The following is a 57,671-nucleotide window of genomic DNA, read 5'->3' on the forward strand; positions in this document are numbered from 1 at the left end:
ATATGATCCAGTTTCTCAAGGTCATTTCCGATTGTCTCGATCAGAGTCAAATACTCCTTCGATTTCATCGAGTCATCATTTTCGAGGACAATCTGTATCGGCATGATTTCTCCTGGTCCAAAGCTGTCAGCTACGATATTGAATCCTTTAACAGACTCGTATTCGTCGCCTATTTCATCTAACGAGTTAAAAGAAAGATCGCCGTCATAACTGACTAGAAGCGGAACAGTAAATATCGCGACGATCCCAAGAGCAATCAGCGGACGTGTAATCGCCAGATTGCCCATCCATCCCCAAATCCTGCTTTCTTTGTGGGAAATGTCTTTTTTTACCGGCCAAAACAGAGCTTTTTTCAATGTCAGCATAAAAAACGGAACAAGTGTAAACAATGCGATAATCAAAACGAATACACCGACAGCAACACCGACCGCCGACTGATATAGCTTGAATGTCGCAAAACCAATCGAAGCGAAACCGATCATTACGGCAAGCGCACTGTAGATGACCGTTTTTCCTGCAGTCTTATACGTCGTTACGATTGCGGTCGGAATATCCTGGCCTGCCGACAATTCTTCTTTATAGCGGCTCAGGAGCAAAATGCAGTAATCCGTTCCGACACCGAACAATACCGCTACCATGAACGTCTGAGTAAAATTGGAGACCGGAAAATTGAAACTATCCACCAAGAAGGCCACAACTGTCGAACTTACCAGATACGTCATCCCAACTGTCAGCAGTGGCACGAACGGAGCGACCGCCGACCTGAAAACAAGAAGCAGGACGACCATGATAAAAATGATTGTGATCACTTCCGTTTTTTTCAGGCCTTTTTCGCTGCTGATAATGACATCTTCATTAATCAGTGAATTTCCTGTCATGTAGGTGTCCACGTTCTCCGTTTTTATTTCCTTTTCCAAGGGGCCGCGGACATCTTTGACTTCCCTGCCGTCCATTTTGACATCAACTAATGCGATCACGGTACTCCCATCTTTCGAGACAAGCTGGTTCTCCAATTCTTTGTCATCAAAGTGAGAGGTAATTTCACTGATACCTAGTTCAGATTTACTTTTCTCCAAATTGGTAACTGTCGCGTGAATTTTTTTAAGCTGTGAGTCAGTCAATTTTTTATCATCATGAAAAACAACGATGAACGCTTCGGTCCCTTTTTCCTTGGATGAATGTTTTTCAATAATGTCTGTTGCAACTGTAGATGGGTATCCATCGGCAATTGTCAGCTGCCCCTTATCCCTTACGAGCTGGTTCATATCGGGAGACTTAATGATTAATGCAACTGCAGCAACAATCCATAAGACTAAAACCAACCATCTGAAACGTAAAATGCTTCTCATGATTTCTCTCCTTCGTATTTCTCGATATAGGTGGCAATTTTCTCAAATACATTTAAAAAATTCTCCATCTCATCTTTTGGAATATCATGTATAATCGCTTCAACAAATTCGTTGATTTTACTTTCCAGCGTTTGGTAAAAATCTATTCCTTTTTCTGTGACCCTCAAATACACATTTCTGCGGTCATCTTCATCCCTTTCGCGTTCCAGCAATCCTTTTTTTACAAGTTTATCGACCCTGACAGTAATAGCACTTCTATGTACAAAAAGCAGGTCAGCCAATTCGGAAGCGCGGATTGGTCCGTGACTGTAGACCATTCGTATGAGAGTAAACTGCTCAAGTGACAGTTCATATAGAAGCTGTTCTGAGACAAGGGTCGACATCCCTTTTCTCCCGTGCAGCATGATACTCATGAAACGATCGAAGATCAATTGATTATTCTCCAAATTAATTCTCCCCCTCAATAGTTGACCCCCTCAACTATATAAAAAGCGAGAGACAGTGTCAATGAAAAATGGGCAAAATATCAATACTGTAGACTAATAGAATTTATGTAGAAACTTCCTGGTAGTAACCCATCTATCCCAAGTAAAAAAACCTCCATTGGAGGTTCAGGAACTGCGGGAAGACAACTTTTTCTTCAAATCCGCAAATAAAGCTAAATTGAGTAAGACAAGAGAGGTCGCCATAACAAGAGGGATTATCCAAGGTCGATCACCGGATATAAATCCCAATATCATGATAAGGATCGAAATTACCGGAGCATATAGAGAGTAAGGTTTTGCCTGGTAAAGCCACCCATATGGATATAGATGGGCCGCAGTAATAATCGCAAAAACCGCTGCCATGTCTGATGGAAAACGGACAAACACCAAAAGCAGGATAGGAAAGTACATCAACTGTGCCAAATTCAGCACTAATCCCAGATCGCTCAGAGGAAGTCCCCTGCTTTTCCAATCGACTTGAAAGAGTTTGGAAAAGACGATTGCCAATGGAAACGTAATCCCCGAAAAACAAAGCATAAATATATTTTTCAGTTTAATGTCCAGCGGAAGCAAAAAAATAATCGTGAAAATGATCCAAATAACGACCGCCGAAGACAAAAAAGAAATGCCATTTTTACTTTCTAAAGCCAAATCAGTCTTTAAGTTTGATAAATTCATATATTCCTCCTACGAGTTTCTTATATGCAAGTTTATCACGCATTCTGCTGACAGAACATACCATTTTTACGGTTTGAAAAACTTTATTTTATATACGCTGAATATTTCTCAACTCCGGACCTGCTAACTGAAACCATGTTAGATTCCCGGAGCATGCTCCATAACTTTAGATCCAATATGCTTCCTAGATCAAATTCCCACATTTCATGGAATCCCTTTCCATTTTCCCACAAAAATACCCGCCCATAATCGGACAGGTACATATACCATCTTTATTAAAAAGCGGTCAATTTTTCTACGGGATTTGTCCTTTCTCGCTTTCTCCGTCCGACGATATCTTTATCAAAGTAGCCAAGGTGCAAAACTCCGATTATTTTTTCTCCCGGCTTCACTCCGATAGCTGAACGGAATTTCGGATCATGAATGTGAGCCGGTGTTTTCCAGCAGACACCCAGTTCTTTTTCCCAGGCAAGGAGCTGGAAGTTCTGCAATAGACAGCTTGTTGCAGCAAAATCCTCTTCCCATACCTTTTGGCGCGGATCAGCATCCATCACCGCGATTAAAAATGCAGGTACTTCTTCAAATTTCCGTCTAGCAGCAGCATGTTTGGCAGGCTCTTGGCATTCCAAAACCGCTTCAATAAAATCACCCTTCCGTTCTCCAGAAACGAAGATGAACCTCCAAGGCTCCCGGTTTTTATGGTTCGGAGCCCAAACCGCATCCTCCAATAGTGATAAAACAAGCTCCTGGTTCACTTCTTTATCAATAAAACCGGTTTTTACCGTAGTCCTGTTACGAATAACATCCGCAATCGAGTTCGTTGCAAGCACTTTTATATTACCCCCATGTCGTAATTGAGAATCTCTATCATTTATCATATCATGGAAGAGTTTTTTTAGAAAGGGATTTCACCCTTTTATCAAAGGAACCGCGGGAGGTTGGTCATTTGAAAACCGATAGGCCTGTATGATTTTCCTTGCAGAAACCGCGACATCTTCTGTATTGCTATGAATAGTGGCGATTGGCTCATCTATTTTTACTTCGTCCCCAATCTTCTTATGTAAAACAATCCCGACACTCAGGTCGATCACTGAGTCCTTTGTGGCACGCCCCGCTCCAAGCAGCATAGCAGCCGTCCCGATTTCATCAGCAGCAATTCCTTCCACAAAACCATCCGACTCAGATAAAACCGGCACTTTAAACGTGGAATCAGGAAGCTTCTCCGGATGGTCGACAACCGATGCATCTCCGCCCTGTGCCGCTAAAAAAGTTTTGAAAACTTCCAACGCCTTTCCATTTGCAATAGCTTCTTCCAGCATCGTGCGCGCCTCTATCTCATTTCGTGCTTTCCCTGCCAGTACAACCATATTGCTGCCGAGGACGAGGCACAGTTCATGTAAATCTGCTGGGCCGCACCCTTTCAATGTATCGATGGCTTCTTTCACTTCTAATGCATTTCCAACTGCATATCCAAGGGGCTGATTCATATCAGAAATTACGGCGGCAGTTTTCCTTCCAACCTGTTCCCCGATTGCTATCATCGTTGAGGCAAGAGCCTGAGCGCCCTCCATCTCTTTCATAAAGGCCCCAGATCCTACTTTTACATCCAGAACAATGGCATCCGCACCTGCCGCAATTTTTTTACTCATGATGGAGCTTGCGATTAGAGGGATTGAATTGACAGTTGCCGTTACGTCACGCAGGCTGTATAACTTTTTATCCGCCGGAGCAAGATTTCCAGATTGCCCGACGACTGCCAATTTATTTTTATTCACCAAATCGATGAATTGCTGCTCGCTCACTTCCACATGAAATCCCGGAACCGCTTCAAGCTTATCAATCGTTCCTCCCGTATGACCGAGCCCCCTCCCGGACATTTTAGCTACTGGAACACCAACCGCTGCCACAAGCGGAGCTAAAATCAATGTGGTTGTATCTCCCACGCCTCCTGTCGAATGTTTGTCAACCTTAACTCCATCAATTTTGGATAGATCGATTTGGTCTCCAGACTCTGCCATGGCTGTGGTCAAGACAGACGTCTCTTCAGGAGTCATTCCCTGGAAATAAACAGACATCAATAAAGCAGACATCTGATAATCAGGGATTTCATCATTTATATAACTTTTAATCACAAAGCGTATTTCCTCCGGCGTCAGGCTTAAACCATCTCTCTTTTTCTCAATAATATCCACCATACGCATAATCCTGTCACTCCTTTGGCAAAATATCCGTTAATGTGATTATCAATTGAATTTTATACCTTGTCAAAAAGATACTTTACAAACAAAGAAATACTAACTATAATAAATTTACAAGCTTACTAAAAGTAACTTAATTAGGAGGAATTATTAAAAATGGCCAATTCCACATGGACACTAGACAAAGCACACAGCGAAATTGAATTTTCAATTCGCCACATGATGATTTCGAGAGTTAAAGGAGCATTCAGGGATTTTGATGCTGAAATCGAAGCAGACCCTGCAGATCTAACAACTGCAAATATTCAATTTACCATTGACATTGCAAGCATCGATACAGGAAACGAAGACCGTGATAACCATCTTCGTTCAGCCGATTTCTTTGAAGTGGAAAAGTATCCTAAACTCACTTTCACTTCAACTTCCATTGAAAAACAGGGAGACGACTATGCTGTTACGGGTAATGTTTCTATGCACGGCGCTACAAATACCGAAACATTTATTGTTACATCAGGCGGAGTAGTGAAGGATCCTATGAGCGGTGCGCAAAAAGCAGGTTTCAGCGTTGAAGGAAAAATCAAACGGAGTGATTACGGTTTGACATGGAACGCCCCATTGGAAACCGGCGGAGTACTTGTTAGTGACGAAGTGAAAATCAATATGGAAATCCAGGCTTCAAAAGCTGAATAATTTTTAAACATAAAATAACCATGCGGATAACATTTATCCGCATGGTTGTTTTAATTAGTGATTTTTTTCTCAGTAGACTCCTGATTTTCAGACAACTATTCAATACCCGAGTCCTCTTTCGTCTTTTGATCTTTCTCGATTTTCAATTTGGCACGGAGCTTTATAAATGTGAAGATGGACTTTGAAATGACGAGGAAGACAACAAAACCTTGCCGCATCCGCTCAAAGACTTCTCTATTTTGACGGACAATTTTTCAAGATGCAGCCTCCGAGAATCATTCCGACAAGCGGCATGATCGAGTTCCCACCGTTTGGGAAACATTTTTCGAAAAGTTCCGCCGATGACCACTAAGACGGCCAAACCCAATACGTTTCCTTGAATGGGAAACTTCTCAACTACATTCAATTCAACTTTTCAAAAAAGACTTACTATACTTTTCACAAAATCAACCAAAAATACTAGATAAGAAAAATATTCCAGCTATTTGTTGCAAGAAATCCTGCTTTCAGAGAAAATAATGTTACAAAGAGAGACTTGAGAGGAATTACTATGGAAAATAAACGGAGTGCAAAAAGTATAACCGGCTGGATCCCTCCCATCCTGCTTGCCTTGGGACTGGTGATCGTCATCAGGACTTTCCTGTTTTCACCGATGATTGTTGATGGCGCCTCAATGGAGCCTACACTACATGATCATGAAAGAATCATTGTCAGTAAAACGATTTCGTGGACAGGAGATGTAAACAGAGGAAACATTGTCATTATCAAAGGTGATGAACCAAAAACCAATTATGTAAAAAGAGTCATCGGGCTTCCGGGCGACATCATTGAAATGAAAGATGATCAGTTATTTATAAACGAGCAGGTAATAGAAGAGCCTTATCTTAAGGAAAATATGAAAGCTGCAAAAGAAAAAGGCACCAACTTGACTGAGGATTTCGGCCCGATCATTGTTCCGGACAACCATTTCTTTGTCATGGGGGATAACCGCTTTAACAGCATCGACAGCCGGAACCGGCTCGGATTTTCCCTCGGTTTCATTGAGAGGGACCGGATTATCGGAAAAAGTAAATTCGTCTTGTTCCCTTTCAAAAATATCAGAGTAACGAAGTAAATGTAAAAGCATGGTCTGATAATCCTTTATTCTTCCACCTGACTGACTTATATCCAAAACAAAAAGTGAGGAGCTAACGCCCTCACTTTTTTAACTACTCATTTTATAAATGTTAAATTGATTTTTCCCGTTTTCTTTTGACTCATAAAGCGCACGGTCTGCTTTATCATAAAGGCTGTCAACATCATCTTCGCTATTTGCCATGGCAATGCCCACACTGATGGAAACATCTATATGTTTTTTTTCCCGGATGTCCCTGAAAAGCCACTGCATTCTATCAATAAGCGTAGAAGCAGCCTTTTTCAATTCTACTTCTTCGATGTCCGGATAAATCACGACAAATTCATCTCCGCCCAGCCTTGCAGCATGGTTTTCTCTTCCTGCGTTTGCTAGGATTTCGTGGGCTGCTGCTTTAAGTATATTATCTCCTTCGGCATGGCCCAAGCTGTCATTCACCAACTTGAAATTATCAAGGTCTATCATCATCAAAGCCAGATTACCTTTCTTTTTACTTTGATATTCTTTGAGGAGTTCTTCAAAAGCCGCTCTATTATTCAGACCTGTCAAAGGGTCATGGAAAGCAAGATACATCGGCCTTGCAACCTGCCGGGCAATGATCAGCGAAATGATGATGGCCGCAACGAAAATAACAAAAAGCTGGATAAAAAACTCCCTTAGACTTTGATTTAGAGCATGGTTCAAGTCTTCTTTATTATAGGCGATTTCAATAACCCGGCTGGTGGAATAGCCTCTTTGCTCCTCGGCTTTATACGGTAAATAATGATAAGTGATTTTTCTCCCGTCTATCTCCCGTTCTGTCTCCTTAGTTTTCCCGGATTTCAATGCCTTTCGAAAAGTCTCCCACTTATCTGTGGAATTCCTTAGATCATCCTCATCTTTTTTGGAACTCCCCAGAATAAATCCACCACTATTATAAACCTTGATGGACTCGACCATGGAGAATCTATTTTCCAATTCTTGTTCAACAGTCAAAAAATTAAAATGCTTAAATATCTCCCCTTGTTCCAATGAAACGCCCAGTTCAATCATATATTTCCTGTCTGGTGTCGGCATATAGCTGAACTTCTTTAATTCCCGGCTGCTTTGTACAATGTCCATGCCATCGTGTGTAAATTTCCCATCGTGCCGCCGTTGGTTAAGCAGATTAGAAAAATTGACGCAGCAAGCACGAAAATCAAGGCCGATATCATCTTTCTCACTGCTGTATATAACAACATTTCTGTTATCGAGGATATGTACATCCATATTATATTTTTCTTTTAAAAACTTAAAATTCCATTTCTCAAAATCTGGCTCTTTTTCATATAAAGAAATCAATTCCTTCGAATTCGCTTCCATTGTTTCCGCCATGTCTTTGTCAAATAACATATATGCCTTGTCAATTGAGCTCAAAGAGCTCAATATATTGTCCTCAATCAAATTAAGCTTCAATCTATGTTCATCAAACAATTTGTTCCTGATCTTTTCCTGATTGATTAAAGCGACTACCAATGATATGAAAATGGAGAACGCTATCATAATCAATGTAAGTTGCAGTCTAAAGTTTTTATTCAAGGGAGGCTGCACTCCTTTTAATGAACAGAGGTAATTAGGACTATTATACTATTAATTAGAAGAATAGGAAATAACTAATCGTTCTTAAGGCTTATAATTCTAGTGTATTTCCATTAACTATTCACAAAGTGCTATTCATTGATTATTCCCTTTTAAAGCCCGGAGAAATGGCCTTCATGATCCGCTTGCATTGAATCACTGGAGCCCGGAAGATCATATCGTGCTCTTTTTATACAACATGAAATAAACCTCAAAATCTCCCCCTTCGAAAGTTGGAAGCTTTCTACTGTTGATAGTCCAAACTTTTTATAAGTAAAAATGAAATTGTCCACTATTTTTTGCAGTATCCTATTAGATTAAATATTGTTACAATTTGAAATAAAGCATTTAATATTTTAAGGAGAGGTTCATATGGATGCAAGAGAATTTCGTCATTGTGTAGGTAGATTTGCTACGGGGGTCACGGTCATAACAAGTGAAACGGAAACAGGGACCCATGGTTTGACTGCCAATTCATTTACTTCTGTTTCACTTGATCCAATGCTGATTTTGGTTTCTGTTGATAAAAAAGCAAAAGCGTTAAGTGTCCTTGAGAATAATAAATTTATAGTCAATATCTTAAAAAGGGACCAGCAAGAGACTGCTATGCACTTTGCAGGACGCCCTAAAGAAATCCAGCCTTTTAAGTGGGAAGACGGCTTATTGGGAAAGCGGATTAAAAACTCCCTGGCATATATTGAGTGCGAGCCATGGGCATCTTACGATGGAGGAGACCATGTGCTTTTTCTTGGTGAGGTAAAACATTTCAAATATAATATAGGCGATCCTCTTCTCTATTATTGCGGACAATTTTCAGAAGTTGCAACCGCCAAGTGATGCTTTCTCATTCTCTCTAAATTGGACAGGGGGTAAGGTAGATGAAGGCTGGCCAATTATTGTTTGATGACCTGTTTGAAACAAATCCCCGAACAGGTATGATTACCTTCAACCATAAAAGAATGGTTTTAGTTTCGGTTGAAGCTCTTGGTTTGTTAAGGCGGGATTTGATCAATACCCTCGGCATGGAAAGGGCAAAGGGATTCCTTATGAGGTATGGCTGGGAATGGGGAAAAAAAGATGGTGAATCCGTTGCTTCGATGTACAATTGGAAAAACATCAAGGAATTGATGCTGGCCGGCCCGATGTTGCACACATTAGAGGGTGTCGTAACGGTTGAACCGGATCAAATCAAACTTACAGAAGACTCAATTCATTTTACAGGATTTTGGAGGAATTCTTTTGAAGCACAGGAACACATTGAATATTACGGGCTGGGTAACGATGAGGTCTGCTGGATCCTGGTTGGTTATGCAAGCGGGTACTTGACAAGCACTTTTGGTAAAGATGTCATTGCATACGAAGAAATGTGTGTCGGAAAAGGCGATCCCACCTGCCGCTTTGCTGCGAAAACAGTGGCAGAACTTGAAGAAGAGAAAAAAGCTGGTCTAAGTTATTATAAAGCTGAATCCCTGTTGTCTGAATTGGACCTGGCTTACAAGGAACTAAATGAAATCAATCAAAATATAATTGAATCGGATAAAATCCAACAGAACCTGACTTATTTCCTTCTTGAAGACAGACCACTCTCTGAAACAATTCAATTTCTTGGGGATACCATTCAGAGAAGTCTTGTTATTGATTATTACAACAAAGAAATTGAAAGCGCTTTTTTAAACGAAGAAGACAAATTTATATATCATAATTGGGCAGACAAATCCATCTATAATGAAGAAAGAAAAAACGACATATCCACCTTCCCCATCAGGGCAAACAACATCAACCTGGGCCGTCTCGTTGTGATTGGAAAGGAAAGAATGTCACATAGAGATCAACTGGTCATTAATAGGGCGCTTTCAGTCTTTACCATTCAAATGTATCATGATTGGAAAATCGCCCGTTCACTTTGGAGAAAGAAAGAGAATTTTTTTGAAGAAATACTAAATAACTTTGACAGCAAGGACTTTGAGAAGTTTTCACACCTCTTCCATTTCCACCCATGCGATATAAACAGAGTGATTTCAATTAAAGTGGAGCCATCAGAAAACAGAAAGGAGGTCATGCAACTATTAAAGCTTGCCCCGGCATTCTCCAATAAGGATATCTTTGCCAATGATGAGTATATCCATATGGTATTGACTAAAGAGGAAGCCGAAAACTCTCTTGAGGTTGCTTCAGATATTCTTGTACATTTAGGGAGTGAATTTAATACTCTTAGATTCTATATTGGAATTGGAAGAGAATCCAATAATTTTCCCACTTTAAAGAAAAGTTATGAGGATGCCAAGTATATCAGTGAATTTATCCATCTTACCAATCCGTCAGAAAGCATTATCTCCTTGTATGAAGATGTTGCAACAGTAATGATGTTTTTAAAAGGGACAGATCAAAATGATTTGATCGCCTTTTATAAAAGGACAATCGGTGGGCTCATTGAATATGATCAATCTAATCAATCCAACTTTTTGATCACCTTAAAGACCTACCTGGATAATAACGGAAATCTTCAGCAAACAGCAGATGAGCTCCATCTTTCCATAGCAGGCCTTCGTTACCGTCTGGAAAGGATCGAGTGCTTATGTAATGTAAATCTTAAAACTGGTGAAGGTCGCTTCAATTGCCAATTGGCCCTGCAAATCTATTTTGCCATCACAATTAATCAAAACCAATATATTGAAAGAAGTGACATTCATTTAATGTAGAATTAACATAGCCTGTCGGACGTCAATCCGACAGGCTTTTTTATTTTATGGTGCATAACCGTAAAAAACACTAGTTTTATCTAAAATATCAGTATTGTTTTGCACTTAAAATAATTCAAAAACCAGTAGATAATAAAAGTATATTATAAAGCGCTTTCAATAGCGGCCAATTCTTAAGGAGGTTAAATATGATTACCCAAGAGCAAAAAACAAAGCTGCCATTAACCGGAAAAGAATATCTAGAAAGTCTGAAAGATAATCGCGAAGTGTGGATCAATGGAGAAAAAGTCAAAGACGTTACCACCCACCCGGCATTCAGAAATGCAGCAAGATCAATCGCACGACAGTATGACGCTTTACATGATGAAAAAACAAAGTCGATACTTACAACTGAAACTGATACCGGCAATAAAGGCTTCACACAGAAATTCTTCCAATTCGATAGAACTGCAGATGATCTTATAGGCTCAAGAGATGCCATAGCCGAGTGGGCCAAAATCACTTACGGGCAAATGGGAAGATCCCCGGATTATAAGGCTGCATTCTTAGCCACTCTAGGAGCGGATCCCGACTATTATGCCCCCTATGACGAGAATGCAAGATTTTGGTATAAAGAGGCCCAAGAAAGAAACTGGTACTTTAACCATGCCATTATCAATCCTCCTGTTGACCGCAATAAACCTATGGAAGCAGTAAACGATGTTTTTGTACGGGCAGAGGAAGAAACAGACGAAGGTATTATTGTAAGCGGTGCAAAAATGGTCGCCACTGGGTCTGCTCTAACAAACTACAACTTCGTTGCACATTATGGAGCAGTACCTGTCGGTTCGGAAGATATGGCATTGGTTTTCATTGCACCGATGGATACACCTGGCGTCAAACTGATCTGCCGCCAATCATACGAAATGCAGGCAGCCGTCATGGGAAGTCCCTTTGACTATCCGCTAAGCAGCCGATTTGACGAAAACGATGCAGTGCTCATTTTCGACAGGGCTTTAATCCCTTGGGAGAACATCCTTATATATAAAGATGTAGAAAAGGCAAATCGCTTTTTTCCGGAAAGTGGATTCCTTCATCGTTTTACCTTTCATGGGGTGACAAGACTATCAGTAAAGCTCGACTTTATTGCAGGACTATTGTTGAAAGCAGTGAAAACAAACGGTACAGACCAATTCCGTGGTGTACAAGCAAATGTCGGTGAAGTGTTGGCTTGGAAAAATCTTTTTTGGTCATTGAGCGATTCCATGGCAATGAATCCGGATCCCGGACGGAATGGGACTGTTCTTCCTAATCTTAAATACGGTCTCGCCTACCGGGTCTTCATGTCTGAAGGATGGCCGCAGATCAAAGGCATCATTGAGAATGTTGTTGCGGGAAACCTTATCGTTCAGCCGTCAAGTGCTGCCGACTTTAAGAACCCCGAGCTGAGACCTCTGATAGATAGACTTTACCGGGGTTCCAATGGAATCACTTCTCTTGAAAAGATTAAGTTAATCAAATTACTTTGGGAAGTTGTCGGAACGGAATATGGCGGACGCCATGAATTGTACGAAAGAAATTATTCAGGAAACCACGAAAACATTCGCCTGGAGAACCTGTCAGCTGCAAATGATTCAGGAGAAGCTGAAAAATATATTGCTTTTGCTGAACAATGTATGGCTGATTATGACCTTGATGGATGGGTCAATGAAACTTGGATTAACCCTGATGATGTCAATTACTTTAAAAACTGACAATACTATTTTTCAAGAGGAGGAACATCATGAGAGTTTTTAAGGATCGCGAGCTTTTCCTTCCCTCGTCTGTAGTTTCCATAGGAGCGTTTGACGGCTTGCATAAGGGACATCAGAAACTCATTAGACAAGCAGTAAAAAGAGCTCGTGAACTGGACGTGCCATCTGTTGTATATACCTTTGATCCTCCTCCCCGAGCCTATTTTCAAAAACAGATAGTGTTGACAAGTCTGGATGAAAAATTAGCTCTGATGGAGAAGCTTACCGTTGATTATATAATCGTTGCAAGCTTCAATGAGCACTACGCTGCTAGGCCTTCAGCAGATTTCCTCGATGAACTTATACAAATCGGAGCCTGTGAAGTCTGGGTGGGCAGCGACTTTCGCTTTGGCAAAGGAAAAGAAGGAGACATCAAGTTCCTATCAAATTATTTTCAAGTGAACACCTACCCTTTTGTTACCTGTGATCAAGGTAAAAAAATATCATCTACGAGAATAAGAGAATTGTTGAAAAACAATGATTGGCTCGAAATTTACCAATTACTCGGAAGAGAAAGCCTAAAAACATTAGATGTCTAAAAAAGGGGCGGAGTTCATCCATGCAAAAACAAATTATTCAACGGAATGAACGTGTAGAAGAAGTCTTTCATTTATTCATTAAGCATATCCAAAATTTCTTGAAGGAAGCAAAATTGAACCACGAAGAATATACCAACTTTGTCAATTGGGCGGACCGCCTTGGAAAAAAAGGTGAACTCCCTCTATATGCGGATGTTTTCCTGGAAACTCACGTACTGAGAGCAATGTATACAGACAAGCCAGGAACCCAACCTTCCCTTCTTGGTCCTTATTTCATCGAGGGATCTCCGCTGGTAGAAAGTCGACCGGGTGAACCACTTGTCCTGACTCAACGGCCGGATGAGGCAGGTGAAGTATTGTATTTTAAAGGGAGTGTAAGCAACACAGACGGAATGCCACTTGGAAATATTCGTGTGGAGATGTGGCAAAACGATAATACCGGAAAGTACTCTGCTTTCGATTCCGACGCACCTAGATATAACTTAAGAGGCCATTTTGATACGGATGAAAACGGGAATTTTGAAGTGAAAACCATTGTCCCTCTTCCTTATTCAATTCCGACAGATGGTCCCACAGGAGAATTTTTGGAGTATATGGACCAGCATCCCATGAGGCCGGCCCACCTCCACCTTATGTTTGAAGCAGAAGGCCATGAGACACTGATCACTCAGGTGTTCTTCGAAGGGGATGAATGGCTGGAAACGGATGTGGCTGATGGAGTGCGTACAGAATTGCTTACTACATTGGAGGACAAAGATGACCACAAAGAAGCCTCATTAAATTTTTTCATGAGACCAAAGTAGGGATCTTACAAGAGGGGCATTGAACATGTCCCTTCTTTTTCTTAAGTCGTCTATAAACAAGGTGGAGAATTTCTTGTCATCCTTACGAATTAAGCGAATGACGACGGAATTGCTGGATATCCCTATCAAATCAGCCGATTCTACGATGATACGAGCTATAGAAGTCCGCTCTAAACAAAAGCGTCGGCCTTGACTCTTCATGAATCTGTTTGAGATCTCCCAAAAAATTGATTATCCCCCCATCATTTCATTTCACATCGTTTTTCCTTGTTCAACATTTTAGACACGACTGATCATTTCTCAAATATTCCAAGCAGGATCAAGTAAGAGATTCTCCTGTATTGAGTAACATGGTATTGAAAAAAACATTCAAGCAGGAACTGGTGATAGACAGAAAATTAAATCCCACAATCACTCCAATCCAGGATCTTGCCTTGTAAACAATCTGAAAAAAAATTGAAACTCAGTAGATATAGCAACGTTTGACTCCAAACAAATTAAATTTTGGGGTATAAGAGATAACCCAGACCACCAATAAAACTCATAGCCTTGAAAGAAACAAGAATCATAAAGCCGGTGGATTTTCAAATAGCATTCAAACTAGTTTAGCAATCCCCCTCTTGAATTAAAGGAACTATTAAATTCTAAAAAAACAGTTTTATTACAATTACCGAGACTTTTTTCTCAATTATTGAAATACTGATATTGCGAACACCAAAATATGACAAAAAATGCTAAAATAATCATTAACTTGGAAAAGGTGGTGGTTATGATAAGAAAGCCTATACTCTGTCTGACATTGCTGCTCCTTGTTTTTTCACAAACAAACCCTTTGATGGCAAATGCTGCAAATACTGTTCAAATTCAAGTTCAGAAGGCGAATATTCGGAGTGAACCTTCCAACGCGGCCAATGTTATTGCACAAGCCGACAGGAATGAAAGTTTCCAAGTGATCCAGGAAAAGTTTGGGTGGTATGAGATTCAACTGCCCAGTGGCGGTACAGGTTGGGTCGCCGGATATATTGTTGGAAACGGCAGCCAAAGCGATGGTACTGGCAAAAAAGGTACTGTTACAGACAATAATGTACATGTCCGAAACAATCCTTCTTTATCAGCCAATATTATCGGTAAATTACATACAGGCGATCGAGTGACAGTGGCGAGCGAAAACAACGGCTGGGCGAACATCGTCTACAACAATCAAAGCGCCTGGATCAGCAAACAATACCTTCAATTTCCCGGAGAAGCAAAGGCTATAAACGAACCGTCTAAAGGATTTGTCTATATTTCAAATGACAAAACCAATCTCCGGTCCGGGGCCGATACATCAGCTCCTGTTATAACAAGAGGATCGCAGGGAGAAAGGTATCCGGTTGTCGGACAGGAAGGCGATTGGTATAAAATTACCTTGGCAAGCGGTAGGGAAGCATATGTGGCGAGCTGGGTCGTTTCGTCTGGTAAAAATACACAGTCAACAGAGGCAACTGCGTCCAATTCATCCAATATATCTCCAGGACTTGCCGGAAAAACGATTGTCCTGGACGCGGGACATGGCGGTCATGATCCGGGAACATCCAATTATACAGGAGTATCGGAGAAGCAACTGACAATGCAGACGGCCAGACGTCTTCAACAAAAACTAAGTTCTGCAGGAGCAAATGTTATTTTAACCCGTTCGGATGATCACTACGTCAACCTTGACACGCGTACCTCTGCTGCAAATAATTCTAATGCCGATGCGTTTATCAGTATCCATTACGACAGTTCCAGTCATCCCGATGCAAATGGTATTACTGCGTATTATCACCACGGGTATCAGTACGACCTTGCCAGTAGCGTCAATCAAGTACTTGACAGTTCACTCTCTCTGAACAATCGGGGAACACACTTCGGGAACTATCATGTCATCAGGGAAAACAGCAGACCGGCTGCTTTGCTCGAACTTGGGTATCTGAGCAACTCATATGAAGGACAGTATGTTACAACCGAGTCATATCAAGAACTCGTTTCAAACAGCATTTATAATGGATTGGAATCATATTTTAACGAATAAAAAAACGAGGCGGACTTTCCGCCTCGTTTTTTATACCTCATCAGAAGAAACATGTAATTCCTCACTAGGCCTTGTTGCAAGCGAAACTGCAATCAGGACGACAAAGCTTACAGCGATTCCATAGATAATCGGTGTAGTAGCTGTAATACCTTGAATAGCAAGGCCTGCCAGAATGACGACCGTACTTGCAATAATGGCATAAAATGCCGCTTTTGCAGTGGCTCTTTTCCAGAACAATCCCAAAATCACCGGAGCAAAAATCCCACCAGATAATACGGCATAGGCAACATCAAGGGCTACAAGAACATCTTGTATCCATAAAGCACACACAATTGTCAATAGCCCGATCACGGTTGTGACGATTCTTGAAAGCTTCAAATATTGCTGGTCTGTTACATCTTTTTTGAAAAAACGCTTAATAATATCATTTGAAACTAATGTTGATGAAGCAAGCAAAGTTCCGGAAGCGGTTGACATCAAGGCTGAAACAACTGCAGCGATAACTAACCCAAGCACCCCCGACGGCAAAATAGCAACAGCCATGCTTGCAAACGTATTTTGCGTATCCTCCAGGCCAGGCAAAATAATGAATGCACACATTCCGATAATGGCTACTGCAACTCCATAAAACAGACTGTACACTCCTGCCGCAACCGTACCAGCCCGGGCAACTTCGATTGTTTTAGCAGTGAGAATACGCTGCCAAATATCCTGTGCAACAACCATTCCCAATGCAAAAAGCAAGAAATACTGAAAAATCTGATGACCGCCTATTCCTGTAAAGGTAAAATAGGTGTCAGGCAAATTGGCCTGCAAAGAAGACCAGCCACCTGCTTTTGACAGCCCCAGCGGAAGCATGATAAAGAAAACCCCGACCGTCATGATGACAAACTGGACGATGTCTGTCATCGTAACCGACCACATGCCGCCAAGGATTGTATAAAATAGTACAATACCACCGCCAACAAGCATGGAAACGTTTAAGTTCCATCCCAAAAGGACATTTAAAATCGTACCCATTCCAATAACCTGCGTAACCGATACCATCATGGCATATGTTGCTGCAATCAATGCACTGACAAGACCTGCTTCAACACCGAAACGCTTACTGAGATATTCGCTGATCGTCATTACCGAGAGATTTGAAATGCGTTTGGCAAGGAATATCCCCAAAAGCATAATCCCCAGTCCCAGCATGACAACGAGCCACATACCTGACAATCCGAATTCATAGCCCAGCTTTGTAGAACCGATCGTCGAGGCGCCGCCTAGAATAACAGCGCCAAGACAACCAAAATACATGAAAAATCCTAAATTCCTGCCGGCCAAAACATAATCTTCCGATGTTTTGGCCCGTCTCGAACCAATTACTCCGACCACGACAAGCAAGAGTAAATAGGCTATCATGATGACAACATCAAACGAATTAATATTCATATTAATTTCCTCCTCTGTCTCTCAGATTTTATTTCTGAGAGTTCTGCTTCTCCTGCTGCCGCCTTTTTTTCAAAGCAATCAATGTGATCATTTCGTAAATGACAGACGATGCGAGCACCGCGGTGATTTCGTTGGCATCATAAGCCGGTAATACTTCCACCAGGTCAAAGCCGACCACGTCGAGTCCATCAAGTCCCCTGACATACTCCAATGCTTCGTAGCTCGTCGGCCCACCGACTTCAGGTGTTCCTGTTCCCGGAGCATAAGCCGGGTCCACGAAATCGATATCATAAGTAACGAATACCGGACGGTCTTTTACACGATCATGAATCCTTTTCATCACGTTTTCAAATCCGATTTCACGTACTTCTTTCATCGGAATGACTTCAAAGCCGAGATCCCTTGCATCTTGAATATCGCCTGGTCCGTATAACGGCCCTCTCATGCCGACCTGGATGGAATGATCCAAATCTAGGAGCCCCTCTTCAGCAGCACGTCTGAACGGTGTTCCGTGCATATATTTTTCACCATAATAATGCTCCCACGTATCTCCATGGGAATCAAAATGAACGAGTGCAATTTTTCCGTATCTTTTATGGAAAGCCCTGAGGTTTCCTAGTGAGATAGAATGATCTCCCCCCATGATGACAGGGATGACATTTTTCTCAAGAAGCGGCATGAGACCTTCAACCATACTGTCGTACGTACGGAGTGCGTTTCCTGGGATCACGTTGATATCCCCGTAATCAACTCCTGAGCAATATTCGAAAATATCGATATCCATATCCGGATTATACGGGCGAAGCAGTACTGAAAAGTCACGGATGTGCTGCGGACCGAAACGCTGCCCCGTCCGATTGGATGCTGCTGTATCAAAAGGCACGCCGAGAACAGCAAAGTCTATATTATCAGTTGTTCTGACCTGTTCCAGTCTCATGAATGTTCTGTTTCCTACAAAACGGGGAGATTGTGATGAGTCTTTTGGTTTATACATATATTGTATTCCTCCTAAAATTCATGATAATAATGTCCACCTTATTACACATGCAAAAAACGTGCCAACTATAAAATTCCTTTTCTCTATGTATTCATTTACAAAATTAACCCGGTTTCGCATTGAAAAAACAGTTTTTCGATGCAAAACCGGGTTAAGATTCATTTATGAATTAATCCCATACTTTTGAAGCTTCCTAACTACACTCGACTGGCTGATTCCCAAATAATCCGCCATTTCATATGTTGTTTTATATTGTCTGAACGCCCTTTTCAGCCAACGTATCTCCACATTTTGCAGTGCCTCCTGCAAATTTTCGGCCTGTTCGGGCATCTCTTCCGTTTCCTGTTTATCAAAGGAGTGAATTTCCTTCTTATGAAACGGGAGAGCACTCGGATAAATAATTCGGTTTTCCGTTGTAATAACTAGACGCTCCATTAAATTTTCAAGTTCCCTGACATTTCCAGGCCAGCTGTAATCAAGTATTTCATGGATTGTCGTGGCATGAAGAGCTTTATCCGTATTATACTTATCATTGAACATCCCAAGAAAGTACTCACATAACTGCAACAGGTCATCCTTCCGCTCCCTGAGAGGAGGAATGGTGATTGGCACGACATTCAACCGGTAAAAAAGATCTTCACGGAAGGTTCCTTCCTTCACCATCTCTGCCAAATCCCGGTTGGTCGAAGCAATGATACGAAAATCTATGCGTTTGGGCTCCGTCCCGCCGATCCTTGTCATTTTCTTTTCCTGGATCACCTTTAACAGCTTGGCCTGAAGATTTAATGGAAGCTCTCCTACTTCATCCAGAAACAATGTACCTTTATTGGCAAGTTCGATAAGACCAGGCTTCCCTTCTCTATTCGCCCCTGTAAAAGCTCCCTTCTCATACCCGAACATTTCGGACTCAAAAAGAGTCTCCGGAATAGCACCGCAGTTTACTTCAATAAAAGCTTCCTTGCTGCGATTGCTTTTTTCATGAATAGCCCTAGCAAAAACATTTTTTCCAACTCCAGACTCCCCTAGAAACACAACGGTCGCATCAGATAGCGCCACCCTTTGAATGAGCTGCCAGACATTGCTCATCTCCTTGCTCTTTAACACAATACCGTCGGTATGCTGTTCCTTATCCCGCAATTCTTGGATTTCAGACTGATAGTATTCCATTTTGGCCCGCAGTTCTTCGTAATCTTCTTTGATCTGTCTAAGCTCGGTCAAATCATGAGAAAAGCTGATAACTCGGATCATTTCTCCGTTTTCATCAAAAACCGGCAAGGCCGTCGCCATGACAGAGCGGCCTGTCAAGGTATGCTGCATCACCTGTACTTCTTTCTTCTCCTGGAGCACCCTTTTTGTAACTGAAGGTGAAAAGACATTCATCCGCTCCAATTCATCCACCGTTTTTCCAATCAACTCTTCATTTTTCATCCCGTAGATTGATTGACAGTTGGGACTGCTTCTCAACACTTTACCCTGTCCATCCGTGATAACAATATTATCGTTCGATGCTTCAAGAATAGCCCTCAATTCCAGTTCACGAATGTCTTCTTCCATCATTTATTGTCACTCCTTTAACCATACATGCCCGGATCTTATATAGTGATAATATTTTACCACAACAATGGTAAAAAAAAGAAAAGCAGAATCAGTAGCTTATGTCATCAATCAAGGTGACAAAAGTCATCTTTTGAAAAACCGTGGTCTGACCCCCAGTATGTTGACGCGTTAACGGGGTGGGGGCCAGACCCCAATGACATACTCCAATGGGCAAAATGACCCCTTTTTCACATGTGACGAAACTTATCTTTCAGCAATACGTAGCTTTTATTGAACCATTTGTAAAGGAGGTCAATTTATGGCTGCTTCTGACATCGAAAAAGACAAGTCTGGATTCGGATGCATGACGTCAATTTTGGCGGTCTTCGCTTCCATCATTTTTTTCATAAAAGGCTACGCATGGATAGGTTGGCTATGCCTGATCCCTACTCTGCTCTTCAACTTGATCTCTTTACTCAGATATACAAAAGGAATCAAGAGAAATAGAAAAGAGCTTCTGAAAGAATTGGAAAGTCTTAAGCCGGGGGGAACTAACTTCAAATCGGAACAAACATTCATTTCACAAAACCTTCTTACGAAAATCTCTATTGATGAAAATGCAAAAAGGATATATATATGGGCACCGAAAATGGCAGATATTTCAATAGCCAAAGCAGGAATGGCATATGAAATGTTTGAATATGATTACTCTGATATTTTGGCAGTAGAAATGTCCGAAGATGGGGTATCCTTAGGGACCAAATCAAGCCAATCCAAAACCGCCCGCTCGTTATTGGACGGCTTCATTTCCAAAGACAACGGTACATTCATAGGCGGTTCACAACCGCCGGAAAAGAAGAAGAAAAATGTGGGCACTTTGGATTTAACTATCATCGCAAATGACTCGGCTCGTCCTCTACACACAATTAACTTTTTTACATTTACAGGCGAAGGCAGCCAGCCACCATTGAAAAAAAATACCCCGGCCTATCGGGATCAAATAAATAGACTTAGAAGCTGGTATATGCAGTTAAGTTTTGTCATGGAAGATAGCAAAGAGAAAAATTCGGTTGAAACAGTCCATGGGCCTTCGGTAAACGAAGTCCCTATTGATATAGATACTTTAACGGCAATGGAAGAATTGCTGGAACAAAATAAACGAAAGCAACTGGGAGAATAGAATGCTAGACCGAAAAGCATGCGACATCGCAAGCTCTTTTCACCAACAGTGTGGGATTCCAAGGAAATATTGTTACCGGCGGAAAAATGCCCCAGGCAACGTCTCTTGGTTTTCATCACAACTTTGCAAAAGTTTGATGGCCCTCGTTTATTTCCCCAGTAAATATTTTTGTATTTTTCCATGAGCAGAAGATTGACTGATATGTAATAGAGTGGCTATTTTATAGCTGGTCAGCCGCTTTCTTAATTAACCCTTCTTCCAACATTTCGATAGCTTCCTTCAAAGGGAGGATATCATTAATTACTATTGGTTTCATAACAGCAGAAATCAGTATTTTTAGCTCCGATTGAAAGCTTTGACGGATGACGAATTTGCACGACTAAGCGTTCGATAAACTTTTCAAGCTCCCGAATATTTCCCGGCCATGTTGATGTTCAATTCTTTCCATTTTCTTCAGTTAAATAAGATTGTTTATTATATTGTTTGTTAAATTGATCCAAAAAATGATATGGATGAGGTAAAAGATCTTCTGTCCGACCTCTTAACGAAGGGATTTCAAGAGGAATGACCTTTAATCTGCAGTTTCTCTTTTTGTGTTGTTAATAGGTCGTAGGGACTCCCGCCTATAAGATGATTTTGAGGCGGTTCATTTTCAAAAAGCTAAAAAATCGCTTAAAATTGTTTAAAACATAGCAAGTGTATAGACATGAAAGGGTTCAGAATGGTTTTAACAGTGTGATCAGAAATAATAATGTCAAAAATCCCATCGGATATATCACCTCTATTTTAATAAAAGCAACGGGTCATCGAGAGGGCGCCACCAACCGGAGCAGGATAATGTCCTGATGCAGCTTCTCCCCGGTTTGCAGGTACCCGCGAAAAATTCCCGGATGGGTATGTTGAAGAGTATTCCATTGAGCACTTCCTTTCTCTTTGGTCAGGAAAAGATATATGGAACGTTTATTGATATCAAGGATACCTTGTTTGAAAAGCTTGGAATAAAAGAGAGTATTCCCGAACGAAGAAATGCACAAAGACTGATGGAGCTGCACGAGATTCAAAAGAAGTATAAAGGAAAACTAAGGAATGATTAACTATAACATTGTTGGTGTTTGAGCCGTTATCAAAAAAACTGATGACGGTTCTTCTTTTGTTTTATAGTACAGCAAAGCGCGCTTTTTCGTATAAGAATCATAGTAAGTCCGCTATGGCTGGTTCACTTGGTTTGTTCCAAATACCCTAAACCCCAACCATAAAGGAGAAGAATACAATGAGTAGATTAGACAATTACGAGATTCTAAATCAACTGAAATATATTGATGGTATTACAATTGCAGACAACAAAGGGATCATCTTGTTTACAATCAAATTTAATCCGCAATTTCACTCAGACATTCTTGAACATGAGGAGATAGTAGGAGAAAGCTTATTTTCTGTCTTTCCTACTCTTAATGAAAAAACGAGTACATTATTAAATGCAATGAAAACAGGTGGTCCTATTTTTAAAGATAAGCAAGAATTTGTTGATTTTAGGGGAAGAAAAATTGAAACCACGAATATTTCTTTACCAATCAAAGCTCATGGGAAAGTTATTGGTGCAATTGAATTATCGAAAGAAATAAGTAAAGAAAATCCTAATCTAAATAATGCAATCGAAATCAATTCAGAAATGTTTAAAGCGAATAAACGATTAGTCGAAAACATTCAACCTGAACGAGCAAAATATACGCTAAAAGACATCATTACGAATAACGAACAGATGAAAAAATTAAAACGCTTAACCGAAAAAATCGCAAAAGGAAGCTCACCTGTATTTATATACGGTGAAACGGGAACAGGAAAAGAATTATTTGCTCAATCACTACATAATGCCAGTAATCGTGCACAAAAGCCTTTCATCACGCAAAACTGTGCAGCAATTCCAGAATCATTAATCGAAAGTATTTTGTTCGGTACAACAAAAGGTAGTTTTACCGGTGCGGAAAATAACCCTGGTTTATTTGAAATTGCGGAAGGGGGAACCATTTTTTTAGATGAGATTAACTCAATGCCAATTAATCTACAGTCCAAGTTATTAAGAGTATTACAGGACGGTTATGTTCGAAGGTTAGGAGATAAAAATATTAGAAAAATTGATGTGAGAGTCATTACAGCGTCCAATAAACGCCCCGAAGATTGTGTAAAAGATGGGGATATGAGACTTGATTTATATTACAGGTTGTGTGTAATGACACTGAACATTCCACCATTACGTGAGCGAAAAGATGATATTAAGCTTTTATTAGAATTTTTTATCTCTAAATATAATGATTTGCTACACAAGAATGTAAACAGTATATCGAAGACGGTGTATGATTTTCTTTTAAAATACAGCTGGCCGGGGAATGTAAGGGAGCTGGAACATATTGTTGAATATGCAATCAATCAAATAGATGACTGGGAAGATACACTTCAAATGAAAGATATTGAAGAGCGGATAAAAAACTTCATTCAACATAATGAAGAAGAGGTCCAAATTGAACCTTTGAAAGAAGCAGTTGCAAGATTAGAAAGGAGAATGATTGAAAAGGCGATTCATCAAACGAAAAGCAATGTATCACAAGCGGCGAAATTACTCGGAATTCCAAGACAAACCTTGCAAAATAAAATCAAATTCTATGAAATTATGCCCAAAAGCTAACAATAAGGAAATAAACTCATGTCTATGGTGCCCAAAATATAACATCACCTGCCCAAAAGTTAACGTTTTAATAAATTATTATAAAGAAAAGCTATCATTTCTTCTGTTTTTTCTACTTAAATCGATGAAATATGGTCATTTCTTTGGCATGCTTCTTGCTTTAATTTAATAAAGATGAAACATAATAGAGTTGCTTTTTTACAAAATTGAAACTGTATAGAGGGGTGTAAGTTGGATGTAAAAGAGTCTTACATGAAATTAATTGTGACAAGGAGAAAACAGACGGTATTAACTTGCAGCATGCTTGAACATATTGAAACCGTGGAGGGAAGAAAATGATATTTGGTGTATTGAAAGACATTAAAGCGGGAGAGTCTCGAGTAATTGCTACTCCATTAGAAGTTGGCACTATTATAAGCGATGGTCATACAGTTCTTGTTCAAAAAGACGCTGGAATTCGCGCGGGATTCAGTAATGAAGATTATGAGGAGCAAGGTGCTGAAATAGTAGAGAAATTAGAGGAGATGTATGAAAGGTCTGACCTTTTAGCAAAAGTAAAAGAAATTGAAGAGATGGAGTACAAACTACTTCGGGAAAATCAAATAATCTTCACCTGTATCCATCCAGCTGCTAATCCACAAGAAGTCCAAGCCATTCTCGACAGCAAATGTATTGCATTTACAGCAGAAGATTCGCATAGATTCGGCTCAGTGAACTGTGAAGCAGCAGGTAAACAGGGAGCTTTAATGGGCTTACAATCGATGTTAACGATAAATGGAGGGAAAGGGAAATTTGTAAGTGGGCTAGCGGGAGCACCTGGCATTAAGGTCCTTATCCTTGGAGGAGGACTGGTCGGAAGATCTGCATTGCAAGTTCTACAGTCGTTAGGAGCTTGGTGTACTGTAATGGATGTAAACCTTGGTACTTTAAGAGAAATTGGAAAGGTTTACAACGAAAAAGTAAATACTCAATTATCAACCAAGGAAAATATCAAAAAAATACTTCCGGAAATTGATATGGTCATTAACTGTGTGAAATGGCCAAAAGAGAGTAAGGATTATTTGATAGATAGAGACATGCTCAACCTCATGGAAAAAGGATCCGTCATTGTTGATATTAGCAATGATGCTGATGGGGCAATCGAGTCTTTCCGTGAAACCACTCATGATCATCCCACATATATTGAAAACGGTGTTGTACACTATTGTGTGGGTAATATTCCCGGGGCTATTGCAAATTCAACATCCGTAGCATATGCTGCTTCTGTGTTAGGCCATCTTAGATCTATTTTAAACTTAGGTGTCACAGAAGCTTGTATCAAAGATGGTTTTTTAAGACGGAGTCTGACGGCATATAAAGGGTATCTCACACATGAAGAAACAAGTGCTATTCAAAACAGACCATGGATAAAACCGGAAGATATTCTTGATATTACGGATAAGGATAATCTGGACATTGCACCGCCCGCTACAGTTACAAGATCAAATAACTATCTAAAGTTATAATCTGAAAAGGAGGATACATTGATGACGTTATATACGCTATTGGTTGACTTCACTCTCGCCAGCATACTTATATTACTAAGTATGCTAATGCGTTCAAAGATCAAGTTCTTGCAAAAGAATTTTATTCCAGCAAGTTTATTGGCGGGTTTTTTGGGTTTGGCGTTAGGCCCCGGATTCCTAAATATCCTGCCTTTTTCAGGGGAAATCGGTTCATATGCAGGAGTGATCATAATTTTTGTGTTTGCTTCGGTAGGAATTAATGGATTCTCATTTTCCCCAGGGAATATGAAGAAAGATCTGAATAGAATGGGAGCATATGCTTCATACAAAATATTGATCATGTGTGCCATTATTTTTATTCCCGTTGTATTTTCAATATTAGTCATTTCTAAATGGGTACCGGAAATTAATTATGGTTTTGGACTACTCTTAGCAACGGGATTCTATGGTGGTCATGGAACAGCAGCTGCAGTAGGATCAACTTTTGAAAGTTTAGGTTTTTCTAACGCAACGGATTTAGCTATGACTTCCGCCACCGTTGGTATTTTAGTAGGGATTTTTGGTGGACTCATATTTATAAAAATGGCTACCAAAAAAGGATATACACAGTATGTTAAAGACTTCTCCCAAATATCAGAAGACATGAGGACAGGTTTAGTAAAGCCAGAGAATCGACCTTCAATTGGGAAGGGAACGATTTCACCCATAGCGCTGGATCCAATAGCATTTCATTTAGGGCTTTTACTTATTCCATCCGGTTTAGGTTACTTGCTAAATACATATATTGCGGATACTTGGGGGCTCGACTTTCCAACATTTACAATTGCATTCATTGTTGCATTGGTCATGTATGCGCTCTTAGGTAAGGGAAAAAAGGGTGTATATAAGTATGTAGACGAAGAAGTAGTAAATAGGTTAGGTAGTTCAGCTACCGATTACCTAGTATTTTTTGGAGTAGCCTCTATTAAGCTGCCCATCGTTCTCGAATATGCACTTCCACTTGGATTGTTAATGCTTTCAGGATTGATCATTGTTGTTTTATTATTGTGGGTTGCTGGGCCTGCTATGAATTATGAAAGTTGGTTTGAACGTTCAATATTTGTTTATGGATATGCAACAGGAGTCTTTGCGATCGGTCTGACCCTATTAAGGGTAGTTGATCCAAGGAATAAATCTAAGACGATTACAGATACGGCTATTGTTGGTCCCCTTAATACGCCTATAGAGTTATTCGCATGGTCGGCAGGTCCAGCCATGCTACTAGGAGGGCAACATTGGGCGTTTGTTGGTATTTTCGCTGTAATTTCTATCTTATGTATTGTAATATCTATCAAGTTTAAATGGTGGTACTGGAAAATACCTTTAGCGGAAAGGCCGGATGCTTCTGCACTTGATGGCGATGGAGTAAACGTCAAATACAATACGCAATCTATTGATAGATCATCCTAAATCTAGTGAATTCGAAATAAGGAGCAGTCGGCTGGCCATGCCGGATTTGAAGGATACCTATGGATGAATCATACATTTCCTAAAGCATTCTTCTTAGCCCTGATTTCGATCATTAAGTTCAAAATGTGATCCTAGAATAATTGAAGTTTTTGAACAACTTTGTTGTAAATTAAACAATTTTATTGTCACTCTCAACAAAACCTTAGCAACTACCTATAGACTCCCCGCTATTTTTTTACAGCGGGGAGCATTTATTTAGAGTACGAGCGCCTCTTCAGCTTGTGTTAAATTAGTCGCAACTATGATTTTGCCGGAAAACTGCTGCACGGTTTCCCTTTCGCATGCGGAAATATCAGCTCACCATGGCAACGTCATATTGAATTTTCCGATAAAATTATTCGAAAGTCTAACCATCCGAACAGCTTATCCTATCGTTAAAACACTGTCACAATACTTATTTTTGATTCCTCTCCCTCCTGATTTCTTCCATTGGTAGGCCCCCGGCCCCCCAATGACTATGATCGATTTCCGTTACCAAGACCCGAACTTGTTCAGGTTTGACAGCAAGATTCTTTACTGCGGCTTCCGTAACATCTGCGATTAAGCCCTTTATCTGTTCACGTTTTCTGCCTTTTAACACTTGCACTTGAAAAATCGGCATAATATCAACATCCTCATTCGCAATAGAAAGAGATACTGCCCAACCCGTTAAATTGGGCTACTATCGTATCTCCGGAATCAAAAGAAATGGCTTCGGACATAGCACCGCTCAGGATGATTTCACCCTTCTTAAATCCTCTGCCTCTTTTGCTGAGCTGCTTGGCAGCCCACGCAATTGCTGTTGCCGGGTGACCGAGAACGGCCGCACTTGAACCAGTCTGTTCCACTTTTCCATTTTTAGACATCACCATACCGACGTTGCCAAGATCCAGGTTTTTCGGGCTGACCAACTGGCTTCCGACCACAAACTTGATTGATGAGCAGTTATCGGCTACGACATCCGTAAGGGTAAAGCGGAAATCCTTATAACGACTGTCAATCACTTCCAATGCTGGTGCCACATACTTAGTTGCTGAGAGGACGTCTTCCTCCGTTATATTGTCTCCTTCCAAATCCTTGTCCAGGAAAAAGGCAATTTCTGGTTCGGCTTTAGGATGAATCAATTCCGATCTTTTCATCGGCTCCCATTCATACGCCAACATATCTGCATGCAAATATCCGTAGATGGCTTCATCGACTCCCATCATTTCCTGTTTGGCTTTACTGGTCAACCCCAGTTTGATTCCGACCGTTTTTGTATGGTTTTCTTCCAACCTGCGGTTGAGTAGTCTATCCTGCAACTCATAGGCCTTTTCAATTGTTAAATCCGGATAAGAATCCGTAATTTTGACTACTTCCCGAGCTTCCCGCTCAGCCTCCAACAGATACTCAATGATTTCTTGGTCGTCTTTCGTTTTCAGTATCATGTTCCCGCCTCCACTGTTTGTTTTTTTGCCAAGTTGGCTGCCAGATCCAATATCATATCCTCCTGCCCGCCGACGACCTTCATTTTACCGAGTTCAATCAAAATATCACGAGGGTCGATACCGAACTTTCTCGCTGCCCGTTCGGCATGAAGCAAGAAGCTGGAATAAACTCCGGCGTAGCCAAGAACCAGACTTCCTTTTTTAATTTCCTGAGAACCGGGAATCAGTGGTCCGACTACATCTTCGGCCAAATCCATCATTTTATATAAATCAATGTCGATAACATAGCCCATGCGGTCCATTACCGCTAAAAGCACCTCCGTCTGCGTATTGCCGGCCCCGGCTCCGAGGCAGCGGACACTGCCGTCAATCCGGGTGGCTCCCTCCTCAATAGCAGCAAGAGTATTAGCCACCGCTACCGACAAGTTGTTGTGTCCATGGAATCCTACTTCAATATCCAGATTATCGCGAAGAGCCTTAACCCTTTCCCGCACTTCGTGAGGAAGCAAAGCTCCGGCGGAGTCGGTTACATAGACTGCTTCAGCTCCGTAGCTTTCCATTAATTTGGCCTGTTCAACCAGTACTTCTACTGGTGCAGAGTGCGCCATCATTAAGAACCCTAAAGCTTCCATTCCCAGTTCACGGGCCATGTTAATATGCTGGGCCGAAACATCCGCTTCCGTTACATGCGTCGCTACTCTTACCAATTTGGCGCCACACTTGCAGGCCTCCTTTAACTCATGTACCGTACCAATCCCAGGCAGCAACAACACTGCGATCTTAGATTGCTTAGCTTCTTCAACGGCTGCTTCGATCAGTTTCATCTCATCCACAAGAGAACGGCCGTACTGGATCGTGGACCCTCCAAGTCCGTCACCATGGCTGACTTCAATATAGTGCATGCCTGCTTCATCAAGGGCACGAATTACATTGCGCACTTGCTGTTCGGTAAACTGATGAGCTACAGCGTGGCTGCCATCACGCAGGCAGACTTCCGTGATTTTAATATCCTTACCAGATTGATTCATAAAGGATTTGCTCCTTTCTGCTTAGTTGATATCGTATTAAGAAAAGCGCAAGGCGCCCGCTTATCAGCGACAAGCACAAGACGAATTTTGATGAGGCAGCTTCTCAGCCACCACAGCAAAGCTGCTGATTTCATTCATCTCATGTGAAGCATCCTTGAGTACTCTTCTGCAGCTTTGCGACGAGGTGAACTTAAGCTTTCCCGAAATTGCTATGCCGCAGGAGCACATTCATCAAGAGTAAGCTTCTTTGCGACTTGTGACCTCGAGCCGATGGGGCCTGGCCGCCTCAGGGCGCGACATCCCTGTCGCTTCGCTTGCACTAGCACGTCCTGTGCGTCGGCAGGCTCAGGCGCGACATCCTGTCGCTTCGCTTGCACTAGCACGTCCTGTGCGTCAGCAGGCTCAGGCGCGACATCCTGTCGCTTCGCTTGCACTAGCACGTCCTGTGCGTCGGAGCTAGACATACCTTATCCTGATTGGATAGAAATCCAGTCTAATTTTATGCTATCTTAAAATTCAAGAAACAACGCTCATACTACGGGCAATATCTTCTCCGACTCGCGCTGCTGCCGCGGTCATAATATCCAAATTACCTGCATATGGAGGGAAATAGTCGCCAGCTCCTTCCACTTCAAGGAAAATGGTGACGATGTTGCCGTCAAATAAAGGTTCCTGCTTTAACCGGTAGCCCGGCACGTACTCCTGTACTTTTTTGACCATTACATATATTGATTCGCACACGGCCTGCTCGTCCATATTTTTAACTTCGCAGTAAATAGTATTTCTCATCAAAATCGGAGGGTCTGCCGGATTCAAGATGATCAGTGTTTTTCCTTTGTCCGCTCCGCCGACTTCCTCAATGCCGCGTCGAGTCGTAATGGTGAATTCATCGATATTGGCGCGTGTTCCAGGACCGGCACTTTTGCTTGAGATGGTGGCCACAATTTCTGCATAAGCCACATCCGCGGCATCATTCACAGCTCTCACCATCGGAATCGTCGCTTGTCCTCCGCAGGTAATCATGTTGACATTATCCGCTGGCGCATCCCCGAACTGAGTGCCTACTGCAGGACTGAAAAAAGGCCCGACCGCCGCCGGTGTAAGGTCCACCACTTTTTTTCCCAGCTCTTTTAGAATCTTTGCATGGCGAACATGAGCTTTGGCAGATGTCGCATCAAACACGATGTCAGCGATTTCCGGTTGATCCACTAACGCTTGGATACCGTTGGAAAAAGTCTGATATCCTTTCTCCCGCGCTTTTTTAAGTCCATCAGAGCCCTCATCTATTCCAATGACGGCGGTCAATTCGATAGCGTCACTTTTCTCCAGTTTAGACATGAGGTCTGTGCCAATATTTCCCGATCCAACAATGGCGGCTTTTACTTTCCCCATAACCATTCTCCTTTCATTTATTTAAATGTCACACTTGCAGAACCGAAAGGTCCAAAGTCAGCTTTTACAGTGTCACCGACTTCAACTGCAATGGCAGCGGAGAGGGCTCCAGGTAAAACCAATTCGCCCTTTTTCAAAGTGATTTCGAATTCATGCAATTTATTGGCCAGCCAAGCTATCGCTTCCGCCGGGTGCCCTAAAGCTGCTGCCCCTGACCCTGTGGCAATTAGCTCATCGTTTTTATAAAGAGCCATACCCGCTGCCCGCAGATCTGTATTTTCCAACCCGGTCTGACGGTCTCCCAGCACGACCTTGGCCGAAGATCCGTTGTCCGCCACGGTATCGATCAATTTAATCCTCCAGTCTTCAATACGACTGTCGATAATTTCAAGGGTAGGCACAACATATTTGGTGGCCATTAGAACATCCAAATATGTAACATTTGGGCCAACCAAGTCTTCACTCAACATAAAACCGATTTCTGCCTCCACCTTCGGGGCAATCATTTCGGCCGTATCTACCGTGCTGCCGTTTTCTACCTGCATATCATCAAATAAGTGTCCGTAATCCGGCTCATCGACATTCAGCATCTTCTGCATGGCTGCACTCGTTAGTCCAACCTTTTTGCCGATAACCGTCTTACCTTGTTCATTTTTTAATTTGACTGTTTCTAATTGAATTTGATAGGCGTCCTTTACCGTCAATGACGGATCACGCTCTGTTAATGGAGATATTTCTTTTCGGGTTTCTTCCGCATTTAATAGTTCTTTGGCGTAAGCCGCTAATGTAGTCAATTTTATCCCTCCAACAAGTAAAACAAAGGAAAGGTGACAGGAAATCACCTTTCTTTTGTTTTGTCACTTTTTGATTGTGATTGTTTTTGCTTCTGTATAAAAATCGAAGCTGTGCCTTCCGCCTTCTCTTCCAATGCCGCTTGCTTTCGAACCTCCAAATGGAGTTCTTAAATCACGGACATACCAGCAATTCACCCAAAGAAGTCCGGAATTGATGGAAGAAGAGACCCTCTGAGCTCTTCTTAAATCGTTTGTCCAGACCACCCCTGCCAAGCCATAGATGGAATCATTAGCAATAGCAACGGCTTCATCCTCCGTCTTAAAAGGAATAATCACCGGCACCGGCCCAAAAATTTCTTCCTGTGCCACCCGCATTTTGTTGTCAACATCGTACAAAACAGTCGGCATATAGAAGTTTCCTCCTCCAAGCCCTTCTACCCTTTTTCCGCCATAGGCCAGCTTGGCTCCTTCTTCAAGACCAATTTGTACATACTTGTTCACTGTTTCCAAATGGCTGCGGGAAACAAGTGCCCCCATATCAGTAGACTCATCCAACGGATCTCCTACCTGGATGTTCCGCACAGCCTCTACGAATTTATCCATAAATTGATCATAGACACTTTCCTGAACCAGGATCCGGGAACCAGCCAGGCAGATTTCTCCCTGATTACGGAATATCGCTTCGATTGAGCCGGCTACCGCTTCATCCAGATCTGCATCTTCAAATACTATGTTGGCTGATTTTCCGCCAAGCTCTAGTGAAACAGGAATGAGACTCTTCGAGGCATTCGCCATAACTGTTTTACCTGTTTCCGATTCTCCTACAAAGGACAGACGGCGGACAAACGGATCGGTAGCCATGACCGTTCCTACCGTGCTGCCCGGTCCAGTTATGATATTCAAGACACCAGGAGGCAGGCCAGCTTCATTGGCAATTTCTCCAAGCATGACAGCGCTCAGCGGTGTGTAGGAGGCAGGCTTGACGACGATTGTGTTTCCTGCTGCCAAAGCTGCCGAGGCTTTCCAGGTCATCTGCATAAACGGCAGATTCCAAGGAATAATCAGGCTAGTGACTCCTGCAGGTGCATAATGGGTATACGAAATATGGTTTTTCATATCGTAATGTTCATGCACCATATACTTGGCCATTTCTGCAAAAAAGCGGAAGTTAGCAGCCGCACGCGGGATATCAAAATCTCGGCTCTCTTTGATCGGCTTGCCGACATCAAGCGTTTCTACATATGCCAGCTCATCCACCTTTTCTAAAATGAGATCCGACATTTTGCACAGTATGCGTGACCGTTCTTCAACCGCCATGTTACTCCATGCACCACTTGTAAAAGTGCGCTGGGCCACGTCGATAGCACGTTTCGTATCGGTTTCATCTGCATTGGCTACAGAAGCCAGCTTTTGGTTATTTGCCGGATTGAGGGAATCAAACGTGGCTCCGGAGTGAGCATCTACATATTGGCCGTCAATAAAAAGCTTGGCATCTTGTATTTTTGCTTTTTCCAATACTTCCTGCTTCGTCACTTTGTCTCCTCCTCGTCTTCCACTTCCAAAATCATCTCAATTTCAATTGCTGTATTGTTGGGCAGTTGCTGCATTCCTACCGCAGATCGGCCATGCTTGCCTTTTTCGCCGAACACTTTCCCTAGCAGGTCAGATGCTCCATTCATGACAACAGGCTGTTCAGTAAAATCTTCCGTGCAGTTTACCATCCCCAGCACTTTAACAATCTGCTTTACTTTGCTTAATTCGTCCAGTTCATTTTTGACTACACTCAACAGATTGAGCATCGACTGCTGTGCAGCTTTGTAGCCTTCTTCTGTTGTCAGGTCCCTGCCAAGTTTTCCGTGGTACTCATCCACTCCCTGCCCTGCGGTAAACAGCAGATTCCCTGTCCGAACGCAGCTGATATAGCTGCCGACGGCCGGTCTTAGGGACGGCAGCTCCAGCCCCAGCTGCTCCAGTCTTTCTTCGGGTGTTTCGGTCATATCTGCAACATTTTCTGTCCGATTCGTCATTTCAGCAACTCTTCCTTTACATTGATATTTAAGAAGGTCAATGCGTTTTCGCCCAAGATGGCTTTCTTTTGTTTTTCCGTAAGCCCGGAAGTATCGTCAATCACTTTTCCAGGCGGAATCTCACGCAGCAGGAAAGGATAGTCCGATCCCATGACAATCTTTTCATAGCCGAAACGGTCGACCATATATTGCAAGTTGAGCGGGTCATAGTTCAATGAATCAAAGTAGAATTTTTTTGCATAAAAGCTCGGCGGCTTTTCAATTTTGCGGATATCTGGCCAGACATTCCACCCTTGATCCAAGCGAGGCAGGATGTAAGGGAAAGAACCTCCTCCATGCGCAAAACAGACTTTCAGGTTTGGATGTTTCTCCATCACTGCGCCATTGATCAGGCTTGCTGCGGCCAAAGCCGTTTCGCTCGGCATGCCGACTGTATACATGAAGTTGTGGCGAGGGAACCGCTCCCTCCCTAGAGTCTCCCAAGGATGGACAAATAGTGGAACATCCCACTTCTCCGCCATTTCAAAAAACTCTGCGAAGGATGGATCATCCAAGTTCTGTCCGTTAACGTTTGTACCAATCTCTATTCCTTTCATGCCAAGCTCAAACATACAGCGCTTCATTTCACGGACTGCAGTTTCTCCATCCTGCATAGGAACCGTTCCAAGTCCGATGAACCGGTCTGGATTTTCTTTTACCGTTTCGGCGATAAAGTCGTTTTGTAACTTGGCAAATTCTTCAGCCTGAGCCGTATCAGCCCAGTAGGAAAAAGTGACAGGAATCGGTGATAGAACTTGGATGTCAACACCTTCCTTGTCCATATCTTCAATTCTTTTTTCAGGGCTCCAGACCTGTTCGGTGACCTCGCGGAAATTTTTTCCAGAAACCATAATATTGGCTCCGCACGAACAAGTTTTTTCTAATACAGGCCAGCGGCCCCCGTATTTTTTCGCAAAATTAGGTATATCTTCCGGGATGATATGAGTATGGAAATCTACTCTCATTTCCACAACCCTGCTTCCTCAGCCATAACATGGCCGCAATTTTCACAAGTACGAAGATCTTCGCTGCTGTCAAATTCTTCAATGGCTGCCTTTAATTGTGTAGCAATATTTGTAAGTTCAAGTGTTACCCGGTGCATCTCATGATCGCAATGATCACAGTACCATACCATGTGCTCTTCAACCCCTTTGCCACGGGGTTCTTCAATAACCATTCCGATCGTATCAGCAACACGGTGCGGGGAATGAGGGACATTTGCAGGAAGTAAAAATACTTCTCCTTCTTTAACTGTAACTACCTCTCTCTTTCCTTCATCATTGATGATTTCAACAAAGCAGTCACCCTTGATTTGATAGAATAACTCTTCTGCTGGACTAATGTGGAAATCACGTCGTCTATTCGGCCCTCCTACCATCATGACAATCATATTGGAACCCGGAAACATTTCCTTGTTATTAACAGGCGGCTGCAATTGATCCTTGTTCTCTTCGATCCAACCTTTTAGGCTGGATGCTTTAAAAGTTCTGATTGTGTCTTTTGACATAATTTTATACCTCCATTCTAAATTTCTCCTAAACTAAAACGCACTCAATTCAGTAAGCGTTTCCAAATTAGGAGTCTTCTATTTAAAATTAGTATAATGAATAGGTACTTTTTAAACTCTAAGGTTATTTCACGATATGAAATAGGCGAAAATTTCTCGCTTTTTATTTTTATTGTATTTTGATTAACCCTTCCTTCGCCAAAATGCTTATTTTCTGTACAGAAATTTTACAAAGTGGATCCCCTTTTTGTTAAGCAATGAAATCTCAGTAATTCATCAACCAGAACATCGTTTCACAGAACATCACTCTTATTCCCGGGCTTCATGTCAGCATCACTTTCATTTTTCTTTTTCCAGACAAAATAGGCGAGGGTTATTAATATCAGCCATGGTATTCCAAGGACCATTGTTTCCTTAAAATCTGCCGAGAACCATGTGGATAGTACAACCAACAGAAGCAATACAGCACCCAGGATCGTTGTATAAGGATAACCGATCATCTTTACCGGTAATTTCCTGCCACCTATCTTGCTCCATGTTTTTCTAAATGACAGATGGGTAACGAAGATCATAAACCATGTGTACATAGCACCAAAACTGGAAATTGATATCATTGTCGCAAAAGCTGTGTCCGGCGAAACAACCGTATATATTGTTGCAATTCCAATTCCAACAGCAGAGGTGGCCAGTGCGGCAGCCGGCACCGACTTTTTATTTAGCATCCCAAACCTCTTTGGAGCATAGCCGGCACGGGACAAAGAAAACATCATACGTGTAGACACATATAGCTGGCTATTCATCGCAGACAGCGCGGCTACCAGAACGACAAAGTTTACAATTCCTGCGGCACCAGGAATATTCAAGATTTCCATCACTTTTACAAATGGACTTTTTTCAATCCCGGCAGCACCCCAGGGAACGATCATCAGCATAAGAGATAAAGTTAATATATAGAACAAAATGAGCCTCACAACAGCCGACCTTAATGCAAGGGGAACTGCTTTTTCCGGATCCTGCGCTTCACCCGCACTCACCGCTATCATCTCAATGCTTAAATAACTAAATAGCGAGATAAAGATGGCAATCCACATTCCCCAAAAGCCATTTGGGAAAAAGCCTCCATCGTTCGTGTAGTTTTGCACGCCGATTCCCGCGGTACTGTCCGCTCCTACAATTACATAAACAGCCAATATTATAAATCCTGTGATTGCTACAATCTTTATCAGAGACAACCAATATTCAACCGTCCCAAACAAATTTACACTGGTTACGTTAACAAAAATGAGAAGTCCGGCAAAAAGAAGAATCCACACAATTCCCGGAACTGTCGGAAACCAGTATTTCATATAAATCGCGATGGCAGTTACTTCTGTACCAACCGCACAAACGAGGCAGAACCAATACGAATAACGGACGGTGAATCCCGCCCACGGGTTTAGATACCGTTCCGCATAAGCTCCAAATGAACCGGAGGTCGGATGCGCCACAGTCATTTCGGAGAGAGCTCCCATCAATAACAAGGCAATCAAAGCTCCGATGGCATAACTGATGATTACGCTTGGTCCAGCTGTGCTGATCGCGAACCCGCTGCCCAAAAACAACCCCGTTCCAATCGCTCCGCCTATCGCAATCATCGTAAGCTGGCCGGTGGTCAGCTTTTTGCTTAATCCCTTTTCCCTATCAATAATGTTCTGAATTTGATCATCTCTTTTCAATTGCCACTCCCCTTTAACAATTGACCTTTCTGTAAATACCGAATGCTAATTTTACATCATCTTTTTTATACACTTAGAGCGTGCAGGCCCCTCCTGCACGCTTCCAATAATTATGTCCACCCGAGGAGAGGCAATGCCTGCTCCTTTTTCCCTTGTAAAATAAGTTCTCTTATTCTAGTGGAAGATATTCTTTCTCCTTTAGCACAACAAATAGAATTCATTGACCGGACCGGGAAGTGTCCTCTCAAAGAGGTCAAATTCCCGGCACGGTTATTGCCGAATCTGAAATCTTTTCCCACTATTACAGCTTTTGGATTGATCAATGATAATTCCTTAATAAAATCATCTGCTGTCCGTTGAAGATAAGCTTCATCAAACCTTGCCAACACGACATGGTCAACACCCAAATCCTTGAGCAGCTGAATTTTTTCATCCGAATTGGTCAGTATCTGAGCACCTTGAAAGTACGCACGGGGAGGAGGATAAAATGTGTAAACCACACTTGGAACTGCCTCTAAACGGCTTGTCCTTACCATTTCACTGATAACGGTTTGGTGTCCGCGATGTACTCCATCGAAAGCTCCTATAGCAACAACCGATCCAGGTAATGTAAGTCTTTCATTCTGGTGAACCCTCAACTGACTCCCTCATTTCTTTGAATTTAAAATGTATTACTTGCTTAATTCCTTTGAACTTTTTTGATATTCCTCTGACATCAACAGGGATTCCTCCAAAGCACGTTCCACACGAGGATAAGAAGGATTATTTCTCTTATGAACGTTATAGAACATCCCCATTTTGCGGACCGGGTCACCCGAATAATACCGTTCATACTGTACAAGTCTTTGTCCAAATGCCTCGCCGCATAGATCCCAGGCCAGCTTGAACAGACGGACTCTCTTTTCAGATGAGATTCCTGCACGGCCGGAATAATACTTATTCATATCTTCAGAGATTTCCGGATTCATAAAGTCGGCTCCAGTAGGCGACATCAAAAGACCGCCCGCTCCGATCGTCTGGAGAATTTCAATTGCTCTCGGATACATGTTAGGCAGCAAGCCACGGATGGTTTCTAACGGTACAATGTTAGGAAGCGCTTCGCCTTGTTCCGTAATAGTATACTCCCGTTCAGCGGTGCGGACCAATGCTCTTATCGTTTCAACACCTTGTATCAACTCAGACAATTGGTTTTGAACATTCAGGAATCCATCCACACCGATGGAATCCGCGATGGCACATGTCACATCAGTCACAAAAGAGATTTTCGCTAATCCCCTTACAGCTGACTGATGGGAAGGCTGCAAGTTAGCTCCTGTTTTCGGATACAGCAAGTTGCCGGCTTCCACATTTTGATTGATGAAGACGCGGTCCCAAGGAACTAATACATCATCAAAAACCAGCACTGCATCCATTTCTTCAAACCTTGAAGCAAGAGGATGATCCCACGTAGAGCGCTTTCCATCCTGTGTCTCTTCACGACAGTAGATCTTCAAGCCCGGTGCGTCGATCGGCAGCGCAAATGATACAGCAAACTTCTCATCACCGGGCTTAAAGCTCGGATAAGAGTAAATAATGACTTCATCCGTGATTGGCGCCAGTGTTGCCAGCATTTTTGAACCGCGGACGATCAACCCACCCTCCGTTTCTCTTACCACTCCCAGGTGAGAATATTCAGATTCCTGCTCATGCGAAGATTTACTTCGGTCATTTTGCGGATTCACAATCGCATGCGTGAGGAATAAATCGTTGTCTCTTATATACCTGTAATAATTAATAATATTTTCGCCGTATCGGTCTTCTCCATACTGTCTGAAAAACCAATCATTCGTCGCAAAAGATGTGAGCACCACATTTAAAAAATCCGGGGTTCTGCCCATCAGTCCAAAAGTGGCTTCAGCCCATACTTCGAATACACGTCTGCGCTTTTGAAGATCCTCTCCATCTCTTGGTATCAAAAATGAATTATTGACCCTTTCACCTGTTTCTTCACAAATATGAGTAATATCGTTCTGATACTTGGGGTTATGCTGCATATCGTATAACTTGGCCATCTCTTTAATCGGCTGATTGAAAACCGGATGATGATAGACATCCGTTATTCTTTCACCGCGAAGCCATACCTCCGGATTTCTTGCTTTAACGCCTTTAATATAATCTGCGCCCGTTCTGATACCCATTTTCTTCCCCTCCATATAGTAAAATGTTAATTTTCTGCCAAAAGAGATTTATATTCTGTTTCGAAAAATTTCCCTCTGTAGAACAATAGACTTTCCGTGTCATTATAAGAAAAATCTTCTACCTGCCCTACAAACAACAGGTGATCCCCGCCTTCATACTCCGCCCATGGAGTACATTCAAAGTGAGCTGATACCCCTTTTAGTCTTAGACCTTCCTCCCACTCGACCATAAGGTTCTCCTGAGGACGGCCTGCAAACTGCATAGCATAAGCTGATTGATCCGCAGATAAAACATTGATGACAAAAGATTTGTTTTTCAATTCTTCGAAAGCCTTAGTATTCTTATCTATTGAAACAAGCAAAAGTGGTGGATCCAAAGATACTGAAGTAAAAGAATTGACAGTTATCCCTCGCTTTTGGCCCTCATCATTCACCCAGGTAACCACTGTGACACCGGTGCCAAAACAGCCAAAGCAATTTCTTAACTCTCTGATATCCATTTGGTTCCTTCCTCCTATCGTAACGTTTGTATTATCAATATATTGAAAACGCTATCAATGCTCAATCTCAAGATTTCTCATGATGAAATCGTCAAAAAAGTTTTTCAAAATGATTGTATTTATTTTTTATATCATCACAGAGTTTCTGAACAATGGAGCTTTTTTCCATTAAAAAAAGTGATCCATGCAGATCACTTTTCCTTACTTATAAAGGCTTGGCAGCCATAAAACGGCATCTTTCCAATAAGTAATCATCATCAATATCGCGATAGTTGTAAGCAGAAACGGCATAATAGCCTTTACAAGAGTCTCTATTTTGACCTTTGCTACTGAGGAAACAATGAACAAGCCTGTTCCAACCGGCGGCGTTAATAGACCAATTGTTAAGTTTATGGTAATGATGACACCAAAATGAACAGGATCGATTTGATAGGTCGTCAGCAGAGGTGCCAAAACAGGAACCAGAATGATTAAAGCAGCAATTCCATCCAGTACGGTTCCCAATAAAAGCAGGAGGATGTTAACAAGTAAAAGGAACACCAATGGGTTATCAGATAGGCTTAACATAGATTGTGCCATTAATTGCGGAATTCTCTCATAAGCGATAATGTAACCGAACAGACTGGCTGTTACAATCAAAAAGGTTATCGTTGCTGTATTGACAACCGTATTGAGCAAAATTTCCGGAAGATATTTTATTTTTAACTGCTTATAAGAAAACCCGATAATGACGGCTATGATACAGGCAACAGCAGCAGATTCAGTTGGTGTGAAAATCCCGCTTAAAATGCCATATATAATAATGAAGGGAATCAGCAATGCAGGCAAGACATTTAAAAGTCCCTTGAAGATATCCTTCAGCGTTCCCCGTTCACTTCTCGGGAAATTTTCTTTCATATTCATTAGCCCAATCACGATAATAAACCCTATGCCCAACAGAATTCCAGGAACAATCCCGGCTATAAACAGATCACCAATTGAAGCTCCTGTCAGGGTTCCGTATATGATAAACAGCATACTTGGCGGGATTACCGGAGCCACTACTGAAGAGGCCAAAGTCAAAGCTGAAGAAAACTCCCTTGAATATCCTTCCTTTTCCATTTCAGGCACCATGACTTTACTCATCATTGCAGCTTGTGCATTTGCCGAACCCAATATCGAGGCCAGAAACATATTCGCTATAATAGAAACATAGGCTAAGCCGCCTTTGAAATGACCAATCAACACTTTTGCGAATTGAATCAGCCGGCTTGTAATTCCCCCGAAGTTCATCAACTCACCAGCCAACATAAAAAGCGGGATGGCGAGCAGCCCGAAGTTATCCATCCCCGAAAACATTTTTTGAGGGACCGTTGCCAACAACGTGATATTGTCGGTTAAAAATAAATAAGCAAGAGACGTAATGGCCAAAACGAGAGAAATCGGGATTCCAATAATCAACAACAAAATAAAAACGATAATGGTTGATGTTAAGCCAAGTGTCACAATACATCACTTCTCTTCGGTGTTTTTTTGATCAGTTCCACCATGTAATCTAGCAGGTGGATAAAAGCAAAAGTCAGGCCAACCGGAACAGACAAATATGGAATCCACATTGGAATCCGCATGGAACTTGACTTCTGAGGTGATAAAGTTAAGACCCACTCATAGCTTAAATACATTAGTACTGCCAAAGCTGCTAAAATAATAACATGGGTAACAATCATGAGAATTCTTTTTCCAGTTTCAGAAAAACGATCAACTAAAAAAGTAATAGAAGCTTGGGACTTATATTTAAGTCCCAAACTCCCTCCCAGAAAAGTCAGCCAAGTTATCATAAAAATACTTGCTTCATTCGCCCAGAAGAGTGGGGCGTTTAAAAAATATCTGTAAACAACAGCAACAAATAGAACAAGGGTTATTGCAGCCATTAATATAATCGAGACAAGTTTTTCAATCTTTTCAATCCAGTTGCTCAATGTCTTCATAAAAAGCAGCCTCCCCCTATTTTCGGAACGTGTCAATAAATTCTTCGATCAGAGGATCTATTGCTTTGTATTTTTCATCAAATTCTTTTGTATATTTCTCAAACAAAGATGGATCAATTTCGTAAAGTTCCATACCTCTTTCTTCAAGAGTTTTGATGAACTCTTCTTCCTGTGATGCACGCTTTGTCGTGGCAAATTCAGAAGCAGCTGCCATGGATTCTTCCACAATTTTCTTGTCCTCTTCAGACATTCCTTCGTATAGATCTTTGTTCATAATCATCACGGAAGGCCATACCATATGATTGGTCACAGCTCCATAACCCGTCACCTCGTTATAGTTGGAAGTGACTGCAGCATCCAAGTCCATATCCATTCCGTCAATAACACCTGTTTGTGCAGATTGATAAACATCAGGCAAAGAGATTGACTCAGGGCTGACTCCCAATGAACGGTACCAATCTTCCAAAGCTGGACTTGGGGTTACACGCAGAGCCAGTCCGTCCATGTCTTCCGGTGTTTCTACTTTTTCTCTAAACATCATCGTACGGTGACCTGAGAAGAAATAATCTAAAGCTTTTAATCCTTGATCATCAAGTGTCGCAAGAATTTTTTTAGCCACATCACTTTTACTTGCTTCCAATGCATCTTCGTATGATCCAAAAAGGTAAGGCGCAAACCACGCGCTGAACGCATCGGATTTGGATGTCAGGAATGCGTTTGTAATGAACGCAAAATCCAATGACCCTGTCTCCAACTGTTGTACCATATCAGAATCGCTTCCCAACTGTCCGCCAGGATATAATTCCATTTTCATTCTCCCATTAGAGCGCTCTTCCAACTCCTCAGCCAACTTTTCAGCTGCTTCATTCCATATGTGGTCAGGAGGAGCAATATGTCCCAGCTTGAATTCGTAGGTCTTCTCCCCACCCTCTCCACCATTGCCGGATGATTTCACGGAGCCTCCGCTGCCACACGCAGATAAAAACATAACTGCAGCGATGAACATGACAAGAATACGGAATCTATACTTCTTCATAACCAAATTCCCCCCTAGTTTTTATGTGTGTCATTTATTGATGCGTATATCAGCGATATAATTAAGAGTATTTAAATTTCTTAGAATATTCACTATATGAACCATTCACTTCAATATAGCCCAACTCCCGCGAAATCGCTTTTGCCGTATTTACTACACTTTGAATAATATGGCTTCTGTGAAGGCTTTTCATGTAACTTGTCGGACCTACTAAATTAACCGATGCAATGGTCTCCCCGGAATACGACATGATTGGAGCGGCAATGGCATAGGTACATGTGTCATTTTCATTGTTGCTGATTGAATAACCTTGTTTTCTTACAGACTCTAAGTCTTTTTTCAGTATTCTGATATCTGTTATCGTATTTGGCCCTTGTTGCAACAATCCTTTATCAATTGTTTCCTGAAGGTAGGCATTATTATAAGCCAGCAGAGCTTTTCCTGCGCTTGTGCAATAAGCCGGTTTTCTCGCTCCCAGATAGGTGGGAACCGAATCGGCATCTTCCGAGGAGATTCTTAACACAAAAACAACATCCCCCTTATCGAACATGCCAATATGTGCTGTCCCCCTGAATCTATCAGTCAACTCTTTTACTAAAGGCATCGCCCTATTATAAAAGTCTTGTTGGAACATCACGCTATTATTCCATTCAAGCAGTTTCCATCCTAATCTATATTTCCTGTCAATGTCTCTTATTAAAACGCCTTCATTACATAGTGTCGAAATCAGGTGGTGCGTAGTACTTCTGCTTAATCCGAGTTTTTCAGCTATCTCTGCATTTCCCAACACAGGCTCTTCGCGTGTAAAACAGCTTATAATTGCGCATGCCCTTTTAACTGAAGCAATCATACGGACCACTCCTTTTTATTTGTAATACCGAAGACTTCTTTTTCATACATACTATAACTCTATCTGTCCCTCACCTCCCAACCAAGAAAGCGTTATCATTTTCTTTAAATACTAAATATCAAACATAACTATAATGACAAAACAACTCCCTCACAAGGAGGAAGTTTAAAATAGTGAAACTCTATTTAAGAAAAGCCATGCATGCGATCATCCCTATTTTGTAAAGATGACATGGTAAATAATAAAAGCATCATTACGATGATCATGAGCAAAGTAACAAAAAACCAACCCGTTCTAAAAGACCCGGTCACATCCAAAACAAACCCAAACAGAGGGGGGCCGATGATCACACCCCACGAGCCTATCGTAATACTGAACCCTGTAGCCAGTCCGGACTGATGTGGCGGCACAAGCTCAGTTGTGGCATTCATCCAGATCCCATTAAACCCGGAAATACTAAAGCCGAACAAAAATGCGATGGGAATCATCATTGTATAAGAAGTATTAGCCGGAAGAAGCGCCACTAAAACGGACACACTAGCAGCTAGCAAGGAGATAATGAATAATACAATAATCCTTTCTCCTTTAAATAGGCGATCACTGATTACTCCCCACCCGATTCTGCCGAAAGAGCCGCCTACTTCTGAAATAACAAGCAATGTGCCTGAAAGAAATAGGCTGATGCCGAGTCTTTCGTAGGAGAACAACACTAAGTAAGTGTTTAAAATCATTTGTGCTCCACTTAAAATCAACGCACTGACACTTACTAATACCAAGGGCTTATTCTTTAGCAAGTTTTTAAAGTTCAGTAGAGTATTATTTTTCTTTCCAGTTAATACATTAGCTTTTTTCTCTCCCGGTTCCTTATATGAAAAATAAGTGAGTATTCCTGCTGCAAGTAAAATCGAGCTCGCCGTTAAAACTGTAGGACGCCATCCCCAGTAGCCCGCCAAAGGCAACAGCAACAGGGCCGCCATCGCGGAACCAAACGTAACGCCCATCTGTTTGATTCCCATGGCCGTTCCCCTTTTTTCAGCCGGAAACCAAAACATGATTCCACGGTTTGTAGCAGGGTGAGATGCACCATAGCCGATGCCCCCTATCACCACAACTGCAAGCAACGGAATAAGCGATGAAGTGAAAGTCATGAGAAAAAAACTGCTTCCCAGGCAACCAGTCAACAAAATGAGTAATTTTCTCGATCCAATTTTATCTGCAAGCAATCCTGCTGGCATCGACACCAACGACTGCCCCAAAAATAAAGCTGCAGGGAGCAAGCCTATTTGCGCTTTTGTCAGATCTAAATCTTCCCCTATCAACAAACCTAACGGAGCCAGGCTTCTTCCCACAAAAGCCACAAGTGTCTGTATCAGCAGGAGCCACCCTAGCATTTTCCAAGGTACTCTATTAGCATACTCTTTATACAAATCTGTCATGAACAATCAACTCTTTTTCTATACAAGTTTTTAAAAAGACTCTATTATTTAACCTTAACAGGTTTCTCTATTAAAGAGATGGCATAGTTTCAAAGTATGAAATTCAGTAGATTTTGTTAGAAAAAAGGGTAACAGCCTTGTCAATTGAGAGTTTAAAAGTTGAAACGATTTAAAGAGCCAAAAATAATTGAGGGTCATCTATTAATATATATAGTCATGAAAAGCTTTTTCATGTAAGTGAGGAAAGAATCTTACACACTCGGCATCTGTCACCACATGAAGAAAGAAGAGGTATCTTGAAAGAGGAGTGAAACCTCGAAATAGATGCTGAAGAAACGGAGCATTATTGGAATCCCCTTTCCACAACATCATTCCAAGCACAGAAAGAATACATATTGCAGCGAACCGAGATGAGCTGCCTACATTGGAGCAATCTTATTGTACATTTTAAAGGGATGCAGATCCCCCATCAGGACAATAAAAAAATTGGTTGAAGAGGTAATTTTTTATAAAAACAGAGGCATCGCCCTCCAGGCAATGCCTCTTACTTTTACGCCAATGGCCTCAATACTGCCCTTACCGGACTCCCGTCCGCTCCTTCAATGGCCAGTGGTAGAGCGATTAATTCATAGTCTCCCGGCTCTACCTCACTCAACACGATGTTCTCCAGAATATAAACACCGTTGTCATTCAGCGAATGGTGTGCATCCATGGTTTTGCTGTCAATTGCATCAACGGACGGGCCGTCCGTTCCAAGAAGGCGGATGCCTTTTTCTTTAAGAAAGGAACCGATGTTTTTACGGAAAACCGTAAACTTTTCCGGAAATCGGCTTATACCCCGCCCATCCGATGTTTTGAGAAGCAGGCGCTCGACACCATCCAGATCGAAGCATTCCAGTTCTTCCCTTCCTATCATGTCGCAGCCAGTCACATCCACTACTCGAGCTGTTCCGATATAGATGTTGACATCAAGTTCGTGTATTTTTTCTCCGTTCTCATCAAAGTGGTACGGAGCATCAACGTGCGTCCCTGTATGGACGCTTGTTGTAAATTGGCCAATGTTTACAGAGCCCGTCTGCTCCTTCGTGAAGCTCAATGTAAACGTAAAAGGTGTATCGCCGGGCCAAACGCCAATATCATTAGTCAGCGGCTGCGAAATATCAATCCATTTCCGATTTCCCATGATAAACCACCACCATCTTTTAGATAATCCCTAATGTATTTAAAAATACAACAACGATTGTAATTGGTACAATCCAGGTCATCAAGACACGCCAAGAAGAATACAAAACGCCAGAACGCGATCCGTTCAATTGGAATTCTTCTTTTACAAGCGCTTTATCCATGCGATGGATAATGAATAGTGCGATGAGCAGGCTACCAAACGGCAGCATGATGTTGCTGACAAGGTAGTCGGTCGCATCGAACACACTTTTTCCAAAAATCATGAATTCCGCCAGACTGCTTGAAGAAAGAGCAGCAGGAATCGCAGCCAGGGTGATGACTAATCCTGCAATCCAAGTGACTGGCCTTCTTGAACGTTTCCCGTTGGACGTAAATGCAGCTACAATAATCTCGTACAAGCTGAATGATGATGTCAATGTGGCAAATAAAAATAGAATCAGGAATAAACTCAGGAACAATTCTCCAAATGGTATTTGTGCAAATACCGAAGGCAGTACGATGAACAACAAACCCGGCCCTTCGGCAGGCTCATATCCAAACGCAAAAACCACTGGAAAAATTGCTAAACCTGCAAGCAAGGAAACGAAAATGTTCATTCCGACAACAGAACCTGCGGAAGATGTCAAACTGACATCCCTTTTTAAATAGGAGCTGTACGTAACCATGCATGAAAATCCGACTGCAAGTGAAAAAAACGACTGCCCTAATGCATATAGCAGGGACTCACCTGTTATACTTGAAAAGTCCGGAGCCAGGAAAAACTTTACTCCTTCCATCGCACCATCAAGCGTCAGGGCACGTATAACCAAAATGATAAAAAAGATGAACAAAAGCGGCATCATATATTTATTCGCTTTTTCAATCCCATTTTGGACGCCCATTGAAATAACTAAGATATTAATCAATGAAAATAGCAATAAACCAAGAAGGGTCATGGAAGGGCTGCCAATGACTGATCCGAATAGTTCCGGATAATTGACCCCATCACCAATCACCTTTCCAACAACGGACTTTCCTGTATAAATCAATACCCAGCCGCCGACAACACTGTAAAATGAAAGCAACAGGAAACAGCCAAGAACGCCCAGTCTTCCGACCCACACCCAAAAGCTGTCAGGAGCCAGTTTTTTATATGCACTGATGGCTTCAGCCCCAGATCCCCGTCCAATGATAAATTCTGAGACCAGCATCGGCAGTCCAATCAGCAAAGTAAATACGACAAAGATGAGGAAAAAGGCCCCTCCACCGCTCATTCCAGTTACATAAGGAAATTTCCAAATGGCGCCAAGCCCGATTGCAGCACCAGCCGATGCCAAAATAAAGCCCAGCTTGGATGACCATTGATCCTTTCTATTCTCCATTACTCTTCCCCCCTACTCTAAACCTTCTGATAATTTTTTATCTGAAACCATCATCAATGTACATCATTGATGATGGTCCGGAACCGTATTACAATTCAGTTCTCAAATCCCAAAGTTCAGGGAAAAATCGATGGTCCAATACTTGCTTCAAGTAGTTGACTCCTGAAGACCCTCCAGTACCCATTTTAAATCCGATGATTCTTTCAACTGTTTTCATATGGCGGAAACGCCACTGCTGCAGCCAGTCTTCGATATCAACTAGCTTTTCCGCAAGTTCATATAAGCTCCAATATTTGTCTACATTGCGGTAAACCTCTCTCCAAGCTGCCGCTACGGTAGGATCACCCGAATAGACTTGTGAAAAGTCGCGGTCCAACAGTTCCGGGTTAATATCGAAACCTGCGCGCGCCAAAGCTTTAATAGCTACATCGTAAATGCTTGGAGCCTTGTATGCCAGCATAAGGGCTTCGTGCACCTCAGGATCTTTTTCATAGATTTTTAAAATATGGGTTGATTTATAACCCAGTGCGAATTCAATCAGCCTGTATTGATATGATTGAAAGCCTGAAGCCTGGCCAAGAGAATCACGGAACTCCAAATATTCAGCCGGAGTCAATGTGGAGAGAACGTCCCAAGCCTGAATAATCTGAGTCTGAGTTTTGGATACACGGGACAGCATTTTGAAAGCTGCGTGCAGCTCTCCTTCATCAATCGCTTTAATGGCAGCTGTCATTTCATGCAAAATCAGCTTCATCCACAACTCACTCACTTGATGAATAATGATGAACAGCATTTCATCATGATGGTCGGAAAGCCGTTTTTGACTCGATAAAACTTTGTCCAGGTTCAAATATTCCCCGTAAGTCATGTTGTTCTTGAAATCAGTATGGATCCCCTTTTCGCTCTCCAGTTTTTTATATAGCTCCGATATGGATTTTGACAATGTCTTCTCCTCCTTTTTTCATTAACGTGTGAACGCCTTCATAGACGATCAAAAATCAAGGGATGTCCGGCTGAGCCGGCCTACATCCCTGCTTATGCAACAACATCCCGTTTGTTTTCAAATTTCTTATACTCTTCATTTTGCATGATCTTTTTCAGAATCTTGACGACCTGCCATACCTCTTCAAACGTATTGTAAAGGGCCACTGGTGCCAAACGGATTCCATTCGGTGTACGGAAATCCGGAATGACGTTGTTTTCCTTCAATGCTTTGCAAATACGAGCAGCTTCCTCATGCTCTAGGAAAATGTGGCCGCCTCTTTTCTCTTCATCCCGGGGATTTGCCATGGTAAAACCGAATCCATTTAATTCGGCATCAATCAACGTCATCATATAATCCGTCATTTTCAATGATTTTTCACGGATTTTTTCAATACCCGCTTCCTCGAACATCGACAATGATCCCAGAAGCGGAGCTGCACTTAGCAAATGGGGAGTTCCCATTTGCATCACCCCTGCATCAGGTGCTGCCGACAACTCATGCTCCATATCAAACTGCTTATTTTTATCCGAACTGAACCAGCCTGCAAGTCCGGGGCTTGTTCCAAAATGTTTCTTGTTCACATACATGCCCGCAACGGAACCCGGTCCTCCGTTCAAATGTTTATACGTACACCAAAAAGCGAAATCCACATCCCAGTCACTCAGAGAATGGGGAACAGAACCAATGGAATGGCATAGATCAAACGCAATTAGAATTCCGCGTTCATGAGCCGCTTTCGTCAATCGCTCCATATCCAAAATCTGTCCGCTCCGGTATAAGACACCAGCAAGAACAATAATCGCCACTTCATCCGTCATCGCATCAATGATATCGTTTTCATCAAGCGTTTGACCGTCCCGGCTTTTTACTTGGATCAAATGCTCTTCGGGATCAAGTCCATGGACCCGAAGCTGGCTTTTTATAGCATAAATATCGGTTGGAAAGTTTAATTCATCTGCTAATATCTTCGTTCTCTTCCCTTCCGGTTTGAAAAAAGTCGAAAGGATCTGATGAAGATTGACTGTCGTTGATCCGGTTACAATGACTTCATTTTGATCGGCGCCAATCAGCGGAGCACATTTTTCACCAAGCTTTTCTGAAAAATAAAACCATGGATTGTCTCCTTTTAACCAACCGTCAATGCCGAACTGCTTCCACGATTCCAGCATGGATAATAGTGATTCTTCCGCTCTTTTTGACAACAGTCCGAGGGAATTACCGTCAAAATAAATCGTTTCCGGCTGGATGTAAAATTCATCGCGATACTGCTTAAGGTCATCCTCCCGGTCTAACTGCTGAGCATATTCCAATGATGATTTCTCAGTCATATTACCTACTCCTTCGCCCCTGAATTTTCAGTATAAATTTACTATACCTGAATAGTTTATCATTAGTCAATGATATAATGTCAATGACATTATATCACCTATCCGATTGCCTAGGAACCTTTAACACGGTAAAATAGGGCTAAAACACCAAGGAAGGAGCAAATAAAATGGACGGCTCTGAGCAAATGTCCAAGCGGCAGCTCCAAGCATTGCAAACGAGGGAGAACCTGCTGAATGCAGGACGGGCGGTCTTTCTAGAAAAGGGGTTTCAAAAAGCCACTATGACACAAATCAATAAGCTGGCACATACAGGTTACGGAACGGCATACGTCTATTTCAAAAACAAAGACGACCTGTTTACAGAATTGATGGAAACCATCATGCAAAAAATGTACGATGTCGCAGGACTTCCTTTTCATCCCCGTACAAAAGAGGAAGCGTATGCACAGATTCTAAAACAGACGCGCCTTTTCATGCAGTCAGCCTTGGAAGAAAAAGAAATGATGAAGGTCGTAAAAGAAGCAATCGGAGTTTCGGCAATCGTTAAAGAAAAGTGGAATAGCATCCGGGCCCGCTTTATTTCAGGAATCACAAAAGATATTCAATTTGTCCAGGATGCAGGACTGGCAATTGAAAGGTTTGACGCTGCCCTTATCGCAAAAGGATGGTTTTACATGAATGAGCAGGTCATGTGGGATCTGGTTCTAGGGGAAATTGAAGAGGACTTGGATGCCGTATCTGAAAACCTGTCAGAACTATATGCCGGGGGGCTATATAAGTAAAATTCCGGCAAAATCAAAAAGCCTTTGAGCGAACAATTCACTCAAAGGCTTCCCGCCAATGTTTTTCCCTTTTCATTGCAGTCAATCAGCTCAAACCGCTCACAGACAAGCAAAATTTCATCAGAGAATGAAAGGCCTTTTTCTTTTAATTCACTTGTGAAAAATTTGACATGGATATCCCACCATTCCTCATATGAGCCTTCCCCTTCTGAAATGGCAAAATCCTCCGTCACTTCATTCATCGGTAGGATTTCCACTTCGGTTGTTCGAATGATGGCTACCGGCTGATCCTCACTATCGAGGATAATGCTGTAATCACCTTCTTTTGGGAGAGGCTCATTTTCAAGGTCATACAGAAGCTTGCATGAACATGTTGCTCGTTTTTTGCCTGCAATTACCAGTGAAGCCAGCTTATCGGGCTCAGCTCCGAACTGCCAAGCACTAACGGAAGAAGGTTTTTGTGAACTTCCCCAAAATTCATTCCAATATGTTAAAGAAGCTTCGTTCATCGTGACATCCTCCGGTATGATTTTTAAAAATCGAATCCCACTTTGGAATAATCCGTTTCTCCCCACTCCTGTGTCCGGGTTTTTTCATTGGCTGCTTCCAGGTTCTGGATGATACCATCGATATCAACAGCTTGATCATAATGCCACTGAAGGGCAGCCGATGCGTACAACTCGTTCAATTGAGCAATTGAGAACTTCTCTGTCTGCTCGGCGATATACAGAACATCAGACTTAGACATAAACCGCTCCATATTCTTAATTTTCAGGAGATATTGAAGGCGCATTTCGAAGTCAGGCCGCTTAATTTCATAAGCCCGATCAAAGCGGCCTGCACGATTGATCAGAGCCGGATCGATTTTTTCAGGATAATTGGTCGTTCCAATTAAAAAGATGCCTTCTTTTGAAGTGGCCCCATCCAACGTATTCAAAAACACAGACCTTGAAGACTCCGGCATGGAATCGATATCCTCAATCACCAAAACCATTGGTGCCATCTTCGCTACAATGGAAAATACCTCTTTTATGGAGTAGCTCGTTGTATATTCCGTAATCTGCCAATACGCGACAGGAGCATCAATACTTCCTGCGATGGATTTCACGAGCGTTGTTTTTCCATTCCCGGGCTGTCCGTAAAGCAAAATTCCTCGCTTATATGGGATGTTATAAGTTTTAAAAAAGTCTCCACTTTCGTTGAAAAACTCGTCAATCGAACGGTAAATCTCCGATTTCAGCCCCTCTTCCAACAGTACATCTTCTCTGCTTACAAGAGAAGTGACCTTCTCCTTTTCACGTTCGACTCCTTCTTCAGTATCAGTGAAGACACTAACGCAATCCTTCATGATTTCCTTTTGACGATCATATACGTACTGTAAAAATGTAAGCAGGCTCTCATCGTCTTTAGCATAGATGAATTCGTGCTGATAATCCGTAAAGCTTTGAAAAATTGGCAGCTTGACCAACGCAATTTCATAGTCTGGATAAAAATAAACGGCATTATTAATGGATGGTTTGATCACAAAACCATACTTGTCGTCGTTTTGCTCATAATCAATGCACCCGGTTTCCACGTGATCATAAATATATGAAAGAAGCTGTGCTTTTCCGGAAGCCAAATCCTCTTCCAGTACATTCCAGATTTCTTCCACATTTTCATTGTCCAGATACATTTTTAAGATGAGTCCGGTCTGTTTTAAAATAAATCCATGGACTTTGTCCAGTGCCACACCGTAATCATAATAGTATGGCAAAACTTCACGATTATTTTCCGGCAGTCGAATAATATATGATTCTTTCAATGTCATTTCCTTCCGTCTCTATAGGCTGTATTACTCATTTAAGTTTACCGGAAAATCTACAAATTGAAAAGGCAACCTGATTGGGAAACTAACGACTGATTCGGGTGGGAAAATTGTATTCTTCGTTCCTCATAAATTTCAACTGATTAGTGGTTTAATGGTTTATTAGAAGTGGCTCTCATATGATTGGTTAGTGACCGGGTTCATGGGTAACTACGGAAAACGGGAATCGGGCTCTATTTCGCTGGATTAGTGACCATTTTCAGGAGCAGCTACGGATAACGGGAATCTATACACTCGATTTGTGACCGGGTTCTCTTGCAACTGCAAAAAACGGGAACTAATACGCTAGATTAGTGACTACTTTCAGGAGCAAGAGCGGGAAACGGGAATCTATCTACTCGATTAGTTACCGGGTTCTCTTCTAACAGCAAAAATCGGGAACTAATATGCCTGATTAGTGACCGTTTTCAGTTGCTATACCGGATAACGGGAATCTATACACTCCACTAGTGACCGGGTTCTCTTGCAACTGCAAAAAACGGGCTCTAATACGCTAGATTAGTGACCATTTTCAGGAGCAACTACGGATAATGGGAATCTATACACTCCATTAGTGACCGAATTCTCTTCCAATTGCAAAAAACGGGCTCTATTTCGCTGGATTTGTGACCATTTTCAGGAGCTATACCGGATAACGGGCATCTATCCACTCCATTAGTGACCGAATTCTCTTCCAATTGCAAAAAACGGGCACTAACACGATGGATTAGTGACCGTTTTCAGTTGCTATACCGGATAATGGGCATCTATCCACTCGATTAGTGACCGAATTCTCTTCCAACAGCAAAAATCGGGCACTAATAAGCTAGATTAGTGACCGTTTTCGTGGGCAACTACGGATAACGGGAATCTATACACTCGATTGGTGACCGAGTTCTTTTCCAACAGCAAAAAACGGGAACTATTTCGCTGGATTAGTGACCATTTTTAGGAGCAACTACGGATAACGGGAATCTATCTACTCGATTGGTGACCGTATTCTCTTCCAATTGCAAAAAACGGTCACTAATACGCTAGATTAGTGACCGTTTTCGTGGGCAACTACGGATAACGGGAATCTATACACTCGATTTGTGACCGGGTTCTCTTGCAACTGCAAAAAATGGGCACTATTATGCCTGATTAGTGACCGTTTTCAGTTGCTATACCGGATAACGGGCATCTATCTACTCGATTAGTGACCGTATTCTCTTCCAACTGCAAAAAACGGGAACTAATACGCTAGATTAGTGACCGTTTTCGTGGGCAGCTACGGATAACGGGCATCTATTTACTCGATTAGTGACCGGGTTCTCTTCTAACAGCAAAAATCGGGCACTAATAAGCTAGATTAGTGACCGTTTTCGTGGGCAACTACGGATAACAGGCATCTATACACTCGATTGGTGACCGAGTTCTATTCCAACAGCAAAAAACGGTCACTAACACGATGGATTAGTGACCGTTTTCCAAGAATGATCCTATTTAGCTCTTTTATTTCTTATATAAGCGTTTCTTAAAAAGGATTTGAAGTCACTTCTCAGCTACATAAAAGAAAAACACTCTTTTATAGCCTATTACATCCCGGGATGCCCTTTCGGGAATAAAATGATCTCTTCCTTAAATGGGAACAGTTTCATTTCCCTCGCTTTTTCCCCGTGGTTAATCATGATTTCATGAAAAATTTCCTGATCGCTTTTTCCGTCTGTGTTAACTCCTAATTTTTCAGCCGCATTATGAATCATTGCTTTTCGCACATCCCCAGCCACTTCACGAAGATCCCTGCCATCGGTTGAAATGCCGTATTCTTTGGCATACTTCAGTATTTGCGCTTTGCGCACCTCGTATGTGAGCTCTTTCAGAGATTTGCCATCACTAGGAATACCCATTTCCGCGGCTTCCTTTTTTACTTTCACTTCTTTGATTTCTTTCTTTAGAGTTTTGATATCCTTGCCTTGGGTACTGATTCCATATTGCTGAGCAATTCTTGTTACCCAAATCTTTTGAATCTCTTTTTCCAATTGGTCCGTGGTTTTTCCTTCAGTTGAAATTCCTAATCCTTCCGCATGCTTTTTAATATAAACATCGCGGATTTCCTTATTGAGTGTTTCCGTATCCTTGCCTTCCGTGTCAATCCCCAGCATTTCCGCATATTTCTTTGTCATTTCCGGGTCCATTTTAAATTGACGCTCACCAAATTCAGAGTCATGCATTTCAGCCATTACAACTGATTCCATACCAACAAAGACCCCAAACGCAAGGATGGCCGCAAAAAGATATGTAGTCAGCCTCTTCATTATGAGTTCCTCCTTCAAGTGTGTACTTCATCTTTAGCATGCCCTTTTGCAAAATAGTCATGAATAATAAAAAGCAATAACGTCTTATTTTTAAAAACGATCCGCCGGGATTGATCTTAAGTCAGCTTGACCCTAACAATATCACCTTGCCAGTTTAAAAACTCCACGTCCCTATAGCACAGAAGGCATATGGAGATCTTGTCTTGCATATCTGTCATTTCACCTGAATTCTTTTTCTTAAATAAAAAAAGAATGCCGAAACCGGCATCGATATGATATGCTCCCCTTTAAGCATCAAGGGTTTATTTTTTACCTGTCTACTTGACAGGGGGCAGTTCACGTTTGGATCGTTACTGATTCTGTTCTTCTTTGCTTTCTTTTTTCTCCCCCTTTTGTTTGAGTAGAAAGAGCTGCAATGGCTCCACGGAACCAGTCAAGAGTTTGTAAACGTAAGATGAGGTGAGCTGATAGCTGTTTTCGATTTTTTCAGCGAGGTAATTGGCCCTCTCAAACAGGATGGAGCGTATATTTGTCACTTGTCTCAAGATTTTTTCAGTGATCGCTTCCTGGTTATCCAATCGGCTGATCACTTCCCGATGCCTTTCCTCCTGCTTCGAAATTTGTACCGCCATCTCCTTCTGAAGTTCATACTGTTCATTCAATTTTGTTAAAAGCTTCTCATTGTCGACTTCAACTGACTTTAACCGCTTTTCGATTTCCTCATTCGTTCCACTGGCCTCCAAAAGCTTTTCCATCACTTCTTCTTTAAAAAGCTTCTCCTCTCCCAGCATTTCCTCCTGCTTCTGGTTTTTGTCCTCAATCGCAGTCAACCTGTCCTTTACATCTTCATGGATCTCATCATGCTTCCGGTCATATCTTCTTAAATCTTTCAATTGATAGGTAATATTCTTCCATTGATTTTTTCGTATCCGCTCCTGATGTTCCACCATTTTATTTAAATCCAAAAACGATCGATGCAAGGTAACATTAGCTTTTTTCTGGCCTTCTATGAATTCTGTCCACTCATCTATTTCAACAACCGATTGGTTGGGCGCGTCAATTTCTTCATCATTTTTATAAATATAAAGGTGTTCCTCCTCGTTGAAGTATAATCCCATTTCGCTTATACACCTCCTTGCTTTTAAATTTATTTATTAGCTTATGCAAAGAGGCTGCAAGGAGGGACTCGGCAAATTTAGGTGGACACAGGGCTAGGCAAAATGAGATTTCCCTGGCATAACAACAGAAAAAGCTTGTAGAAAAAATGTACTTTTCCTACAAGCTTTTTCGTTTCCGGCTAATTATGGTCTGGGCTGGACCATCGTCATGCAATGAATATTGCCGCCGCTCAGAGACCACTCTTTAGTCGGAAGGCCGATCACTTTTCTATCCGGCATCAATTCTTGAAGTTTTCGAACAGCTTCCTCATCTCGAGGGTCATTAAATTGAGGTACTAAAAATCCTCCATTAACAAAATATCCGTTAATATAAGTAACCGCCAACGGCTGATTTGGCTCGCGAGGAGCCGCATCTGCAGCAATATCAAAGCCTTTGTTTTCTTCTTCTGTTATATGGATGACTTCAGGGATATGGATTTTGTGGATTTCAAACTTTCTCCCTTTCGCATCCGTTTCTTTGCTCAAAACATCATACGCTTCTTTGAACACCGGATATTGCGGGTGATTGACATCGTCAACCCATGAAAGAGCGATGACGCCAGGCTTGATGAAAAAGAGGATATCATCCACATGCCCGTCCGTTTCATCATAAAGCATTCCTCTTTCCAGCCAAATCACCTTGTCCAGACCGAGATATTCTTTACAATTTCTTTCGACTTCCTCTTTGGACATGTCTCCGTTCCGGTTCGGATTCAGATTGCATTGCTCCGTTAAAATAATCGTTCCTTCTCCATCTACCTGCGTAGCCCCGCCTTCAAGAATAAAGTGCTTGGCATCATATGAATCTATATTTTCAAGTTCGAAAAGCTTTTGTGCAAACTGCTGGTCCAAATCCCATGGGAAATACAGACCTTCCTCAAGTCCACCATATGCATTGAATCCAAATTGGACGCCTCTCATTTCCCCTTTATCGTTGATAACGTAAAATGCCCCTTTATCCTGAACCCATGATTCATTCGTCGACATTTCCACAACCCGGACTTTTTCCGATAATCTTGCTCTTGCATTTTCATACTGGGCTGCAGAACAGATCACTGTCATTTCTTCATATTCTGCGATTGTATTTGCTACGATTACAGCTACTTCCTGCGCAGGTTTTCCCCCATTCCGGAAAGCAAAGCCTTTTTCCGGCCAAATGATGATTGACCCCTTATGCGGTTCGAACTCTCCCGGAATTCTAAATCCGTCTTTTTTCGGTGTGCTGTCTTTAATTGTTCTTGCCATAATCATTCTCCTCTTTTCTAAATGATGTCGTTTTTATATGTGTAAAAAGTAAAAACCTAGTTGAAACTGCGACGGACAGGATGTCGCAGGACGCAGTGCTTTAGGCGGCTAGACGCCGCGAGCAAAAGGATAAGCCAACAATCTACGACTTCTTCGGCGCCCGCCTAAGGCCGCACGCTTTTATTGTTCATTATTGAGTTCCGGCGGACTCACTCTGAAAAACTTCGTCAAATATAAAATAAGACAAAGCCGATCGCCGCCCAAATAGCACCAAGGATCATTGCGCTTGTTTCAAGGCTGTACCAAAGGTATAAGTTGAACGCCAGGCCCGCACCAGGTATGACGATAGAAGTGATGGCCGATTTGGCAGACCTGTTTTTTTCCTTCCTGAAAAAATAAACGATAACAGACAGGTTAACAAAAGTGAATGCGACAAATGCTCCAAAGTTAATAAGAGAAGCCGCTTCCATTAAATCCAAAAATACCGCTGTCATGGCCAAAGCCCCTACAAGAAGAATATTAAACACGGGCAATCCAGTCTTCGGGTGAACATATCCGAAAAACTTTTTTGGTAGGACTCCATCTCTTCCCATCCCATATAGTAAGCGGGATGCACTCATTTGCTGGGTTATTCCGCAGGCAAGGACGGCAACAACATAACCTGAAATAAAGATTGAGTGGAACAAGGCTCCACCGATATACTTCGCAATTTCCGGTGAAGCGCCTTCGACATCGCCGAAAACGGATACATCCGGAAATAAAGATTGCATGAA

Annotated in this window: 50 protein-coding genes and 2 pseudogenes (2 of these 52 running past the window's edge); 14 read left to right on the forward strand and 38 right to left on the reverse strand. The window is 41.9% G+C overall.

Annotation, left to right across the window (positions count from 1 at the left end):
- The 5 genes from C509_RS0108230 to C509_RS0108255 all read right to left on the reverse strand — a co-directional run.
- Positions 1-1,349, reverse strand: partial view of an MMPL family transporter gene (locus C509_RS0108230; RefSeq protein WP_018706445.1) — the start only. The gene continues 1,783 nt to the left of window position 1, outside the view; only the first 1,349 of its 3,132 coding nucleotides appear in the window; the start codon lies at positions 1,347-1,349; its stop codon lies beyond the left edge, outside the window.
- Positions 1,346-1,813 (reverse strand): MarR family winged helix-turn-helix transcriptional regulator, encoded by a 468-nt coding sequence (locus C509_RS0108235; protein ID WP_018706446.1) that lies wholly within the window; start codon positions 1,811-1,813, stop codon positions 1,346-1,348. Before C509_RS0108235 ends, C509_RS0108230 begins: the two co-directional genes overlap by 4 nt.
- Positions 1,814-1,960: 147 nt before the next feature.
- Positions 1,961-2,512: a DUF7010 family protein gene (locus C509_RS0108240; RefSeq protein ID WP_018706447.1), complete on the reverse strand. Its 552-nt coding sequence runs from the start codon at positions 2,510-2,512 to the stop codon at positions 1,961-1,963.
- A 275-nt stretch (positions 2,513-2,787) separates the two neighbouring features.
- Positions 2,788-3,342: a nitroreductase family protein gene (locus C509_RS0108250; protein ID WP_018706449.1), complete on the reverse strand. Its 555-nt coding sequence runs from the start codon at positions 3,340-3,342 to the stop codon at positions 2,788-2,790.
- 78 nt (positions 3,343-3,420) lie between these two features.
- A complete protein-coding gene (locus tag C509_RS0108255) occupies positions 3,421-4,713 on the reverse strand; it encodes a pyrimidine-nucleoside phosphorylase (RefSeq protein ID WP_018706450.1) in 1,293 nt (430 codons plus the stop codon).
- 153 nt (positions 4,714-4,866) lie between these two features.
- Here C509_RS0108255 and C509_RS0108260 point away from each other — a divergent pair, with 153 nt between their 5' ends.
- The gene (locus C509_RS0108260; RefSeq protein WP_018706451.1) at positions 4,867-5,400 is read left to right on the forward strand and encodes a YceI family protein; all 534 of its coding nucleotides are present in this window, start codon (positions 4,867-4,869) and stop codon (positions 5,398-5,400) included.
- Positions 5,401-5,944: 544 nt separating this feature from the next.
- A complete protein-coding gene (gene lepB / locus C509_RS0108270; RefSeq protein ID WP_373315248.1) occupies positions 5,945-6,514 on the forward strand; it encodes a signal peptidase I in 570 nt (189 codons plus the stop codon).
- 90 nt (positions 6,515-6,604) lie between these two features.
- Here lepB and C509_RS0108275 read toward each other — a convergent pair whose 3' ends face one another.
- Positions 6,605-8,089: a GGDEF domain-containing protein gene (locus tag C509_RS0108275; protein ID WP_018706454.1), complete on the reverse strand. Its 1,485-nt coding sequence runs from the start codon at positions 8,087-8,089 to the stop codon at positions 6,605-6,607.
- 411 nt (positions 8,090-8,500) lie between these two features.
- Here C509_RS0108275 and C509_RS0108280 point away from each other — a divergent pair, with 411 nt between their 5' ends.
- The 6 genes from C509_RS0108280 (at position 8,501) to C509_RS0108305 (ending at position 15,994) form a co-directional block, all read left to right on the forward strand.
- Positions 8,501-8,965, forward strand: coding sequence for a flavin reductase family protein (locus C509_RS0108280; protein ID WP_018706455.1), 465 nt, complete (start codon positions 8,501-8,503; stop codon positions 8,963-8,965).
- A gap of 41 nt (positions 8,966-9,006) precedes the next feature.
- Positions 9,007-10,827 carry a XylR N-terminal domain-containing protein gene (locus tag C509_RS0108285; RefSeq protein WP_018706456.1) on the forward strand — a complete coding sequence of 607 codons (1,821 nt, stop codon included), beginning with the start codon at positions 9,007-9,009 and terminating at the stop codon, positions 10,825-10,827.
- 188 nt (positions 10,828-11,015) lie between these two features.
- On the forward strand, positions 11,016-12,560 hold the full coding sequence (locus C509_RS0108290; RefSeq protein ID WP_018706457.1) for a 4-hydroxyphenylacetate 3-hydroxylase N-terminal domain-containing protein: 1,545 nt from the start codon (positions 11,016-11,018) through the stop codon (positions 12,558-12,560).
- A 29-nt stretch (positions 12,561-12,589) separates the two neighbouring features.
- Positions 12,590-13,138 carry an FAD synthetase family protein gene (locus C509_RS23660; RefSeq protein WP_018706458.1) on the forward strand — a complete coding sequence of 183 codons (549 nt, stop codon included), beginning with the start codon at positions 12,590-12,592 and terminating at the stop codon, positions 13,136-13,138.
- Between the two features lie 20 nt (positions 13,139-13,158).
- Positions 13,159-13,941, forward strand: a complete 783-nt coding sequence (locus C509_RS0108300; RefSeq protein WP_018706459.1) for a dioxygenase family protein — start codon at positions 13,159-13,161, stop codon at positions 13,939-13,941.
- 769 nt (positions 13,942-14,710) lie between these two features.
- On the forward strand, positions 14,711-15,994 hold the full coding sequence (locus tag C509_RS0108305) for an N-acetylmuramoyl-L-alanine amidase family protein (RefSeq protein ID WP_018706460.1): 1,284 nt from the start codon (positions 14,711-14,713) through the stop codon (positions 15,992-15,994).
- 30 nt (positions 15,995-16,024) lie between these two features.
- On the opposite strand, the gene C509_RS0108310 is transcribed toward C509_RS0108305, so the two are convergent.
- From C509_RS0108310 to C509_RS0108320, 3 genes are all read right to left on the reverse strand, one after another.
- On the reverse strand, positions 16,025-17,425 hold the full coding sequence (locus C509_RS0108310; protein ID WP_026319769.1) for a sodium:solute symporter family protein: 1,401 nt from the start codon (positions 17,423-17,425) through the stop codon (positions 16,025-16,027).
- A 34-nt stretch (positions 17,426-17,459) separates the two neighbouring features.
- Positions 17,460-18,425 carry an agmatinase gene (gene speB, locus C509_RS0108315; RefSeq protein ID WP_018706462.1) on the reverse strand — a complete coding sequence of 322 codons (966 nt, stop codon included), beginning with the start codon at positions 18,423-18,425 and terminating at the stop codon, positions 17,460-17,462.
- Positions 18,426-18,590: 165 nt separating this feature from the next.
- A complete protein-coding gene (locus tag C509_RS0108320; RefSeq protein WP_018706463.1) occupies positions 18,591-19,985 on the reverse strand; it encodes a sigma-54 interaction domain-containing protein in 1,395 nt (464 codons plus the stop codon).
- A 298-nt stretch (positions 19,986-20,283) separates the two neighbouring features.
- Here C509_RS0108320 and C509_RS0108325 point away from each other — a divergent pair, with 298 nt between their 5' ends.
- Positions 20,284-21,144, forward strand: coding sequence for a hypothetical protein (locus C509_RS0108325; RefSeq protein ID WP_018706464.1), 861 nt, complete (start codon positions 20,284-20,286; stop codon positions 21,142-21,144).
- A gap of 296 nt (positions 21,145-21,440) precedes the next feature.
- On the opposite strand, the pseudogene C509_RS27625 reads toward C509_RS0108325, so the two are convergent.
- Positions 21,441-21,569, reverse strand: a pseudogene (locus C509_RS27625) (hypothetical protein); the annotation flags it as partial.
- A gap of 465 nt (positions 21,570-22,034) precedes the next feature.
- On the opposite strand from C509_RS27625, the gene C509_RS0108330 reads away from it, so the two are divergent.
- The 4 genes from C509_RS0108330 (at position 22,035) to C509_RS0108350 (ending at position 26,778) form a co-directional block, all read left to right on the forward strand.
- Positions 22,035-22,238, forward strand: a complete 204-nt coding sequence (locus C509_RS0108330) for a hypothetical protein (RefSeq protein ID WP_169509193.1) — start codon at positions 22,035-22,037, stop codon at positions 22,236-22,238.
- A gap of 176 nt (positions 22,239-22,414) precedes the next feature.
- The gene (locus C509_RS0108335) at positions 22,415-23,824 is read left to right on the forward strand and encodes a sigma-54 interaction domain-containing protein (RefSeq protein ID WP_018706466.1); all 1,410 of its coding nucleotides are present in this window, start codon (positions 22,415-22,417) and stop codon (positions 23,822-23,824) included.
- A gap of 335 nt (positions 23,825-24,159) precedes the next feature.
- Positions 24,160-25,329, forward strand: a complete 1,170-nt coding sequence (locus tag C509_RS0108345; RefSeq protein ID WP_018706468.1) for an alanine dehydrogenase — start codon at positions 24,160-24,162, stop codon at positions 25,327-25,329.
- 21 nt (positions 25,330-25,350) lie between these two features.
- The gene (locus tag C509_RS0108350) at positions 25,351-26,778 is read left to right on the forward strand and encodes a sodium/glutamate symporter (protein WP_018706469.1); all 1,428 of its coding nucleotides are present in this window, start codon (positions 25,351-25,353) and stop codon (positions 26,776-26,778) included.
- Positions 26,779-27,232: 454 nt separating this feature from the next.
- Here C509_RS0108350 and C509_RS0108355 read toward each other — a convergent pair whose 3' ends face one another.
- The 22 genes from C509_RS0108355 to kynU all read right to left on the reverse strand — a co-directional run bounded on the left by C509_RS0108355 (position 27,233) and on the right by kynU (position 49,571).
- Positions 27,233-27,439 (reverse strand): 4-oxalocrotonate tautomerase, encoded by a 207-nt coding sequence (locus C509_RS0108355; protein ID WP_018706470.1) that lies wholly within the window; start codon positions 27,437-27,439, stop codon positions 27,233-27,235.
- A gap of 13 nt (positions 27,440-27,452) precedes the next feature.
- Complete coding sequence (locus C509_RS0108360) at positions 27,453-28,244, reverse strand: 2-keto-4-pentenoate hydratase (RefSeq protein ID WP_018706471.1); 792 nt, start codon at positions 28,242-28,244, stop codon at positions 27,453-27,455.
- The gene (gene dmpG / locus C509_RS0108365; protein ID WP_018706472.1) at positions 28,241-29,272 is read right to left on the reverse strand and encodes a 4-hydroxy-2-oxovalerate aldolase; all 1,032 of its coding nucleotides are present in this window, start codon (positions 29,270-29,272) and stop codon (positions 28,241-28,243) included. Before dmpG ends, C509_RS0108360 begins: the two co-directional genes overlap by 4 nt.
- 516 nt (positions 29,273-29,788) lie before the next feature.
- Positions 29,789-30,664, reverse strand: a complete 876-nt coding sequence (locus tag C509_RS0108375) for an acetaldehyde dehydrogenase (acetylating) (protein WP_018706474.1) — start codon at positions 30,662-30,664, stop codon at positions 29,789-29,791.
- A gap of 17 nt (positions 30,665-30,681) precedes the next feature.
- Complete coding sequence (locus C509_RS0108380; RefSeq protein ID WP_018706475.1) at positions 30,682-31,458, reverse strand: 2-keto-4-pentenoate hydratase; 777 nt, start codon at positions 31,456-31,458, stop codon at positions 30,682-30,684.
- A gap of 63 nt (positions 31,459-31,521) precedes the next feature.
- Positions 31,522-32,991 carry an aldehyde dehydrogenase gene (locus C509_RS0108385; protein ID WP_018706476.1) on the reverse strand — a complete coding sequence of 490 codons (1,470 nt, stop codon included), beginning with the start codon at positions 32,989-32,991 and terminating at the stop codon, positions 31,522-31,524.
- On the reverse strand, positions 32,988-33,485 hold the full coding sequence (locus C509_RS0108390; RefSeq protein WP_018706477.1) for a RidA family protein: 498 nt from the start codon (positions 33,483-33,485) through the stop codon (positions 32,988-32,990). The genes C509_RS0108385 and C509_RS0108390 overlap by 4 nt, the downstream gene beginning before the upstream one ends.
- On the reverse strand, positions 33,482-34,489 hold the full coding sequence (locus tag C509_RS0108395) for an amidohydrolase family protein (RefSeq protein WP_026319772.1): 1,008 nt from the start codon (positions 34,487-34,489) through the stop codon (positions 33,482-33,484). Before C509_RS0108395 ends, C509_RS0108390 begins: the two co-directional genes overlap by 4 nt.
- Positions 34,486-35,031, reverse strand: coding sequence for a 3-hydroxyanthranilate 3,4-dioxygenase (locus C509_RS0108400; RefSeq protein ID WP_018706479.1), 546 nt, complete (start codon positions 35,029-35,031; stop codon positions 34,486-34,488). Before C509_RS0108400 ends, C509_RS0108395 begins: the two co-directional genes overlap by 4 nt.
- A 293-nt stretch (positions 35,032-35,324) precedes the next feature.
- Positions 35,325-36,746: an amino acid permease gene (locus tag C509_RS23665; RefSeq protein WP_018706480.1), complete on the reverse strand. Its 1,422-nt coding sequence runs from the start codon at positions 36,744-36,746 to the stop codon at positions 35,325-35,327.
- 110 nt (positions 36,747-36,856) lie between these two features.
- A complete protein-coding gene (locus C509_RS0108410; protein WP_018706481.1) occupies positions 36,857-37,384 on the reverse strand; it encodes an FAD synthetase family protein in 528 nt (175 codons plus the stop codon).
- A gap of 33 nt (positions 37,385-37,417) precedes the next feature.
- Entirely contained in the window at positions 37,418-38,923 is a 1,506-nt protein-coding gene (locus tag C509_RS0108415; RefSeq protein ID WP_018706482.1) for a 4-hydroxyphenylacetate 3-hydroxylase family protein, read from the reverse strand.
- A gap of 26 nt (positions 38,924-38,949) precedes the next feature.
- On the reverse strand, positions 38,950-39,423 hold the full coding sequence (locus C509_RS0108420) for a flavin reductase family protein (RefSeq protein WP_018706483.1): 474 nt from the start codon (positions 39,421-39,423) through the stop codon (positions 38,950-38,952).
- A gap of 201 nt (positions 39,424-39,624) precedes the next feature.
- Positions 39,625-40,908, reverse strand: a complete 1,284-nt coding sequence (locus C509_RS0108425; RefSeq protein WP_018706484.1) for a TRAP transporter large permease — start codon at positions 40,906-40,908, stop codon at positions 39,625-39,627.
- Positions 40,905-41,390 carry a TRAP transporter small permease gene (locus C509_RS0108430; protein ID WP_018706485.1) on the reverse strand — a complete coding sequence of 162 codons (486 nt, stop codon included), beginning with the start codon at positions 41,388-41,390 and terminating at the stop codon, positions 40,905-40,907. The genes C509_RS0108425 and C509_RS0108430 overlap by 4 nt, the downstream gene beginning before the upstream one ends.
- Before the next feature lie 16 nt (positions 41,391-41,406).
- On the reverse strand, positions 41,407-42,426 hold the full coding sequence (locus C509_RS0108435) for a TRAP transporter substrate-binding protein (RefSeq protein WP_018706486.1): 1,020 nt from the start codon (positions 42,424-42,426) through the stop codon (positions 41,407-41,409).
- A gap of 61 nt (positions 42,427-42,487) precedes the next feature.
- On the reverse strand, positions 42,488-43,276 hold the full coding sequence (locus C509_RS0108440; RefSeq protein ID WP_018706487.1) for an IclR family transcriptional regulator: 789 nt from the start codon (positions 43,274-43,276) through the stop codon (positions 42,488-42,490).
- 185 nt (positions 43,277-43,461) lie between these two features.
- Complete coding sequence (locus tag C509_RS0108445) at positions 43,462-44,712, reverse strand: MFS transporter (protein ID WP_018706488.1); 1,251 nt, start codon at positions 44,710-44,712, stop codon at positions 43,462-43,464.
- A 550-nt stretch (positions 44,713-45,262) separates the two neighbouring features.
- Entirely contained in the window at positions 45,263-45,895 is a 633-nt protein-coding gene (gene kynB, locus C509_RS0108450) for an arylformamidase (protein ID WP_018706489.1), read from the reverse strand.
- Between the two features lie 19 nt (positions 45,896-45,914).
- Positions 45,915-47,258, reverse strand: a complete 1,344-nt coding sequence (locus C509_RS0108455) for a sodium-dependent transporter (protein ID WP_018706490.1) — start codon at positions 47,256-47,258, stop codon at positions 45,915-45,917.
- An 88-nt stretch (positions 47,259-47,346) separates the two neighbouring features.
- Complete coding sequence (gene kynA, locus C509_RS0108460) at positions 47,347-48,126, reverse strand: tryptophan 2,3-dioxygenase (RefSeq protein WP_051088680.1); 780 nt, start codon at positions 48,124-48,126, stop codon at positions 47,347-47,349.
- A 167-nt stretch (positions 48,127-48,293) separates the two neighbouring features.
- Positions 48,294-49,571 carry a kynureninase gene (kynU, locus tag C509_RS0108465; RefSeq protein ID WP_018706492.1) on the reverse strand — a complete coding sequence of 426 codons (1,278 nt, stop codon included), beginning with the start codon at positions 49,569-49,571 and terminating at the stop codon, positions 48,294-48,296.
- Positions 49,572-49,738: 167 nt separating this feature from the next.
- On the opposite strand from kynU, the gene C509_RS0108470 reads away from it, so the two are divergent.
- Positions 49,739-50,353 (forward strand): TetR/AcrR family transcriptional regulator, encoded by a 615-nt coding sequence (locus C509_RS0108470; protein ID WP_018706493.1) that lies wholly within the window; start codon positions 49,739-49,741, stop codon positions 50,351-50,353.
- 41 nt (positions 50,354-50,394) lie between these two features.
- Here C509_RS0108470 and C509_RS0108475 read toward each other — a convergent pair whose 3' ends face one another.
- From C509_RS0108475 to C509_RS24730, 6 genes and pseudogenes are all read right to left on the reverse strand, one after another.
- Positions 50,395-50,862 carry an ASCH domain-containing protein gene (locus C509_RS0108475; protein WP_018706494.1) on the reverse strand — a complete coding sequence of 156 codons (468 nt, stop codon included), beginning with the start codon at positions 50,860-50,862 and terminating at the stop codon, positions 50,395-50,397.
- Positions 50,863-50,885: 23 nt separating this feature from the next.
- Positions 50,886-52,163 (reverse strand): ATP-binding protein, encoded by a 1,278-nt coding sequence (locus tag C509_RS0108480; protein WP_018706495.1) that lies wholly within the window; start codon positions 52,161-52,163, stop codon positions 50,886-50,888.
- A 1,613-nt stretch (positions 52,164-53,776) separates the two neighbouring features.
- Positions 53,777-54,496, reverse strand: coding sequence for a hypothetical protein (locus C509_RS0108485; RefSeq protein WP_018706496.1), 720 nt, complete (start codon positions 54,494-54,496; stop codon positions 53,777-53,779).
- Between the two features lie 350 nt (positions 54,497-54,846).
- Positions 54,847-55,614, reverse strand: a complete 768-nt coding sequence (locus tag C509_RS0108490; RefSeq protein ID WP_018706497.1) for a hypothetical protein — start codon at positions 55,612-55,614, stop codon at positions 54,847-54,849.
- A 183-nt stretch (positions 55,615-55,797) separates the two neighbouring features.
- Positions 55,798-56,898 (reverse strand): agmatine deiminase, encoded by a 1,101-nt coding sequence (gene aguA / locus C509_RS0108495; protein ID WP_018706498.1) that lies wholly within the window; start codon positions 56,896-56,898, stop codon positions 55,798-55,800.
- Between the two features lie 180 nt (positions 56,899-57,078).
- Positions 57,079-57,671 (reverse strand): annotated as a pseudogene (locus C509_RS24730) (APC family permease) (it continues 738 nt past the right edge of the window).

It is taken from the genome of Siminovitchia fordii DSM 16014 = CIP 108821, assembly GCF_000374565.1.
Classification (GTDB): domain Bacteria; phylum Bacillota; class Bacilli; order Bacillales; family Bacillaceae_C; genus Siminovitchia; species Siminovitchia fordii.

Bases quoted from the DNA above. Each gene is read 5' to 3' on its own strand.
- C509_RS0108240 (WP_018706447.1), bottom strand. From the start codon at position 2,512: ATGAATTTATCAAACTTAAAGACTGATTTGGCTTTAGAAAGTAAAAAT.
- C509_RS0108440 (WP_018706487.1), bottom strand. From the start codon at position 43,276: ATGATTGCTTCAGTTAAAAGGGCATGCGCAATTATAAGCTGTTTTACA.
- C509_RS0108300 (WP_018706459.1), top strand. From the start codon at position 13,159: ATGCAAAAACAAATTATTCAACGGAATGAACGTGTAGAAGAAGTCTTT.
- kynU (WP_018706492.1), bottom strand. From the start codon at position 49,571: ATGACTGAGAAATCATCATTGGAATATGCTCAGCAGTTAGACCGGGAG.
- C509_RS0108485 (WP_018706496.1), bottom strand. From the start codon at position 54,496: ATGAAGAGGCTGACTACATATCTTTTTGCGGCCATCCTTGCGTTTGGG.
- C509_RS0108390 (WP_018706477.1), bottom strand. From the start codon at position 33,485: ATGACGAATCGGACAGAAAATGTTGCAGATATGACCGAAACACCCGAA.
- C509_RS0108445 (WP_018706488.1), bottom strand. From the start codon at position 44,712: ATGACAGATTTGTATAAAGAGTATGCTAATAGAGTACCTTGGAAAATG.
- C509_RS0108375 (WP_018706474.1), bottom strand. From the start codon at position 30,664: ATGGGGAAAGTAAAAGCCGCCATTGTTGGATCGGGAAATATTGGCACA.
- speB (WP_018706462.1), bottom strand. From the start codon at position 18,425: ATGTATAAACCAAAAGACTCATCACAATCTCCCCGTTTTGTAGGAAAC.
- C509_RS0108480 (WP_018706495.1), bottom strand. From the start codon at position 52,163: ATGACATTGAAAGAATCATATATTATTCGACTGCCGGAAAATAATCGT.
- C509_RS0108320 (WP_018706463.1), bottom strand. From the start codon at position 19,985: ATGATGGAAGAAGACATTCGTGAACTGGAATTGAGGGCTATTCTTGAA.
- C509_RS0108280 (WP_018706455.1), top strand. From the start codon at position 8,501: ATGGATGCAAGAGAATTTCGTCATTGTGTAGGTAGATTTGCTACGGGG.
- C509_RS0108305 (WP_018706460.1), top strand. From the start codon at position 14,711: ATGATAAGAAAGCCTATACTCTGTCTGACATTGCTGCTCCTTGTTTTT.
- C509_RS0108335 (WP_018706466.1), top strand. From the start codon at position 22,415: ATGAGTAGATTAGACAATTACGAGATTCTAAATCAACTGAAATATATT.
- C509_RS0108455 (WP_018706490.1), bottom strand. From the start codon at position 47,258: ATGGAGAATAGAAAGGATCAATGGTCATCCAAGCTGGGCTTTATTTTG.
- C509_RS0108350 (WP_018706469.1), top strand. From the start codon at position 25,351: ATGACGTTATATACGCTATTGGTTGACTTCACTCTCGCCAGCATACTT.
- C509_RS23660 (WP_018706458.1), top strand. From the start codon at position 12,590: ATGAGAGTTTTTAAGGATCGCGAGCTTTTCCTTCCCTCGTCTGTAGTT.
- C509_RS0108345 (WP_018706468.1), top strand. From the start codon at position 24,160: ATGATATTTGGTGTATTGAAAGACATTAAAGCGGGAGAGTCTCGAGTA.
- C509_RS0108260 (WP_018706451.1), top strand. From the start codon at position 4,867: ATGGCCAATTCCACATGGACACTAGACAAAGCACACAGCGAAATTGAA.
- C509_RS0108470 (WP_018706493.1), top strand. From the start codon at position 49,739: ATGGACGGCTCTGAGCAAATGTCCAAGCGGCAGCTCCAAGCATTGCAA.
- C509_RS0108400 (WP_018706479.1), bottom strand. From the start codon at position 35,031: ATGTCAAAAGACACAATCAGAACTTTTAAAGCATCCAGCCTAAAAGGT.
- C509_RS0108435 (WP_018706486.1), bottom strand. From the start codon at position 42,426: ATGAAGAAGTATAGATTCCGTATTCTTGTCATGTTCATCGCTGCAGTT.
- dmpG (WP_018706472.1), bottom strand. From the start codon at position 29,272: ATGAATCAATCTGGTAAGGATATTAAAATCACGGAAGTCTGCCTGCGT.
- C509_RS0108395 (WP_026319772.1), bottom strand. From the start codon at position 34,489: ATGAGAGTAGATTTCCATACTCATATCATCCCGGAAGATATACCTAAT.
- C509_RS0108355 (WP_018706470.1), bottom strand. From the start codon at position 27,439: ATGCCGATTTTTCAAGTGCAAGTGTTAAAAGGCAGAAAACGTGAACAG.
- C509_RS0108290 (WP_018706457.1), top strand. From the start codon at position 11,016: ATGATTACCCAAGAGCAAAAAACAAAGCTGCCATTAACCGGAAAAGAA.
- C509_RS0108360 (WP_018706471.1), bottom strand. From the start codon at position 28,244: ATGATACTGAAAACGAAAGACGACCAAGAAATCATTGAGTATCTGTTG.
- C509_RS0108490 (WP_018706497.1), bottom strand. From the start codon at position 55,614: ATGGGATTATACTTCAACGAGGAGGAACACCTTTATATTTATAAAAAT.
- C509_RS0108420 (WP_018706483.1), bottom strand. From the start codon at position 39,423: ATGGATATCAGAGAGTTAAGAAATTGCTTTGGCTGTTTTGGCACCGGT.
- kynA (WP_051088680.1), bottom strand. From the start codon at position 48,126: ATGACTTACGGGGAATATTTGAACCTGGACAAAGTTTTATCGAGTCAA.
- kynB (WP_018706489.1), bottom strand. From the start codon at position 45,895: ATGGGAAATCGGAAATGGATTGATATTTCGCAGCCGCTGACTAATGAT.
- C509_RS0108255 (WP_018706450.1), bottom strand. From the start codon at position 4,713: ATGCGTATGGTGGATATTATTGAGAAAAAGAGAGATGGTTTAAGCCTG.
- aguA (WP_018706498.1), bottom strand. From the start codon at position 56,898: ATGGCAAGAACAATTAAAGACAGCACACCGAAAAAAGACGGATTTAGA.
- C509_RS0108285 (WP_018706456.1), top strand. From the start codon at position 9,007: ATGAAGGCTGGCCAATTATTGTTTGATGACCTGTTTGAAACAAATCCC.
- C509_RS0108415 (WP_018706482.1), bottom strand. From the start codon at position 38,923: ATGGGTATCAGAACGGGCGCAGATTATATTAAAGGCGTTAAAGCAAGA.
- C509_RS0108475 (WP_018706494.1), bottom strand. From the start codon at position 50,862: ATGAACGAAGCTTCTTTAACATATTGGAATGAATTTTGGGGAAGTTCA.
- C509_RS0108430 (WP_018706485.1), bottom strand. From the start codon at position 41,390: ATGAAGACATTGAGCAACTGGATTGAAAAGATTGAAAAACTTGTCTCG.
- C509_RS0108325 (WP_018706464.1), top strand. From the start codon at position 20,284: ATGGCTGCTTCTGACATCGAAAAAGACAAGTCTGGATTCGGATGCATG.
- C509_RS0108330 (WP_169509193.1), top strand. From the start codon at position 22,035: ATGGGTATGTTGAAGAGTATTCCATTGAGCACTTCCTTTCTCTTTGGT.